The 57,671-nt window shown below is 67.1% G+C and carries 43 protein-coding genes, 3 rRNA genes and 9 pseudogenes (2 of these 55 cut by a window edge); 51 read left to right on the top strand and 4 right to left on the bottom strand.

Annotated features, from left to right (window positions below):
• From ACFQBT_RS09510 to recN, 17 genes and pseudogenes are all read left to right on the top strand, one after another.
• Positions 1–201 (top strand): annotated as a pseudogene (locus tag ACFQBT_RS09510) (acetylornithine transaminase) (it extends 1,031 nt beyond the left edge of the window).
• Positions 201–1,133 (top strand): ornithine carbamoyltransferase, encoded by a 933-nt coding sequence (gene argF, locus ACFQBT_RS09505; protein ID WP_377822229.1) that lies wholly within the window; start codon positions 201–203, stop codon positions 1,131–1,133. The pseudogene ACFQBT_RS09510 and the gene argF overlap by 1 nt, the downstream one beginning before the upstream one ends.
• The gene (argR, locus tag ACFQBT_RS09500) at positions 1,130–1,624 is read left to right on the top strand and encodes an arginine repressor (protein ID WP_377822227.1); all 495 of its coding nucleotides are present in this window, start codon (positions 1,130–1,132) and stop codon (positions 1,622–1,624) included. The genes argF and argR overlap by 4 nt, the downstream gene beginning before the upstream one ends.
• A gap of 15 nt (positions 1,625–1,639) precedes the next feature.
• Entirely contained in the window at positions 1,640–3,070 is a 1,431-nt protein-coding gene (argH, locus tag ACFQBT_RS09495; RefSeq protein ID WP_377822225.1) for an argininosuccinate lyase, read from the top strand.
• 1 nt (position 3,071) lies between these two features.
• Positions 3,072–3,676, top strand: a pseudogene (locus ACFQBT_RS09490) (DNA-3-methyladenine glycosylase).
• A 109-nt stretch (positions 3,677–3,785) separates the two neighbouring features.
• A complete protein-coding gene (gene tyrS / locus ACFQBT_RS09485; RefSeq protein WP_377822223.1) occupies positions 3,786–5,048 on the top strand; it encodes a tyrosine--tRNA ligase in 1,263 nt (420 codons plus the stop codon).
• Positions 5,049–5,518: 470 nt separating this feature from the next.
• A 16S ribosomal RNA gene (locus tag ACFQBT_RS09480) occupies positions 5,519–7,047 on the top strand.
• Positions 7,048–7,517: 470 nt separating this feature from the next.
• A 23S ribosomal RNA gene (locus tag ACFQBT_RS09475) occupies positions 7,518–10,653 on the top strand.
• Positions 10,654–10,807: 154 nt separating this feature from the next.
• Positions 10,808–10,925: ribosomal RNA gene (gene rrf / locus ACFQBT_RS09470) — 5S ribosomal RNA — on the top strand.
• Together the 16S, 23S and 5S rRNA genes form the textbook arrangement of a ribosomal RNA operon.
• A gap of 656 nt (positions 10,926–11,581) precedes the next feature.
• Positions 11,582–12,397, top strand: a complete 816-nt coding sequence (locus ACFQBT_RS09465) for a hypothetical protein (RefSeq protein ID WP_377822221.1) — start codon at positions 11,582–11,584, stop codon at positions 12,395–12,397.
• A 121-nt stretch (positions 12,398–12,518) separates the two neighbouring features.
• Complete coding sequence (locus tag ACFQBT_RS09460) at positions 12,519–12,968, top strand: single-stranded DNA-binding protein (RefSeq protein WP_377822219.1); 450 nt, start codon at positions 12,519–12,521, stop codon at positions 12,966–12,968.
• A 56-nt stretch (positions 12,969–13,024) separates the two neighbouring features.
• The gene (locus ACFQBT_RS09455; protein ID WP_377822217.1) at positions 13,025–14,038 is read left to right on the top strand and encodes an HAD-IIA family hydrolase; all 1,014 of its coding nucleotides are present in this window, start codon (positions 13,025–13,027) and stop codon (positions 14,036–14,038) included.
• Between the two features lie 27 nt (positions 14,039–14,065).
• The gene (locus tag ACFQBT_RS09450) at positions 14,066–15,085 is read left to right on the top strand and encodes a histone H1-like repetitive region-containing protein (RefSeq protein ID WP_377822216.1); all 1,020 of its coding nucleotides are present in this window, start codon (positions 14,066–14,068) and stop codon (positions 15,083–15,085) included.
• On the top strand, positions 15,082–15,321 hold the full coding sequence (locus ACFQBT_RS09445) for a hypothetical protein (RefSeq protein WP_377822215.1): 240 nt from the start codon (positions 15,082–15,084) through the stop codon (positions 15,319–15,321). Before ACFQBT_RS09450 ends, ACFQBT_RS09445 begins: the two co-directional genes overlap by 4 nt.
• 2 nt (positions 15,322–15,323) lie before the next feature.
• Complete coding sequence (locus ACFQBT_RS09440) at positions 15,324–16,151, top strand: TlyA family RNA methyltransferase (RefSeq protein WP_377822213.1); 828 nt, start codon at positions 15,324–15,326, stop codon at positions 16,149–16,151.
• Positions 16,148–17,050 (top strand): NAD kinase, encoded by a 903-nt coding sequence (locus tag ACFQBT_RS09435; protein WP_377822211.1) that lies wholly within the window; start codon positions 16,148–16,150, stop codon positions 17,048–17,050. The genes ACFQBT_RS09440 and ACFQBT_RS09435 overlap by 4 nt, the downstream gene beginning before the upstream one ends.
• Complete coding sequence (gene recN / locus ACFQBT_RS09430; RefSeq protein WP_377822209.1) at positions 17,023–18,522, top strand: DNA repair protein RecN; 1,500 nt, start codon at positions 17,023–17,025, stop codon at positions 18,520–18,522. Before ACFQBT_RS09435 ends, recN begins: the two co-directional genes overlap by 28 nt.
• Here the strand turns inward: recN and ACFQBT_RS09425 are convergent.
• On the bottom strand, positions 18,519–18,728 hold the full coding sequence (locus tag ACFQBT_RS09425; protein WP_377822208.1) for a hypothetical protein: 210 nt from the start codon (positions 18,726–18,728) through the stop codon (positions 18,519–18,521). The two genes, recN and ACFQBT_RS09425, sit on opposite strands and share 4 nt — an antisense overlap.
• Before the next feature lie 55 nt (positions 18,729–18,783).
• Here ACFQBT_RS09425 and steA point away from each other — a divergent pair, with 55 nt between their 5' ends.
• From steA to ACFQBT_RS09375, 10 genes and pseudogenes are all read left to right on the top strand, one after another.
• Positions 18,784–19,974 carry a putative cytokinetic ring protein SteA gene (gene steA / locus ACFQBT_RS09420; protein ID WP_377822206.1) on the top strand — a complete coding sequence of 397 codons (1,191 nt, stop codon included), beginning with the start codon at positions 18,784–18,786 and terminating at the stop codon, positions 19,972–19,974.
• Positions 19,971–20,890, top strand: a pseudogene (locus ACFQBT_RS09415) (copper transporter). The gene steA and the pseudogene ACFQBT_RS09415 overlap by 4 nt, the downstream one beginning before the upstream one ends.
• Before the next feature lie 125 nt (positions 20,891–21,015).
• The gene (locus ACFQBT_RS09410) at positions 21,016–21,672 is read left to right on the top strand and encodes a hypothetical protein (protein WP_377822204.1); all 657 of its coding nucleotides are present in this window, start codon (positions 21,016–21,018) and stop codon (positions 21,670–21,672) included.
• Positions 21,669–23,236: pseudogene (murJ, locus tag ACFQBT_RS09405) on the top strand (murein biosynthesis integral membrane protein MurJ). Before ACFQBT_RS09410 ends, murJ begins: the two are co-directional and overlap by 4 nt.
• Entirely contained in the window at positions 23,233–24,273 is a 1,041-nt protein-coding gene (locus ACFQBT_RS09400; protein WP_377822202.1) for a glycosyltransferase, read from the top strand. Before murJ ends, ACFQBT_RS09400 begins: the two are co-directional and overlap by 4 nt.
• Before the next feature lie 11 nt (positions 24,274–24,284).
• Positions 24,285–25,970 (top strand): CTP synthase, encoded by a 1,686-nt coding sequence (locus ACFQBT_RS09395; RefSeq protein ID WP_377822200.1) that lies wholly within the window; start codon positions 24,285–24,287, stop codon positions 25,968–25,970.
• Positions 25,967–26,644: an NUDIX domain-containing protein gene (locus ACFQBT_RS09390; protein ID WP_377822199.1), complete on the top strand. Its 678-nt coding sequence runs from the start codon at positions 25,967–25,969 to the stop codon at positions 26,642–26,644. The genes ACFQBT_RS09395 and ACFQBT_RS09390 overlap by 4 nt, the downstream gene beginning before the upstream one ends.
• Positions 26,641–27,420, top strand: a pseudogene (locus ACFQBT_RS09385) (pyridoxal phosphate-dependent aminotransferase); the annotation flags it as partial. The gene ACFQBT_RS09390 and the pseudogene ACFQBT_RS09385, both read left to right, overlap by 4 nt.
• A gap of 49 nt (positions 27,421–27,469) precedes the next feature.
• Positions 27,470–27,790 (top strand): aminotransferase class I/II-fold pyridoxal phosphate-dependent enzyme, encoded by a 321-nt coding sequence (locus ACFQBT_RS09380; RefSeq protein ID WP_377822197.1) that lies wholly within the window; start codon positions 27,470–27,472, stop codon positions 27,788–27,790.
• 10 nt (positions 27,791–27,800) lie between these two features.
• Positions 27,801–28,775 carry a zinc-binding dehydrogenase gene (locus ACFQBT_RS09375; RefSeq protein ID WP_377822195.1) on the top strand — a complete coding sequence of 325 codons (975 nt, stop codon included), beginning with the start codon at positions 27,801–27,803 and terminating at the stop codon, positions 28,773–28,775.
• Between the two features lie 107 nt (positions 28,776–28,882).
• On the opposite strand, the gene argG is transcribed toward ACFQBT_RS09375, so the two are convergent.
• Positions 28,883–30,301 carry an argininosuccinate synthase gene (argG, locus tag ACFQBT_RS09370; protein ID WP_377822193.1) on the bottom strand — a complete coding sequence of 473 codons (1,419 nt, stop codon included), beginning with the start codon at positions 30,299–30,301 and terminating at the stop codon, positions 28,883–28,885.
• Between the two features lie 283 nt (positions 30,302–30,584).
• Here argG and aspS point away from each other — a divergent pair.
• Positions 30,585–32,377 (top strand): annotated as a pseudogene (aspS, locus tag ACFQBT_RS09365) (aspartate--tRNA ligase).
• Positions 32,374–32,985 carry an HAD family hydrolase gene (locus ACFQBT_RS09360; protein WP_377822191.1) on the top strand — a complete coding sequence of 204 codons (612 nt, stop codon included), beginning with the start codon at positions 32,374–32,376 and terminating at the stop codon, positions 32,983–32,985. Before aspS ends, ACFQBT_RS09360 begins: the two are co-directional and overlap by 4 nt.
• Before the next feature lie 169 nt (positions 32,986–33,154).
• On the opposite strand, the gene ACFQBT_RS09355 is transcribed toward ACFQBT_RS09360, so the two are convergent.
• Together ACFQBT_RS09355 and ACFQBT_RS09350 are read right to left on the bottom strand one after the other, a co-directional pair.
• Positions 33,155–33,961 (bottom strand): thioesterase family protein, encoded by an 807-nt coding sequence (locus ACFQBT_RS09355; protein ID WP_377822189.1) that lies wholly within the window; start codon positions 33,959–33,961, stop codon positions 33,155–33,157.
• On the bottom strand, positions 33,958–34,737 hold the full coding sequence (locus tag ACFQBT_RS09350; RefSeq protein WP_377822187.1) for a GNAT family N-acetyltransferase: 780 nt from the start codon (positions 34,735–34,737) through the stop codon (positions 33,958–33,960). Before ACFQBT_RS09350 ends, ACFQBT_RS09355 begins: the two co-directional genes overlap by 4 nt.
• On the opposite strand from ACFQBT_RS09350, the pseudogene ACFQBT_RS09345 reads away from it, so the two are divergent.
• The 22 genes and pseudogenes from ACFQBT_RS09345 to ACFQBT_RS09240 form a co-directional block, all read left to right on the top strand.
• Positions 34,727–36,132: pseudogene (locus tag ACFQBT_RS09345) on the top strand (replication-associated recombination protein A). The gene ACFQBT_RS09350 and the pseudogene ACFQBT_RS09345 overlap by 11 nt on opposite strands.
• Before the next feature lie 185 nt (positions 36,133–36,317).
• A complete protein-coding gene (locus tag ACFQBT_RS09340) occupies positions 36,318–37,016 on the top strand; it encodes an ABC transporter substrate-binding protein (protein ID WP_377822186.1) in 699 nt (232 codons plus the stop codon).
• Entirely contained in the window at positions 36,956–38,110 is a 1,155-nt protein-coding gene (locus ACFQBT_RS09335; protein ID WP_377825424.1) for an ABC transporter substrate-binding protein, read from the top strand. Before ACFQBT_RS09340 ends, ACFQBT_RS09335 begins: the two co-directional genes overlap by 61 nt.
• Before the next feature lie 149 nt (positions 38,111–38,259).
• Positions 38,260–39,303: an ABC transporter permease gene (locus ACFQBT_RS09330; protein WP_377822184.1), complete on the top strand. Its 1,044-nt coding sequence runs from the start codon at positions 38,260–38,262 to the stop codon at positions 39,301–39,303.
• Between the two features lie 80 nt (positions 39,304–39,383).
• Positions 39,384–40,373 carry an ABC transporter permease gene (locus ACFQBT_RS09325; protein ID WP_377822182.1) on the top strand — a complete coding sequence of 330 codons (990 nt, stop codon included), beginning with the start codon at positions 39,384–39,386 and terminating at the stop codon, positions 40,371–40,373.
• A 10-nt stretch (positions 40,374–40,383) separates the two neighbouring features.
• On the top strand, positions 40,384–41,463 hold the full coding sequence (locus ACFQBT_RS09320; RefSeq protein ID WP_377822180.1) for an ABC transporter ATP-binding protein: 1,080 nt from the start codon (positions 40,384–40,386) through the stop codon (positions 41,461–41,463).
• Between the two features lie 9 nt (positions 41,464–41,472).
• The gene (locus ACFQBT_RS09315) at positions 41,473–42,675 is read left to right on the top strand and encodes an ABC transporter ATP-binding protein (protein ID WP_377822178.1); all 1,203 of its coding nucleotides are present in this window, start codon (positions 41,473–41,475) and stop codon (positions 42,673–42,675) included.
• Positions 42,676–42,783: 108 nt separating this feature from the next.
• Positions 42,784–45,491, top strand: a pseudogene (alaS, locus tag ACFQBT_RS09310) (alanine--tRNA ligase).
• Positions 45,492–45,500: 9 nt separating this feature from the next.
• Positions 45,501–46,013 carry a Holliday junction resolvase RuvX gene (gene ruvX / locus ACFQBT_RS09305; RefSeq protein ID WP_377822176.1) on the top strand — a complete coding sequence of 171 codons (513 nt, stop codon included), beginning with the start codon at positions 45,501–45,503 and terminating at the stop codon, positions 46,011–46,013.
• 151 nt (positions 46,014–46,164) lie between these two features.
• Positions 46,165–46,608: a hypothetical protein gene (locus ACFQBT_RS09300; protein WP_377822175.1), complete on the top strand. Its 444-nt coding sequence runs from the start codon at positions 46,165–46,167 to the stop codon at positions 46,606–46,608.
• Complete coding sequence (mltG, locus tag ACFQBT_RS09295) at positions 46,512–47,357, top strand: endolytic transglycosylase MltG (protein WP_377822173.1); 846 nt, start codon at positions 46,512–46,514, stop codon at positions 47,355–47,357. The genes ACFQBT_RS09300 and mltG overlap by 97 nt, the downstream gene beginning before the upstream one ends.
• A 6-nt stretch (positions 47,358–47,363) precedes the next feature.
• Positions 47,364–48,179: a shikimate dehydrogenase gene (locus ACFQBT_RS09290; RefSeq protein ID WP_377822171.1), complete on the top strand. Its 816-nt coding sequence runs from the start codon at positions 47,364–47,366 to the stop codon at positions 48,177–48,179.
• Between the two features lie 43 nt (positions 48,180–48,222).
• The gene (gene aroC, locus ACFQBT_RS09285) at positions 48,223–49,443 is read left to right on the top strand and encodes a chorismate synthase (protein ID WP_377822169.1); all 1,221 of its coding nucleotides are present in this window, start codon (positions 48,223–48,225) and stop codon (positions 49,441–49,443) included.
• Positions 49,437–49,973, top strand: a complete 537-nt coding sequence (locus ACFQBT_RS09280) for a shikimate kinase (RefSeq protein WP_377822168.1) — start codon at positions 49,437–49,439, stop codon at positions 49,971–49,973. The genes aroC and ACFQBT_RS09280 overlap by 7 nt, the downstream gene beginning before the upstream one ends.
• Positions 49,970–51,036 (top strand): annotated as a pseudogene (aroB, locus tag ACFQBT_RS09275) (3-dehydroquinate synthase). The gene ACFQBT_RS09280 and the pseudogene aroB overlap by 4 nt, the downstream one beginning before the upstream one ends.
• Before the next feature lie 28 nt (positions 51,037–51,064).
• Positions 51,065–51,625, top strand: a complete 561-nt coding sequence (gene efp, locus ACFQBT_RS09270) for an elongation factor P (RefSeq protein WP_377822166.1) — start codon at positions 51,065–51,067, stop codon at positions 51,623–51,625.
• A gap of 3 nt (positions 51,626–51,628) precedes the next feature.
• Positions 51,629–52,045: a transcription antitermination factor NusB gene (nusB, locus tag ACFQBT_RS09265; RefSeq protein WP_377822165.1), complete on the top strand. Its 417-nt coding sequence runs from the start codon at positions 51,629–51,631 to the stop codon at positions 52,043–52,045.
• Between the two features lie 24 nt (positions 52,046–52,069).
• On the top strand, positions 52,070–54,853 hold the full coding sequence (locus ACFQBT_RS09260) for an alpha/beta fold hydrolase (protein ID WP_377822164.1): 2,784 nt from the start codon (positions 52,070–52,072) through the stop codon (positions 54,851–54,853).
• The gene (locus tag ACFQBT_RS09255; RefSeq protein WP_377822163.1) at positions 54,853–55,662 is read left to right on the top strand and encodes an ABC transporter permease; all 810 of its coding nucleotides are present in this window, start codon (positions 54,853–54,855) and stop codon (positions 55,660–55,662) included. The genes ACFQBT_RS09260 and ACFQBT_RS09255 overlap by 1 nt, the downstream gene beginning before the upstream one ends.
• Before the next feature lie 311 nt (positions 55,663–55,973).
• Positions 55,974–56,519, top strand: a complete 546-nt coding sequence (gene pyrR, locus ACFQBT_RS09250; protein ID WP_377822162.1) for a bifunctional pyr operon transcriptional regulator/uracil phosphoribosyltransferase PyrR — start codon at positions 55,974–55,976, stop codon at positions 56,517–56,519.
• Positions 56,516–57,439, top strand: a complete 924-nt coding sequence (locus ACFQBT_RS09245) for an aspartate carbamoyltransferase catalytic subunit (protein ID WP_377822161.1) — start codon at positions 56,516–56,518, stop codon at positions 57,437–57,439. The genes pyrR and ACFQBT_RS09245 overlap by 4 nt, the downstream gene beginning before the upstream one ends.
• Positions 57,436–57,671, top strand: partial view of a dihydroorotase gene (locus tag ACFQBT_RS09240; RefSeq protein ID WP_377822159.1) — the 5' portion only. 1,060 nt of this gene lie beyond the right edge of the window; the window shows 236 of its 1,296 coding nt (coding positions 1–236); the start codon lies at positions 57,436–57,438; its stop codon lies beyond the right edge, outside the window. Before ACFQBT_RS09245 ends, ACFQBT_RS09240 begins: the two co-directional genes overlap by 4 nt.

The raw sequence follows: 57,671 nt of genomic DNA, 5'->3' as shown, positions 1-57,671 counted from the left end.
GTCCGCGGAGCTGGGCTGCTGCGCGCGATCACGTTGGCCCGGCCGGTGTCCGCACAGATCGCCGAGCGAGCCCGTGACCGTGGGATCATCATCAACCCGGTGGCTCCCGACGCCCTGCGTCTGGCGCCGCCGCTGATCATCGCCGGCAGTGAGATCGATGAGTTCGTCACCGCGTTGCCGGGTCTGCTGGAGGTGTCGTGATGACGCGGCATTTCCTGCGTGATGACGACCTGACGGCAACCGAGCAGGCCCAGATCCTCGCTCGTGCGGCCGAACTGAAGAAGGACCGCTTTGCCAGTCGCGTGCTGCAGGGTCCGCGTTCGGTGGCGCTCATCTTCGACAAGCCGACGCTGCGTACCCAACTGTCGTTCAGCACCGGTGTCGTCGAACTGGGCGGTTACCCGATGATCGTCGACGGCAATCTCGCGCAGATCGGCACCCGCGAGTCGATCCCCGATGTGGCCCGCGTCATCGGTCGTCAGGTGTCAGCCATCGTGTGGCGCACCTACGCCCAGGAGCGGCTGGAACAGATGGTGCAGTTCGTCGACGTACCGGTCGTCAACGCTCTCACCGACGACTTCCACCCCTGCCAGATCCTGGCCGACCTGTTGACGATCACCGAGCACAAGGGTGCCTTGGCCGGGCTGACCATGGCCTACGTCGGTGACTGCGCCAACAACATGGCCAACTCCTATCTGCTGGGTGGCTCCCTCGCGGGGCTGCACGTGCGGCTCGCTGGCCCGGCCAGTCATCAACCTGAAGCCCAGATCGTCTCTCGCGCAGAGGGATTGGCGGAATCCACCGGTGGTTCCGTCGTGATCGGAACCGACGCCACCGAGGCTGTCACCGATGCCGACGTGGTGATCACCGACACGTGGGTCTCGATGGGCATGGAGTCGGAGGCCGGGGAACGCAAGGGCAGCGAGTCCCCGTTCACGCCGTACGCGCTCACCGCCGAGCTCATGACGTACGCCGCGCCCGACGCCATCGCGATGCATTGCCTGCCCGCCTACCGGGGCTTCGAGATCGAGGCATCGGTCATCGACGGGCCGCAGTCGGTCGTGTGGGACGAGGCCGAGAACCGGTTGCACGCCCAGAAGGCGCTGCTGGAGTTTCTTCTGGAGCAGGGATGATCGTCGCCACCCGCACCGGCCGCCAGCAGCGGATCGCCCAGATCATCGCCAGCCAGATGATTCGTTCGCAGACCCAGTTGGCCCAGCAACTGGCGCTGGACGGGGTCGAGGTCACCCAGGCGACGCTGTCGCGGGATCTGGTCGAGCTGGGAGCTGTGAAGGTGCGCCGTGGGCGCGACCTGGTCTACGCCGTCCCCGGCGAGGGTGGCGATCCGGCGCCGCGGGCCGGAGGTGACGACGTCGAGGCACCCACCGATCGCCTGCGCCGGGTAGCGGCCGAGCTCCTCGTCACCGCGGTGCCCGCGACCAACCAGGTCGTCGTGCGGACCCCGCCGGGGGCGGCGAGCTTCCTGGCCTCAGCACTCGATCACGCCGGTCTGCCGTCGGTGCTCGGCACGATCGCCGGCGATGACACCATCTTGATCGTCACCGAGTCCAAGAGTGCGGCGTCGCGCCTGGTGCGCACCCTGCTCGAACTCGCGCAGCAGTAGTCGCAGAGGAGATCCGTGAACACCGAAGGAAATCTCGCCCTATGGGGTGGCCGCTTCGCCGGCGGGCCGGCGGACGCGCTCGCCGCCCTGTCCAAGTCGACCCATTTCGACTGGCGGCTGGCCGAATTCGACATCGCCGGCTCCCGGGCGCACGCCCGGGTGCTGCACTCGGCGGGATTGCTGGACGATGAGGGGCTGGCCGCCATGCTCGCCGGCCTCGAGCAATTGCTGGCCGACGTACGATCCGGTGAGTTCACCCCCGCACCCGGCGACGAGGACGTGCACACGGCTCTCGAACGGGGCCTGATCGAACGGGCCGGCGCCGACGTCGGGGGCCGTTTGCGCGCCGGCAGGTCCCGAAACGACCAGATCGCCACCCTGTTCCGGATGTACCTGCGGGCGCACGCCCGCTCGGTCGCGACGCTGCTGCTGGACGTCGTCGATGCCCTGCTCGCCCAGGCCGGGGCCAACCTCGGGGTGGCGATGCCCGGCCGCACCCACCTGCAGCACGCTCAGCCGGTGTTGCTGTCCCATCACCTGCAGGCGCACGCGTGGGCGTTGTTGCGCGACGTGGACCGGTTGCGTGACTGGGATCGCCGGGCAGATGAATCTCCGTACGGTTCAGGGGCCCTGGCCGGTTCCTCGCTCGGCCTGGACCCGCAGTCCGTCGCGCAGGACCTCGGCTTCAGCCGCAGCAGCGCCAACTCCATCGACGGTACGGCCAGCCGCGACTTCGCCGCCGAATTCGCCTTCGTGGCAGCGATGGCCGCAGTCGACGTTTCCCGGCTGGCTGAGGAGATCGTGCTGTGGGCGACCAAGGAGTTCTCCTTCGTCACGCTCGACGATGCCTATTCGACCGGCTCGAGCATCATGCCGCAGAAGAAGAACCCCGACGTCGCGGAGTTGGCCCGTGGCAAGGCCGGACGGCTGGTCGGGGACCTCGCCGGTCTGCTGACGACACTCAAGGCGCTGCCCTTGGCCTACAACCGGGACCTGCAGGAGGACAAAGAGCCGGTCTTCGACGCGGTGGACACTCTTGAGGTGCTGCTCCCGGCGGTCAGCGGCATGGTCGCGACGTTGGTCTTCAACACGCAGCGGATGGAATCCTTGGCGCCGCAGGGCTTTGCGTTGGCAACGGACATTGCGGAGTGGTTGGTGCGCGAGGGCGTGCCGTTCCGGGTCGCTCACGAGGTGGCCGGGGCCTGTGTGCGGGTGTGCGAGGAGCGCGGGATCGAGTTGTGGGATCTGAGCGACGAGGACCTGGCCGCGATCAACCCGAACCTGACTCCCGACGTACGCCGGGTGCTCACCGTCGAAGGTTCTCTCGCCTCCCGTGACGCAACCGGGGGCACTGCGCCGTCACGAGTCGCTGAACAACTGGCCGCGGCTGAGAAGACCTCGGGGGACTACCGCGGCTGGGCCGAAGAACCGCCGCAGATCCGCTGACGTGCCGATCGACGTACCTCTCCTGCTGGACCAGGCTCGCGCGCTGCTGGGCGCGCACCTGTCGCACGGGGGAGTCACGGTGCGCATCACCGAGGTCGAGGCGTACGCGGGGAGGTCGACCCGGGCTCGCACGCTTACCGTGGCCGCACGAAGCGCAACGCGGTGATGTTCGGCCCGCCCCGGCACCTGTACGTCTACTTCACCTACGGAATGCACTACTGCGCCAACGTCGTTCTGTCCCAGGACGGTTCGGCGGCGGCCGCCTTGGTTCGCTCCGGAGAGGTCGTCGAGGGCGCTGGGCTTGCCAGGCAACGCCGCGGCGCCGTCACCGATCGCGACCTGGCGCGCGGGCCGGCCAGGCTGGCACAGGCGTTGGGGCTGACGCTGGCCGACAATGGTGCACCGATCGTCACCGACTCTCGTGACGAACGCGCAATCACCCTGGGTGAAGGAGCCGCGGTGGCCGCCGTCGAATCCGGACCCCGGGTCGGCGTGCGGGGTCCGGGCGGCGACGGTGGGCTGTTCCCGTGGCGGTTCTGGATCGCCGGCGATCCGTTCGTGTCGGTCTACCGACCGGCGGTGCCGCGACCCCGACCCGGTGCCTGAGGGGTCCGGCAGGTGAGAATGGAGCGCGTCCGGGCACGCGGCGTACGCCATGCTGACCCGGGTGTGTGGCATCCACACGGAACAACCGAGAGATAAGGACAACGGGATCGTGAGCGACTTTTTCGACGAGCTGCAGTGGCGGGGGCTGGTGGCGCAGACCACCGACGAGTCCGCGCTGCGCCAAGCACTCGCCGACGGGCCGATCACGGTCTATTGCGGGTTCGACCCCAGCGCACCGTCCCTGCACTTCGGAAACTTCGTGCAATTGTCGGTGTTGCGCCGGATGCAGGCCGCCGGTCATCACGTGATCTGTCTGGTCGGCGGGTCGACAGGACTGATCGGCGACCCCAAGCCGGACTCCGAGCGAGTGCTGCAGAGCAAGGAGACCATCGCGGCGTCGGTCGACCGGATCAAGACCCTCGTCGGTCCGCTATTGGACTTCGAGGGGGACAACCCCGCCATCCTGGTGAACAACCTCGACTGGACCGCGCCGCTGAGTGCGCTGGATTTCCTGCGCGACATCGGCCAGCATTTCCGGGTCAACACGATGATCCGCAAGGAAGCAGTCGCGCGCCGGTTGGAGAGCGAACAGGGCATCTCCTACACCGAGTTCAGCTACCAGATCCTGCAGGCGATGGACTACCTGCAGCTCTTCCGCGAGCACGGCTGCACGCTGGAGATCGGTGGCAGCGATCAGTGGGGCAACATCACGGCGGGCGTCGATCTGGTGCACCGCGTGGAGGGCAAAGCCGTGCACGCACTGGCCACGCCGTTGCTGACGGATTCGACGGGTCGCAAGTTCGGCAAATCCGAAGGCAACGCCGTGTGGTTGTCCGCGGACATGACGACCCCGTACGCGTTCTACCAGTACTTCCTCAACACCGAGGACGCGTCGGTGATCAGCCTGTTGAAGGCGTTGACCGACCTGCCGCGGGCGGAGATCGAAGACCTCGAGCGGCAGGTGAATCAGGAGCCGTTCCGACGGGCCGCTCAGCGCACCCTTGCTGAGCAGGTCACGACGATGGTGCATGGTCAGAGCGCGACCGACGCGGTGAGGGCCGCCTCCGAGGCGTTGTTCGGGAAGGGTGACGTCGGCGCACTGGATGCCGACACACTGCGGGATGCGACCAGTGAATTGCCGGGGGCGCAGGTGCAGCCGGGGACCGAGCTGGTCGATGCCGTGGTGGCCGTCGGGATCGCCGACAGCCGTAACGCGGCGCGCCGGCTGGTCACGGAGGGCGGGATCTCGCTGAACAACCTCAAAGTCGAGTCCGTCACCGCAGTGCTCGAGGACAAGGACTACCTGCACGGTCAGGTGGCCCTGTTGAAGCGCGGCCGCAAGCACCTTGCGGCCGTGCGGATGCCGGTCTGACCTGCAGTTTCTCATCCACCGGCGGGTGGCTGCTCACATCGTGGGCGGCCACCCGCACCGATTTTGCGCCATGGGCTGCGTCGCGTAATGTTCACCGGGTTGCCAGGGAGGCACGGACAGCCGCAAGGTTGGCCGGTCCCGGCGCATCGCCCCGTGATCGTGGGCACCTTCCAAGATTCGAGTACGACGATTCGTCGCGCTTGCGTGGACCGGCAAGATCCGAGCGGATCGGCCCGGGAAGCGGATTTGGAAAGTCCCAAGTAGCGGTGGTAAGTTTTAGAAGTTGCCTCGGTGAGAAACCCGCAAGGGAAAATCACGGTGGACAGCGTGTTTCTTGAGAACTCAATAGTGTGTCGAGTGATTGATGCCAATTGTTTTTTGATTGGTTGTCAGTGTTATGAATTGTTGCCTGACCTTTTGGTTGGGTGCTCTTTGTTGATTGATTGCCAGTTTTGGATTGTCTGTATTTTTTTGCGGAGAGTTTGATCCTGGCTCAGGACGAACGCTGGCGGCGTGCTTAACACATGCAAGTCGAACGCTGAAGCACCAGCTTGCTGGTGTGGATGAGTGGCGAACGGGTGAGTAACACGTGAGTAACCTGCCCTTCACTTTGGGATAAGCCTTGGAAACGGGGTCTAATACCGGGTATGACTGCGCATCGCATGGTGTGTGGTGGAAAGCTTTTGTGGTGGAGGATGGGCTCGCGGACTATCAGCTTGTTGGTGGGGTAATGGCTTACCAAGGCTTTGACGGATAGCCGGCCTGAGAGGGCGACCGGCCACACTGGGACTGAGACACGGCCCAGACTCCTACGGGAGGCAGCAGTGGGGAATATTGCACAATGGGCGCAAGCCTGATGCAGCGACGCCGCGTGGGGGATGACGGCCTTCGGGTTGTAAACTCCTTTCGCCATTGACGAAGCCTTTTTGGGTGACGGTAGGTGGAGAAGAAGCACCGGCTAACTACGTGCCAGCAGCCGCGGTAATACGTAGGGTGCGAGCGTTGTCCGGAATTATTGGGCGTAAAGAGCTTGTAGGCGGTTTGTCGCGTCTGCTGTGAAAGCCCGGGGCTTAACTCCGGGTCTGCAGTGGGTACGGGCAGGCTAGAGTGTGGTAGGGGAGACTGGAATTCCTGGTGTAGCGGTGAAATGCGCAGATATCAGGAGGAACACCGATGGCGAAGGCAGGTCTCTGGGCCACTACTGACGCTGAGAAGCGAAAGCATGGGGAGCAAACAGGATTAGATACCCTGGTAGTCCATGCCGTAAACGTTGGGCGCTAGGTGTGGGATCCATTCCACGGGTTCCGTGCCGTAGCTAACGCATTAAGCGCCCCGCCTGGGGAGTACGGCCGCAAGGCTAAAACTCAAAGGAATTGACGGGGGCCCGCACAAGCGGCGGAGCATGCGGATTAATTCGATGCAACGCGAAGAACCTTACCAAGGCTTGACATACACCGGAATCATGCAGAGATGTGTGAGCCTTTTTGGCTGGTGTACAGGTGGTGCATGGTTGTCGTCAGCTCGTGTCGTGAGATGTTGGGTTAAGTCCCGCAACGAGCGCAACCCTCGTTCCATGTTGCCAGCACGTGATGGTGGGGACTCATGGGAGACTGCCGGGGTCAACTCGGAGGAAGGTGGGGATGACGTCAAATCATCATGCCCCTTATGTCTTGGGCTTCACGCATGCTACAATGGCTCGTACAGAGGGTTGCGATACTGTGAGGTGGAGCGAATCCCTTAAAACGAGTCTCAGTTCGGATTGGGGTCTGCAACTCGACCCCATGAAGTCGGAGTCGCTAGTAATCGCAGATCAGCATTGCTGCGGTGAATACGTTCCCGGGCCTTGTACACACCGCCCGTCAAGTCACGAAAGTTGGTAACACCCGAAGCCCACGGCCTAACCGGTTTACCGGGGGAGTGGTCGAAGGTGGGATTGGCGATTGGGACTAAGTCGTAACAAGGTAGCCGTACCGGAAGGTGCGGCTGGATCACCTCCTTTCTAAGGAGCGCTCACCTGTCATGTCATGTGCTTCCACCGGTTGGTGGGGGTGTGGTGTTGGCGGGTGCAGAGAAGACATCAGCATCACCGATACTGCTTACCCGTTGTGGGGTGGGTGGGTCCGTGTGGTGGGTGTTGCTCAAGGGTGGAACATCAATCATGGTGCCTCGTGACCGCGAGTGCCGACTCGATCAACTAGTACTGAAGATCAAGCCCGTTGTGGTGTGGTGTTCGTGGAGGGTTGGTGGTGTTGGTGGGTGTGGTGTGGGGGCGTCGGCACACTGTTGGGTCCTGAAGGAACACGTGAGTGTTTTTTCTGGTGTGGCACGCATGGTGCTGGTCCTCATCTGGTGGTGGGGGTTGGTGGTGTGGTGTGTGTGTTGTTTGAGAATTGCATAGTGGACGCGAGCATCTTGTTTTTTGTGTCTTTGTGAATTTTGGTTGCTGCCTGCTGTTGGTTGGTGGGTGGTGGTCAAGTTTTTAAGGGCGCACGGTGGATGCCTTGGCACCAGGAACCGATGAAGGCCGTAGTAATCTGCGATAAGCCTCGGGGAGTCGATAAACGGGCTGATCCGAGGGTTGCCGAATGGGGGAACCCGGCTGGAGTTATGTCCAGTCACCTGCACCTGAATGTATAGGGTGTGTGGAGGGAACGCGGGGAAGTGAAACATCTCAGTACCCGCAGGAAGAGAAAACAATAGTGATTCCGTGAGTAGTGGCGAGCGAAAGCGGATCAGGCTAAACCTGCGTTGTGTGATACCTGTCAGGGGTTGCGGCGTGGGGGTTGTGGGATGCGTTGTACCGGTACTGACATGCTGGTGGGTAGTGATAAATCGCGCGTGTAGTCGAAGCATCTTGAATGGTGCACCGTAGAGGGTGGTGGTCCCGTAGACGAAACATGTGTGACTGCCTGAACGTTTTTTCCCAAGTAGCACGGGGCTCGAGGAATCTCGTGTGAATCTGGCAGGACCACCTGCTAAGCCTAAATATTCCCTGGTGACCGATAGCGGACTAGTACCGTGAGGGAAAGGTGAAAAGTACCCCGGGAGGGGAGTGAAATAGTACCTGAAACCGTGTGCTTACAATCCGTCAGGGCCTGCCCCGTTGGGGGTTGGGTGATGGCGTGCCTTTTGAAGAATGAGCCTGCGAGTTAGTGCTCAGTGGCGAGGTTAACCCGTGTGGGGAAGCCGTAGCGAAAGCGAGTCCGAAGAGGGCGTTTGAGTCGCTGGGTCTAGACCCGAAGCGGAGTGATCTACCCATGGCCAGGTTGAAGCGCCGGTAAGACGGTGTGGAGGACCGAACCCACTTCAGTTGAAAATGGAGGGGATGAGCTGTGGGTAGGGGTGAAAGGCCAATCAAACTCCGTGATAGCTGGTTCTCCCCGAAATGCATTTAGGTGCAGCGTCACGTGTTTCTTGCCGGAGGTAGAGCTACTGGATGGCTGATGGGCCTCACCAGGTTACTGACGTCAGCCAAACTCCGAATGCCGGTAAGTGAGAGCGTGGCAGTGAGACGGCGGGGGATAAGCTTCGTCGTCGAGAGGGAAACAGCCCAGATCACCAGCTAAGGTCCCTAAGCGTGTGCTAAGTGGGAAAGGATGTGGAGTTGCTGTGACAACCAGGAGGTTGGCTTAGAAGCAGCCACCCTTTAAAGAGTGCGTAATAGCTCACTGGTCAAGTGATTCCGCGCCGACAATGTAGCGGGGCTCAAGCACACCACCGAAGCTGTGGCAATCACACATGTTCCCTAGTACCCGGACTTGTTCTGTGGTGTTCAGGGGTGTGGTTGGGTAGGGGAGCGTCGTGTCACCAGTGAAGTCCCGGTGTGAACCAGGGGTGGAGGTGACACGAGTGAGAATGCAGGCATGAGTAGCGAATGACGGGTGAGAAACCCGTCCGCCGAATAACCAAGGGTTCCAGGGTCAAGCTCATCTGCCCTGGGTAAGTCGGGACCTAAGGCGAGGCCGACAGGCGTAGTCGATGGACATCCGGTTGATATTCCGGAACCGGCGAAGGACCGCCCATATCGAGGCGAGGGATGCTAACCACCCAAACCATGGTCGTTGTGTCACCTTCGGGTGGTACTGATCGTGGGGAGCGTGGGACCCGATCTCGTAGTAGGTAAGCAAGGGAGTGACGCAGGAAGGTAGCCTCCGCGTGGCGATGGTTGTCCACGTCTAAGAGCGCAGCCCGATCGGTAGGCAAATCCGCCGGTCATGTGGGTGAGGCTTGATAGTGACCACGAATGTGGGAAGTAGGGTGATCCTATGCTGCCTAGAAAAACTTCTAGCGAGGTCCGAGCCGCCCGTACCCTAAACCGACTCAGGTGGTTAGGTAGAGAATACTAAGGCGATCGAGTGAATCGTGGTTAAGGAATTCGGCAAAATGCCCCCGTAACTTCGGGAGAAGGGGGCCCCAACCCTGAAGCCATTTACTGGCTAGGGGGAGGGCCGCAGAGACCAGGGAGAAGCGACTGTTTACTAAAAACACAGGTCCGTGCGAAGAAGTAATTCGATGTATACGGACTGACGCCTGCCCGGTGCTGGAAGGTTAAGAGGACCGGTTAACATCCTTTGGGTGTGAAGCTGAGAATTTAAGCCCCAGTAAACGGCGGTGGTAACTATAACCATCCTAAGGTAGCGAAATTCCTTGTCGGGTAAGTTCCGACCTGCACGAATGGCGTAACGACTTCTCCACTGTCTCAACCGCGAACTCGGCGAAATTGCACTACGAGTAAAGATGCTCGTTACGCGCAGCAGGACGGAAAGACCCCGGGACCTTTACTATAGCTTGGTATTGGTGTTCGGTACGGCTTGTGTAGGATAGGTGGGAGACTATGAAGCCGCCACGCTAGTGGTGGTGGAGTCAACGTTGAAATACCACTCTGGTCGTTCTGGGCTCCTCACCTCGGACCATGATCTGGTTCAGGGACAGTGCCTGGTGGGTAGTTTAACTGGGGCGGTTGCCTCCCAAAGAGTAACGGAGGCGCCCAAAGGTTCCCTCAGCCTGGTTGGCAATCAGGTGTTGAGTGTAAGTGCACAAGGGAGCTTGACTGTGAGACAGACATGTCGAGCAGACACGAAAGTGGGGACTAGTGACCCGACGGTGGCTTGTGGAAGCGCCGTCGCTCAACGGATAAAAGGTACCCCGGGGATAACAGGCTGATCTTGCCCAAGAGCTCATATCGACGGCATGGTTTGGCACCTCGATGTCGGCTCGTCGCATCCTGGGGCTGGAGTAGGTCCCAAGGGTTGGGCTGTTCGCCCATTAAAGCGGTACGCGAGCTGGGTTTAGAACGTCGTGAGACAGTTCGGTCCCTATCCGCTGCGCGCGTAGGAAACTTGAGGAGACCTGTCCCTAGTACGAGAGGACCGGGATGGACGAACCTCTGGTGTGTCAGTTGTCCCGCCAGGGGCACCGCTGATTAGCTACGTTCGGAAGTGATAACCGCTGAAAGCATCTAAGCGGGAAGCACGCTCCAAGATCAGGTTTCCATCACCAACACGGTGTGAAGGCTCCCAGCTAGACGACTGGGTTGATAGGCCGGACGTGGAAGCACAGCAATGTGTGGAGCTGACCGGTACTAATAAGCCAACAACTTGACCACACCACACCCCTAGCCGGTGTGGCAGGTGGCACCAAAACCACCACAAGAACACGAACACACGAACTGCTTGCGTCCACTATGCGAATCTGAAACAACACCCCACAACAACACGAATAAGTGAAAAGTGGTGGAACAACACGTTGTTTCACAACGTTACGGCGGTCATAGCGAAGCGGGAAACGCCCGGACACATCCCGAACCCGGAAGCTAAGCCCTTCAGCGCCGATGGTACTGCACCCGCCAGGGTGTGGGAGAGTAGGACACCGCCGAACAACCATTCAGCAAACCCTTTCAGGGCCACCCCACCGGTGGCCCTGAAAGCATTTATCGGCCGTTGGACTAGGGTCGCAGTTGGTTGACGACCACGAGTGGAGCAGGAATGAGCGACAACGATCCAAGCGGCGTACCCCAGGACGGCGCCGACAGCTCATCCGAAGCGCAGCGCTCGGGACGCTGGTCGCGTGCCACGGGCGAAGGAACGGCCAGCGCAGCTGACTCGGCTCCGACGGACACCCCGCCTCGGGCGGACCGCGGCACCCGATCCGGCGGCGGCCGTGATGCCGCTCGGCGGCAGGCACCCAACCGCTCGGATCGTGCTGGACGCTCGGATCGGCCTGATCGCGCGAAAAAGGAGGGCGGCCGCGGGCCCCGGGACCGCGGGGAACGGTCCGGGCGACGCGAAAGCACCCAGGGTCGGGGTAACGACCGGAAGTTCGAGTCGCGGGATCGTGGTGCGTCGCGGGATCGTGGTGCCCAGCGCCGATCCGGCCGGCCCGACCGTGACGGTCAGGACCGGCCCATCTCGCAGACGTCGAATCCGCAACGGGCGCCGCGTAGTTGGGACCGGACCTCACCGCGTAACGAAGGGCGGGATCGGGGCCCGCGTGCCGTCGAACCTGAGATCCCCGAGGACATCACCGGGCACGAGTTGGATCGAGACGTCTGGACCCAGCTTCGGACGCTGAGCAAGGACAACGCCGATGGCGTCGCCAAGCACCTCGTGGCCTCGGCATCCGTGCTGGACGATGATCCGGACACGGCGTTGTCGCACGCATTGCACGCAGCCGGTCGTGCCGGCCGGGTGCCCGCAGTTCGTGAGGCGCTGGGCCTCGTCTACTACCGGCGAGGCGAATTCGCCGATGCGTTGCGGGAGTTCCGCACTGCCCGCCGCCTGTCCGGCAGCGATCATCTGCTGCCCTACATGGTGGATTCAGAACGCGGTCTGGGCCGTTACGAGCGCGCACTGGATCTTGCCGCGAGCCCTGCCGCACGCAAGCTGACCGAGGCCGACAACATCGAGCTGCTGATCGTCGTTTCAGGGATCCGCCGCGATCTGGATCAGCCTGAGGCAGCGGTCGCCGTGCTCAATGTGCCTGCGCTGCAGCGTGCGAGCACCCAACCCTGGGCGGCGCGGCTGTTCTACGCGTACGCCGATGCTCTGCTCGCGGCCGGCCGCCAGACCGAAGCCAGGAAGTGGTTCGCCAAGGCCGCCGCGGCCGATGCCGAGGGCGAAACGGATGCCGACGAGCGGCTCGACGAACTCGATGGATTCCTGCTGGTCGACCTCGAGGAAGACGGTCACGCCGATGACGAGACGGTGACCGCCCGGGTCTCGGAAGAGAGCTTCATCCTCGAGGACTCGGCCGGCTCGACGGACACGGCCGTTCCGGAGGTTGCCGAGGAGGCGCCCGGTTCAGCGGAGTCGTCCTACGACGCCCTGACCAATCCGTTCAGCGACGACTGAGCAAGCGCGTCTGCCGGTGTCCACAGCCTGACCGCGGTTGTCCACACCGCTGCAGCCCGCCCTGGCGAGCGGCGGGCGTTCGACGCCAGGCTGATTCCCAGCAATGCCAAGGGTGCATTGCGTGAGGGGGTTAGCGGTGAAGGGTGCACAGCATGATGCCGGGCAGCAGCAATCGCCACCGGTCAACACGGTGACGCTGTGCGGCCGCGTCAGCGGGGAGCCGACGGTACGGGAGTTGCCCAGCGGAGACGAGATTGTGACGTTCCGGCTGGTGGTGCCCCGCCCGGAGGACAGTCGCGCGAAGGCAACCGGACAGCGGGTGGACACTTTTGATCTGGTCTGCTGGGTTACCCGTTTGCGTCGGCAGGGTGCGCGGCTCGCGGGTGGCGACGAGATCGCCGTGTCGGGCGAACTGCGTCGCCGCTTCTGGCGTGCCGGGACTGCTGTGCAGAGCCGGGTCGAGGTCGAAGTCGGGGCAATGACCGTGCTCACCAGGGCAGCGACCACCGACCGGGGCAAACGTGGCGCTGCCGCGCGGGGCAGATCACGCGGCCGCGCTCCGGTGGGTTGACGATCGGAGGGCGGGCGGCGCGTCTTCGGGTGTGCGGCACCCGACACAATGGCGGAATGAGCACACTGGCCGATGACTATCGGGCCCTCGTCGTCGATCTTGACGGGGTCGTCTACCGGGGCCCTCAGCCCATCCAACCGGCGGTGGACGCGTTGGCCGCGCTGGCGCGGCACGGCACCAGGGTGGCCTATGCCACCAACAACGCATCCCGCAGTCCGCAGGAGGTGGCCGAGCACCTACGGTCCTTCGGGTTGGACGTCCGGCCCACAGAGGTGTTCACCAGTTCGCTGGCCGGAGCACACCACCTGTCGCAACGACTGCCTGAGGGTGCTCGGGTGCTGCCGGTAGGCGGCGACGGAGTCGCTATTGCGCTGCGGGACAGAGGTTTTGAGATTGTCGACAATGCCGAGGACCGTCCGGCGGCAGTGTTGCAGGGTTACGGTCCCCATGTCACGGCGGCGCGGTTGGCCGAGGCGGCGTACGCCGTCGAGAACGGGGCGGTATGGGTGGCGACCAATACCGACCGCACGCTGCCGACGGATCGTGGGGTGGCGCCGGGCAACGGCACCCTGGTCGAGGCGGTCGCCGTGGCCACCGGCGTGCAGCCGGAGACTGTCGGAAAGCCGGGACCGTTGCTCTACACCATGGCCGCGACCGCGCTCGAGGTTCCGGCTGCTCAGACGCTCGGAGTGGGCGACCGGCTCGACACCGACATCGCCGGTGCCTCGGCGGCGGGGATGGATGCATTGTTCGTGCTGTCGGGAGTGCACGGACCGGCTGATCTGGCCCAGGCACCTCGCGAGCAACGCCCTCGGTTCGTGTGTGCCGATGCCGGCGGCCTGCGCGAGCCGTACGAGGAACCTCGTCCGGAGTCGGGCGGTTACCGCATCGGTGACAGCGTGGCGCACCTATCGGGGGATGCGATCCGGTGGTCCGACGGCGCACCGCAGGACGACATCGTGGCGTTGCGTGTCGTGCTCCGGGTGGTCTGGGATGCATTGGACGACAACCGGATAGACCAACGGAGCGCCGCGCGGCTGGCGGCACAGTACGGTAGAACGCAGGAGTAGCCCCGCCGATGACACAGGAGTCTGGAGATGAGTGACGACATGTTGCAGTCGGTGATCAAGGCTTTGTTGCAGGTGGCAGACCGCACGCTGGAGGCCGCGCACTCGGTGTCCAACGGGGTCATGACGTCCCCGGCGGTGGCGCCGGCCAGTCGGCGGGCCCACGACTTCGCCGGCCAGGTCGGTGACCTCGCGGCTGTCTTGAGCGGTCAGTTCAACGACGTGGCAGACCAATTGGGAGATCGGGTCGGCGACTTCGGTGGCTTCACGACGGCCGTCCACACCGCCGTACCGTCCGGTGTGGGTGAGCGTGCTGCGGCGGTGTCCGGAGTCGCAGCCGAGTTGGTCGGAGCGTTGTCCGCGAATCGCGCCATGGTCGAGGACGTGATCCGAGCCGAAATCGAAGGTCAGCTGCACCGTGTCGGCTTGGCTTCGGAGAACGAGTTGGCGCTGGCACTGGAGGAGATCGACCGATTGCGGGCGGAGAACCAGCGTCTGCAGCGTGCGCTCGCCCAGGATGTCTCTCCCCAGCCCCGTCCGGCCGGGCCGAGGGGCCCTGGATCGCCCAGCCGACCGGTCGTCTCGCGCGCAGCCCTGCGCGAGGCCGCCCAACGGCAGTCCTCCACGGCGGGCGGAGAGGTACCGGCGGCGCCGGTCAAGGAGGCTGCAGCTGCGAAGAAGGCAGCTGCGAAGAAGGCAGCGGCGAAGAAGACGACGGCGAAGAAGACGACGGTTAAGAAGGCGGGGGCGAAGAAAGCAGCCGCCACGAAAGCGCCGGCCGCGAAGACTGCTGCGGCTAGGAAGTCGACCGCCAGGAAGGCGGCGGTGCGATCGGCCCCGGCGTCGAAGACCAGCGCGGCCAAGACAACAGCCAAAGCTGCTCCGGCATCGAAGTCGGCGAGTAGGAAGACGACGATGCCCACCGACCGGCCCAGGAAGACGACGGCGAAGAGTTCAACGGTGAAAAAGACGACGGCGGCCAAGAGGCCGACTACGAAGCGGGCCACCATCAAGAAAACCGCCCAGTCCGGCTCGGTGCCTTCCTCATGACCGGCGACAACGTACCGGGGCCCGACGACGAGGTGCCCACCGACGAGCAGCCGGGCGCGACCTCCTACACCACCGGTGATCCGGGTGTCGACGCGGTCCTGGCCGATCTCGGGCCGATGGCACAGCAGTTGGCCGCCGACGCCGAGTCGCGCGCACCCCTGGATGTCGACGCCGCACTCGAATTGCTGACCGCGGCCCATCAACGTCTGGCCGACCGGTTGTCCGGGCTGGACTGATCATGACCCGCGCGCAGCGTGGGCAGCGTCTGGACCAAGCTCTGGTGGACCGGGGCCTGGCCAGGTCGCGCATGCTCGCCCGGGAGTACATCGACTCCTCCCGCGTCCGGTGCAACGGTGCGATCCTGGCCAAGGCCAGCAGCCGGATCACCGACGCCGACGACCTTGAACTGATCGGTGAGCCGGAACGCTACGTGGGACGCGCGGCGTACAAACTGATCGGCGCCCTCGAAGCATTCCCGCAGGTGCGCGTCGATGATCGACGCTGTCTGGACGTGGGCGCGTCGACGGGCGGGTTCACCCAGGTGCTGCTGGAGCGCGGCGCCGCGCAGGTGATCGCCCTGGACGTCGGTCACGGTCAGTTGGCCGAGCCGGTCCGGAGCGATCCGCGGGTGATCGAACGATCAGGTACCTCGATCCGAGACGTCTCGGTGGACGACCTGGGCGGTGCATTCGACCTGGTCGTGGCCGATCTCAGTTTCATCTCGCTGACCATCGTGATCGGCGTCCTGTCGGGCCTGGTGACCTCGGACGGCGACGTGGTAGTCCTGGTAAAGCCGCAGTTCGAAGTGGGGCGGGAGCGCCTGGGTTCCGACGGGGTCGTGCGATCGGCCGAGCAACGCGCCGAAGCCGTGGCGGCAGTCATCGACTCGGCCGGCCGTGTCGGGTTGTCGGTGCACGGTGTCACCATCAGTGCCGTGGCCGGCACCCACGGCAACCAGGAGTACCTGCTGTGGTTGCGGCCGGCCGTGGAAGGCAGGATGGACCCAGCACAGGTCGCGAACGCCCTCGCGACCATCAGGACCAGCGACGACAAAGGACCGCGATGACCCGCCAGATCCTGCTGATCGGCCATCCCGGCCGCCCGGAGGCCCTGGAAATCGCCGCCCAGTTGGTCAAAGACCTGGGCGACAACGACATCCGCGTGGTCGGGACCGCCGAAGAACTACGGGCGTTCGGCATCATCGACGAGCCGCTGGTCGAAGTCGCCGACGCCGACGACCCGGCCGCCGGGTGCGAACTGGCCATCGTGCTCGGTGGCGACGGCACGATCCTGCGAGGCGCCGAACTCGTGCGCGACCACCGTGTTCCCTTGCTCGGCATCAACCTGGGGCACGTCGGATTCCTTGCCGAGGCAGAACGCGACGATATCCACACCACGGTTCGCAAGGTCGTCGACCGATCCTGGACGGTCGAGGAACGCGCCACCTTGGCGGTCACCGCGTCCTTGGACGGTGCGGTGCTCTGGCGGGACTGGGCACTGAACGAGGCCAGCGTCGAGAAGCGCGCGCGTGAGCGCATGCTCGAGGTCGTCGTCGAGATCGATGGCCGCCCTTTGTCCAGCTGGGGTTGCGACGGGGTCGTCATGTCGACGCCCACCGGATCCACGGCCTACGCATTCTCAGCGGGCGGTCCGATCGTCTGGCCCGGTGTTGCGGCCATCTTGCTGGTGCCGATCTCGGCGCACGCGCTGTTTGCCCGGCCGTTGGTCCTGTCCACCGACGTGCGCATCGCGGTCGAGCTGAAACAGGACGCCGAAGCCGAGGCGGTCGTCTGGTGCGATGGCCGGCGCTCCTACGACTTGCCGGCGGGCTCGCGGATCGAGGTCTGCCGCGCCGACACCCCGGTGCTGCTCGCCAGACTGACCGACGCGCCATTCACAGATCGGTTGGTGGCCAAGTTCGATCTGTCGGTCTCCGGGTGGCGCGGGACCCGCCGCGGCAGCTGACGATGCTGCGCGAACTACGCATCCGCAATCTGGGCGTCATCGAGGACGCCGCACTGGAGCTGAGTCCGGGACTGAACGTGCTCACGGGCGAGACCGGTGCCGGCAAGACCATGGTGGTGCAGTCGCTGGGCATGCTGCTGGGCCAGCGTGCCGATCCGGCCCTGGTCCGGTCCGGCGCCGATCGGTCCAGCGTCGAGGGGATCGCCGAGTTGGCGCAGGATCACCCGGCCGCGGCGCGCGCGCTCGAAGCGGGTGCCGAGATGGACGACGGCGAACTGATCCTGCAGCGCAGCGTGACCACCGCCGGCCGCTCCCGGGCAGTGATCGGCGGAAGTACCAGTCCGGTGGGGGTTCTGCGCGAGGTCGGCGAGCAGATCGTGGCCGTGCACGGCCAGGCCGATCAGTGGCGACTGGCGAGGACCGACCAGCATCGCGCCGTCCTGGACGACTTCGGGAGACGACACGGCCGCAACCTGGCGCGCGCACTGGAAAGCTACCGATCGGCGTACGCCGAGTGGCAGGTCGCGCGCACGGAACTGGCTGCGCTGCAATCGGATTCGCAGACGCGCACGTTGCGGCTGGATCAGCTGACCGCAGCTCTACAGGACATCGAGCGGGTCGACCCCCAGGCCGGTGAGGACGTCGCGCTGGCGGCCGAGGCCAACCGACTCGACCACGTGGAACTGCTGCGGGAGACCACCACCCAGGCCCATCGCGAACTCGCCGGCGACGACGAGGGTGGCGAACCGGTCCCGCATGTCCTGGGCTGCCTGAGCGCCGCGGGGCAGGCGTTGTCCACGGCCGCGGAGTACGACGAGGCGCTGGGGGAGCTGGTGACCCGGATGCGGGAACTCGCGGTGCTTGCGGCAGACGTCTCTGCCGACCTCGGCGGCTACCTCGCTGACCTGCCGAGCGACCCGGAGCGACTGGCGTGGGTGCAACAACGGCGCGCCGAGTTGACCCATCTGACCCGCCGCTACGGTTCCACGGTCGATGAGGTGCTCTCGTTCGCCCAGAAAGCAGCGGCGGAGATCGCCACGCTGGATGGCGGCGATGAGCGGCTGACCGAGCTGCGCGAGCGGGTCCCGGCCCTGCAGAAGGCGGCTGTCGAGAAGGCGGGTGAGCTCAGCTCAGCCCGCCGGGTCGCGGCCACAGCGCTGGGCAAGGCGGTCAACAGGGAGTTGAGTCGGTTGGCGATGGGTTCGGCCCGGGTGCAGGTCTGCGTGACGCCGCGCGAGCCGGCTGCCGAGAACCTGTCCGCCGACGGCGCCGACGATGTGAGCATCGAGTTGAGCGCGGGACCGGGCCAGCCCGCCCGGTCCGTGGCCAAGGCTGCCTCGGGCGGCGAACTATCCCGCATCATGCTGGCTCTGGAGGTCGTGCTGGGGGCCGACGACGTACCGACCTTCGTCTTCGACGAGGTCGACGCCGGCGTCGGGGTGCCGCAGCGCACGAGATCGGCGCGCGGCTAGCGGATCTGGCTCGCACGGCCCAGGTCATCGTCGTCACCCACCTGCCGCAGGTCGCGGCGTACGCCGACCGACACCTGGTCGTGCACAAACAGTCGGACGGCGCGGTCACCCAGTCCGATGTCACCGTGGTCGACGGTGAAGAACGCGTCGCGGAGCTGGCCCGCATGCTCGGCGGGGTGGCGGACAGCCGTCCGGCTCGCGAGCACGCCAGGGAGCTGCTGAGCGTTGCGCGGGAGCGATGACCTACGCCGACGTGCGACGATGGCGGGCGTGAGACTGCCCGTACGCCGCGATTCCGGCACCGACGCCGTTGCGGTGCTCGGGCCTGCGCGCGTCGACGCTCGCACCAAAACCCTCACCAAGCGGTTGAAACCCGGCGACGTGGCCATCATCGATCACGAGGATCTGGACCGGGTCAGCGCCGAGGCCCTGGTCACCTGCCGCCCGGTGGCCATCATCAACGCCGCGAGGTCCAGCACCGGCCGGTATCCGAATCTCGGCCCCGGCATCGTGGTCGACAGTGGGATTCCGCTGATCGACGCGGCCGGTGCTGAGGTGATGAAGATCCCCGAAGGCCATCAGGTCGGCGTGAGCGCGGACGGTGGGGTGCTGGTCGACGGCGCGGTCGTCGCTACCGGGACGACGATGACGCCTGAAGCGGTCGAACACGCGATGGACGAAGCGCGCGCGGGTCTCGCCGTGCAGATCGAGGCGTTCGCCGGCAACACCATGAGCTACCTGCGCGAAGAGCGCGACCTGTTGTTGAACGGTGTCGGCCTGCCGGAATTGCGTACGTCGATGGACGGCCTGCCGGTGCTGATCGTCGTGCGCGGTTATCACTACCGCGAGGATCTGCAGACGCTGCGCAGTTTCATCCGCGACCAGCGGCCCATCCTGATCGGGGTCGACGGCGGCGCCGACGCACTGCGGGAAGCGGGCTACAAACCGGATCTGATCGTCGGAGACATGGACTCGGTGTCCGATGAAACTCTGCGCTGCGGCGCCGAGATCGTGGTGCACGCCTACCGCGACGGCCGGGCGCCGGGGCTGGCCCGCGTCAAGGAGTTGGGGGTCGAGGACCCCGTGGTGTTCCCTGCCACGGGCACCAGCGAGGACATCGCGATGCTGCTGGCCGACGAGTCCGGTGCGAACCTCATCGTCGCGGTGGGCACGCACGTGACGTTGATCGAGTTCCTCGACAAGGGCCGGGCCGGGATGGCCAGTACCTTCCTGACCCGGTTGCGGGTCGGCAGCAAGTTGGTCGATGCCAAGGGCGTCAGTCAGCTCTACCGCTCCACGATCAGCGCCCGGGCGCTGGTGCTGTTGGTGCTGGCGGGGCTGATCGCGCTGGTCGTGGCGATGATCGCAACCCCCGGCGGTAGCGCCGCGCTGCAATTGCTGGGCGCCCGCTGGGACGACCTGTGGGCGTGGTTGCGAGGATTGTTCCAATGATCGATTTCCGCTATCACATCGTTTCGCTCGTCGCCGTCTTCCTGGCGCTCGCGGTGGGTATCGTCATCGGCGCGTTCACGCTGGCCGGTGGCGTCGGCGACTCGTTGAACCACCAGGCCAGCAGTCTGCGATCGGAGCAGGCAGCGCTGCGCGCACAGGTCCAGGCCACCGGCAACGCCCTGAACCGGGCCGACAACTTCGCCACCCTCGCCGACCCCGCTCTGGTCGGCGGGGTGTTGAGCGGCGACTCGATAGCGCTGGTCCTGTTGCCCGGCACCCCCAACGGCCTGGTCTCGGCGACCAAGTCCTCGATCGCCACCGCCGGGGGTCCGTGGCGACCACGATCACCCTCAGCGACTCCTGGTTGCAGTCATCGTCCGCTGAACACCTGCGGTCGGCGGCTTCGACGGTCGGAGTCGACCCGGCGCAGACCGACGCCACCCGGCTGCCGGGAATCGTCCTGGGCAAAGCCGTCATGGGCCGGGAGTCCGCCGCCGGGAAGACCGCTCTGGACAAACTGCAAGCCGAGTCGCTGATCGACATCGACGACACCGGCACCAGCAAACCCACCAGCCTCGTGGTCCTGTGGCCCGGGCTGCCCGCGACGACCGACCAACAGACCGTCACCGGCTGGACCGGCACCGTCTCCGGACTCGGCGCCTCCACCACCGCCGTCGTCGGTGTCTCCAGCGGCCCGGCCGACAACGACCTGACCAACCCCGATCCGTTGGTGACCTCGCTGCGCGGGTCGGCCGACGCAACCGCCACGATGAGCGTGGTCGACGACGGCAGCCGGGCCATGGGCCAGACGGCACTGGTGCTGGCCACCCAGAAAGAATTAGCCGGCGTCTCCGGCCAGTACGGCCTCGGAGCGGACGCGACGGGACCGATCCCGGCAATCACCGCGCCCCGGTGACCAGCTACCCGGCGGCTGCGATCCGCGCGGTTGGCGCAGGCCTCATCAGCACCGCTGCCTACCGCGGTCTGCTGCGCACGCAGTGCCGAGAACCCCTGTCTCGCAGGAACTTTGCGGGACGGGACGTGACCCTCGCTGAGGGTCCCGCAGTCGTCGCGGGCCTGGTCACCGCAGGGGCGCTTCCGGCGGCCCTGGCTGCGGCAACTGGTGCCGCGGGTCTGCTGGACGATCTCGCGACCGGCCAGAAGGCCGCCAGCAAGGGTTTGCGGGGTCACCTCACGGCGCTACGGCACGGTCAGCTCACCACCGGCGTGGTCAAGATCGTCGGGATCGGCGCCGCGGCCGTGGCCGCCACCGCGATTACGGACCGCGGTCGCCGGGGCGCCGTGGACACCGCGGCCGGCGCTGTCCTGGTCGCGGGGTGCGCGAACCTGCTGAACCTGTTCGACCTGCGCCCGGGCCGGGCCCTCAAGGTCGCGCTCGCCGCGGCGGCGCCGTTGCTGCTCGTCGCCGACGACAGCGCCGCAGCGATCGTGGGTGCCACGGCTGCTGCCGCACCGGCCGACCTGGCCGGACGCAGCATGCTGGGCGACACCGGCGCCAACGCCCTGGGGGCCGTCCTGGGAGTGGCATGGGCCCGGCGGCTGCCGCTGGCAGGTCGTGCCGTGGCCGCCGCCGCCGTCGTCGGACTGATCCTCGCCTCCGAACGCATCAGTTTCACCGCCGTCATTGCGAGCAACCCCGTCCTGGATGCCGTCGACCGCTGGGGTCGGCCGGAATGAGCCGCCGCGGTTCGTTGGCCGCCGCCGCCGGGACGATCGCGGCGATTACCCTGCTGTCCCGGATCGTCGGATTCGGCAGGTGGCTGGCCTTCTCCCACTCCGTCGGCGCGACGTGCGTGGGGCAGGTCTACAACACTGCGAATCTGCTGCCGAACGTGTTGTACGAAGTCGCAGCCGGCGGTGCGCTGGCCGCCGTCGCGGTGCCGCTCGTAGCCCGTGCGCTGGTCACGGACCGCGCCGACGCCGACCGGATCGCCTCCGCGCTGCTGACCTGGGCGATCGCGGTGTTGCTGCCGCTCGCCGTACTCCTCGCCCTGTTCGCCGGACCGATCGCCGCATGGCTGCTGGGCAGCAACGGTTGCGGTGATTCGGCGGTCGGTCTGGCGGCGACGTTCGTGCGCATCTTCGCCCCGCAGGTCGTCCTCTACGGCATCGGCGTGGTGGCCGGGGAGTTCTCCAAGCGCACCAGCGCTTCGTCGCCGCCGCCGTCGCACCCTTGTTGTCCAGTCTGGTCGTCATCGCCTCGTACCTGCTTTTCGGTCGGATCGGCACCGGTGACCCGGCGACGGTCACGCCCGCCGCCGTCGCCGTGCTGGCCGGGGGTACCACCTTGGGGGTGTGCGCCTTGAGTCTGCCGTTACTGGGCGTTGCCGCCCGGGCGCGCATCCGGCTGCGCCCGACCTGGCACTTCCCGCCGGGAGTGGCCGCCCAGGCCCGCCGGCTCGCCGGCGCGGGCGTCGCCGCACTGATCGCGCAGCAGCTCGCCGTCCTGATCACCGCCTGGGTGACCAACCACCGGGGCGGCCCGGGCGCGCTGACCGTCTACAACTACGTGCAGGCTCTCTACCTTCTCCCGTACGCCGTGCTGGCCGTCCCCGTCGCAACCGCGGCTTTCCCGCGCCTGGCCACCGGGACTCCCGGCACACTGGGCCGGTCGGCCGCGGTGGTCGCCGTCGCCGGAGCCGCTTCCGCGGCCCTGTTGATCGCGGTAGCGCCGGCTGCCGGACGGTTCTTCGGCGCGCTCGACGCCGGCCGCGACGGCACCGGGGCGAACGCACTCGACGCCCTGGCACCGTCGCTGACCGCCTTTGCGCCCGGGGTGCTCGGATTCGGGCTGACCGCGTTGCTGCTGCGCGCGGCGTACGCACGGCAGATCACCGGCGCAGCGGCCGCCGCAATGTGCCTCGGCTGGGCGATCGCGGGACTCGGGCCGCTGCTGACCCTCACGTCGCGCACCGACTCCGGGACGGTGCTGGTGCGCCTGGGTGTCTTCAGCACGATCGGGATGAGTATCGCCGCCCTCGCGCTCGCGGCGCTGCTGCTGCGCGGCGCAGGATGGTCACGACTGCCGTGGCGGACCCTGGGGGCCGGGCTGGTGGCGGCTGCGGCCGGCGCTCTGGTCGGGCGGTGGTGCGCGCAGGTCCTCGAGGGCAACTCGCTGGTCGCGTCCGCCCTCACTGCGGTCCTCGCGGCCGTCGTGACCACGGCGGTCTTCGGGGTGGTACTTGCTCTGCTCGACCGTGCAACGCTGCAGCGGCTGGTCATCCGCCGGGGGCGGGCATGAAGGTCGCCATCGTGCTCGGTGAGGTGGCCGGCGGAGTCCTGGCCCACGTGCGGTCGGTGGCCGGGGGCCTGATCGACACCGGGCACACCGTGGAGGTGGCAGCGCCGGCCGGGGTCCTGGATGCGCTGGCGATCGACGGCGTGCGTCGCGTGCCGGTGCGCATCGGCGTACGACCGGATCCGCGCGCGGACGCGGCCACCGTGAGGCTGCTGCGCGGGCTGCGAGACGCGGACGTCGTGCACGCGCACGGGGTGCGGGCCGGCGCCCTGACGGCCCTGGCGCGTACCGGGCGCCCAGTGGTCACCACACTGCACAACGCAGCACCGACGACCTCCGGGGTCCATGCGGCGGTGTTCAAACTGCTGCTGCGGGTGGCGGTGTGCAGCAGTGCCGTGGTGCTCTCGGTCAGTCCGGACCTGGACGAACCGGCCCGTCGAGCGGGAGCCCGGGACGTCCGCCGCGCCGTGATCGCGGCGCCCGACGATGTCGTTGCGGCGCCGATACCCCACGAAGGTTTCCGGGCCGTGTGCGTCGGCCGGCTGACCGCCCAGAAACGGATCGACCTGCTGATCGATGCGGCCACTCTCGTCGACGACGTGAGGTGGTCGGTGGTGGGCGACGGCCCGGACCGTCCCTCGCTCCAGGCGCGGATCGACGCCGGCGGCGCGCCGGTGGAACTCCTCGGCCGCCGTGACGACGTGCCCCGGGTGCTGGCCGCCGCCGATGTCGCCGTGTCCACCGCTGCGTGGGAGGGGCAGCCCGTGTGGTTGCAGGAAGCGGTGCGTGCCGGGCTGCCCGTAGTCGCCTTCGACGTCGGTGGAATCCGCGAAACTATCGGTGCGGCAGGCGTTTTCGTCGACTTCCCGCACGTGGAGGGGATCGCCGGCGAGGTACGCCGACTGGCCGGCGACCCGGCGTACCGCACCTCTCGCGGGGCTCAGGTGCGCGCCGTCGCCGCCACACTTCCGACCCGGCGTGACGAGATCGACGCATTGATCGGGCTCTATGAGTCCCTGACAACGCTTCCGATGTCATAGACTGGTAACCCGTGGTGGACGTGACGAAACAGATCTTCGTAACCGGAGGCGTCGCCTCCTCACTCGGCAAGGGCCTGACCGCCTCGAGCCTCGGGCATCTGCTCCGGGCCCGCGGTCTACGGGTCACGATGCAAAAGCTGGACCCTTACATCAATGTCGATCCCGGCACGATGAACCCGTTCCAGCACGGCGAGGTCTTCGTCACCGAGGACGGTGCCGAGACCGACCTGGACATCGGGCACTACGAGCGCTTCCTGGACACCAACCTCGAGGGCAGCGCCAACGCGACCACGGGCAAGGTCTACAGCCAGGTGATCGCCAAGGAGCGCCGCGGGGAGTACCTGGGCGACACGGTGCAGGTGATCCCGCACATCACCAACGAGATCAAGCGGCTGATGCGCGCTCAGGCGGCCAGCGACGTCGACCTGATCATCACCGAGATCGGCGGCACCGTCGGTGACATCGAATCGCTGCCCTTCCTCGAGGCGGCCCGGCAGGTGCGTCAGGACCTCGGCCGCGACAACGTCTTCTTCCTGCACGTCTCGCTGGTGCCCTACCTTGCGCCCAGCGGCGAACTGAAGACCAAGCCGACCCAGCACTCGGTGGCTGCGTTGCGGCAGTTGGGTATTCAGCCCGACGGGTTGGTCCTGCGCGCCGACCGCGACCTTCCGGAGTCGATCAAGCGCAAGATCTCCCTCATGTGCGATGTCGACAACGAGGCGGTCGCCGCGTGCGTTGATGCGCCGTCAATCTACGACATTCCCAAGGTGCTGCACCGCGAAGGCCTGGACGCTTATGTCGTACGCCGGCTCGGGTTGCCGTTCCGTGACGTGGTCTGGGACGACTGGGACGAGCTGCTGCGCCGCGTGCACGACCCTGCGCATAACGTCGAGATCGCCCTGGTGGGCAAGTACATCGATCTGCCCGACGCCTACCTGTCGGTGACCGAGGCCATGCGGGCCGGCGGATTCCACCACGACGCCAAGGTCACCATCCGATGGGTCGCTTCGGACGAATGTCAGTCCCCGGCCGGTGCGCAGAAGGCGTTGGGTGGTGTGGATGCGATCCTGGTGCCCGGCGGCTTCGGGGTGCGCGGCATCGAGGGCAAGCTCGGTGCGCTGCGCTGGGCACGCGAGAACAAGATCCCGACGCTGGGCATCTGCCTGGGTCTGCAGTGCATGGTGATCGAGTACGCCCGGCACGTGCTGGGCATCGAGGACGCCAGCTCCAGCGAGTTCGATCCGCAGACCGCCGACCCGGTGATCGCGACGATGGAGGAGCAGAAGGCGTTCGTCGAAGGAGCCGGTGACCTGGGCGGCACGATGCGCCTGGGGTCTTATCCGGCTGTGCTGCAGGAAGATTCGATTGCTGCCTCGGTGTACGAGGCGACCGAGGTGACCGAGCGGCATCGGCACCGTTACGAGGTCAACAACGCCTACCGCGACCGCCTGACGGAGGCCGGGCTGGTCATCAGCGGCACCTCACCGGATCGCAATCTGGTGGAGTTCGTGGAGTTGCCGCGCGACGTACATCCCTACTACGTCTCGACCCAGGCGCACCCGGAGTTCAAGTCCCGCCCGGACCGCGCCCACCCGCTGTTTGCGGGGCTGGTCGGCGCCGCCATCGATGCGCAGAAGGCAAGCCGGTTGGTGGAGGTCGAGAAGCCCCGCGCGGCCGAAACCGTTGCCGCGCAGTGACGTCCAACTCCTCGGGTACGTCGGCCCCAGACCTACCGACGGACCTCGCCGACCGGATCGAGCCGGCGAAGCTGCTGTCATCACAGACGTCCTTCGCCGGGCACGTCTGGGATGTCCGCACCGACGTCGTGGACCTCGGCGGTGACGGCGGCACCGTCACCCGAGACTACGTGCGCCACCCCGGAGCCGTAGGCATCGTGGCGTTGCGCGGTGGGCCCGGATCCGAGCAGGTGCTGCTGATCCGGCAGTACCGCCATCCGGTGCGGGCACTGGAATGGGAACTTCCCGCCGGACTGCTCGATGTGGAGGGCGAGCCGCCGCAGGAGGCCGCGTCCCGGGAACTGGCCGAGGAGGCGCACCTCGGAGCAAGGCAGTGGCACGTCCTCGTCGACATGTTCTCAACACCGGGAGGGTCGTCGGAAGCAATCCGGGTTTTCCTGGCTCGGGACGTATTCGACGCGGTCGCAGAGGGTTTCGTGCGCCAGGGCGAAGAGGCGGGGATGAGCTGCGGCTGGCTGGGTCTCGATGCCGCGGTGACGGCCGCTTTGGAAGGACGACTGCACAATTCGTTGCTCATCGCCGGCGTCCTGGCCGCCGCTGCCGCACGGAGCCGCGACTGGTCCACGCTGAGGGCGGCGGACGCGGGCTGGCCGGAGCATCCCTCGCACCGATGATTCCCGTCTCAGGCCGCTCCGACGTCCCGCCGTTCCAAGTCATGGAGATTTTCAAGGCGGCGACGAAGCGACAGGCCACGCACGGTGACCTGCTGTTGTTGTGCGTCGGCCAGCCGTCCACGCCAGCGCCCCGCGTGGTGCGGGACGCTGTCGCGACCGCCGTGGAGACACAGGGCCTCGGCTACACCGACCCCGGTGGCAACACGGATCTCCTGGCCGCCGTCGCAGCGCATTATCGTGAGGCCTACGACGTCGAGGTTGACCCGGACGAGGTCCTGATCAGCAACGGGTCGTCGGGCGGATTCAGCACGGTGCTGCTCACGGCCTTCGAAGCCGGTGACCTGATCGCCATGACCCGGCCCGGCTATCCGGCCAATCGCAGCTCGGCGCTTGCTCTCGGGCTGCGCGTGGTGGACGTGCCGGTGGATGCGAGCACCAGGTTCCAACCCACCGTCGAAGCGCTGGAGTCGCTGACCGAGCGACCGCGCGGCTTGGTGGTGGCCAGTCCCGGTAACCCCACAGGAACCATCATCGACCCTGCTCGCCTCGCCGAACTGGCCGCCTGGTGCGCAGCCAACGAGGTGGTGCTGCTCTCCGACGAGATCTACCACGGCATCAGTTTCGGCGCACCCTGCGTGACGGCCCGGCAGTTCAGTGCGGACGCGATCGTGCTGGGTTCCTTCAGCAAGTACCACTCGATGACCGGGTGGCGGGTCGGCTGGACCGTTCTGCCGGCGGACGTCCGGGCGAGAGCCGAAGTGCTGCAAGCCAATCTGTCGATCTGCGCACCTTCGGTCTCACAGGTCGCGGCGCTGGCCGCGCTGGGTGAGGGCGCGCGGCGAGTTGGAACGTCACGTCGCGCGCTACGCCCGCAACCGCGACCTGCTGCTGCGCCGGTTGCCGGAGCTCGGGATCACCCGGTTCGCGCCACCGGACGGTGCGTTCTACGCCTACGTCGACGTGTCCCACCTGACCGACGACTCGCGGACCTGGTGCTTCGACGTGCTCGATCGCACCGGTGTGGCCATCGCGCCGGGTATCGACTTCGACCTGGTGGAGGGGCATCGCTTCGCCAGGCTGTCCTTTTGCGGCAGTACGTCGGATCTGGACGAGGCCATCGATCGATTGCGAGCCGTGACGCGTTAGCGTGGCTTCCATGCTTGCTGCCTTCGCCGTCGCTGCCGATGCCGACAACCCGATCAACGCCCTGGAGGTCGGGCAGATCGACCCGCCCAGCACACCGGAGGGGTGGGTACCGGTGCAGATGAAGGCCGGAAGCATCAACCACCACGATGTCTTCTCGCTCAAGGGTGTCGGTCTGCCGGCCGACCGGCTGCCCATGATCCTGGGTTGCGACGGTGTCGGGATCGCTCCGGATGGCACCGAGTGTGTGCTGCACACGGTGATCTCATCGCCCGGCTACGCCGGGCAGGACGAGACGCTGGACCCGAAGCGGTCGCTGCTGTCGGAGGTGTATCCGGGCACGCTCGCCGAGGTCGTGCACGTGCCGCGGGAGAATCTCATCCCCAAACCGGCGGCACTGGACACCACACACGCGGCGGTGTTGTCCACAAGCTGGCTCACGGCGTACCGGATGCTTTTCACCAACGCCCGGGTCAGCAAGGGGGACACCGTCCTCGTCCAGGGCGCCGGCGGCGGAGTCGCTACGGCGGCAGTGCAACTGGGCGCTGCAGCCGGGCTGCGGATGTGGGTCACCAGCCGCGACGAGGCCAAGGCACAGCGGGCGCTGGAGCTGGGCGCGGACCAGGTTTTCGCGTCCGGTGAGCGTTTGCCCGGACGCGTCGACGCGGTCATCGAGACCGTCGGTGCCGCTACCTGGTCGCACTCGATCAAATCGCTGCGCCCCGGCGGCACGGTCGTCATCGCCGGTGCCACCTCCGGGGATGCGCCGGACAAGGCCGAGCTGACCAGAATCTTCTTCCTGCAGATGCGGATCCAGGGTTCGACGATGGGCACCCGGGCCGAGCTGAAGGATCTGCTGGACTTTTTGGTCGAACACAACGTCGAGCCGGTCATCGACTCGGTGCGCCCGCTGGCCGAGGCGAAGGACGCCTTCGCCAAGATGATCGACGGGGATGTGTTCGGCAAACTCGTCGTCACCATGGACTGACTGACACCAGCGACACGCTTCCGGGCCCGGTCGCCATCAGCGCCTGCACCACTACACATCGCCGCGTCGCGGGCCTTGTGGGCGTCGGTCCGCCGTTCGACGCGCGATCAGTCGGCGCCGAAGTCGAACGATGCCGCCTCCAGCGACTCCTCATTCGGCTTCGTGGTGGCGTTCTCGGCGATCTGGGACGCACCGCCGGTTTCCAACTCACCCACGAGGTCACGCTCGCGGGCTGGTAGAGAGCCCTGGCCGGCGTACTGCTCCAGCTTCGCGCGGGTGTCGGCGATGTCCAGGTTGCGCATCGTCAGCTGCCCGATCCGGTCGGTCGGGCCGAACGCGGCGTCCTCGGTGCGTTCCATCGACAACTTGTCCGGGTGGTAGCTGAACGCCGGCCCGGCCGTGGCGATGATCGAGTAGTCCTCGCCCCGGCGCAGCCGCAGCGTGACCTCGCCGGTGACCACTGACGCGACCCAGCGCAACAGGCCCTCACGGATCATCAGCGACTGCGGATCGAACCAACGCCCTTCGTACAGAAGGCGACCCAGCCGCCGACCGTCCGTGTGATACCCAGCGACGGTGTCCTCGTTGTGGATCGCGTTGAGCAGGCGCTCGTAGGCGGCGAAGAGCAGCGCCATCCCCGGTGCTTCGTAGATACCGCGGGACTTGGCCTCGATGATGCGGTTCTCGATCTGGTCGGACATTCCCAGACCGTGCCGGCCGCCGATCTCGTTCGCGGCCATGAAGAGGGCGACGATGTCGCCGCCGTAGGTGTCATCGTTGATCGCCACCGGGCGGCCGCCTTCGAAACGGATCGTCACGTCCTCGGCGGCGATGTGCTCCGACTCGTCCCAGAAGGGCACGCCCATGATCGGCTCGACGATCTCCAGCGAAGAGTCGAGCAGCTCAAGGGTTTTCGCCTCGTGGGTCGCTCCCAGGATGTTGGCGTCGGTCGAGTAGGCCTTTTCGGCAGAAGCCCGGTAGGGCAAGTCGCGCGCGGTCAGCCACTCTGACATCTCCTGCCGGCCGCCGAGTTCATCGACGAAGTCCGCGTCCAGCCACGGCTTGTAGATGCGCAGGCCGGGGTTGGCCAGCAGGCCGTAACGGTAGAACCGTTCGATGTCGTTGCCCTTGTACGTCGATCCGTCACCCCAGATCGACACGCCGTCGTCCTGCATGGCCCGCACCAGCAGCGTGCCGGTGACCGCGCGGCCCAGGGGAGTGGTGTTGAAGTAGGTACGTCCCCCGGTGCGGATATGGAACGCGCCGCAGGCGATCGCGGCCAGACCTTCCTCGACCAGCTGCCGACGGCAGTCGACCAACCGGGCCAGCTCCGCGCCGTACTGCCCGGCCCGGCCGGGGATGGAGGCGATGTCCGGCTCGTCGTACTGGCCGAGGTCGGCGGTGTAGGCGCACGGAATGGCGCCGTGCTCACGCATCCAGGCCACGGCCACGGAAGTGTCCAGGCCACCGGAGAAGGCAATGCCGACGCGCTCGCCGACGGGGATCGAGTTCAACACCTTTGACACAAAGATCAAGCCTAGAGGTTGCGGCGTGAAATCCGTTTCGGGGTCAACCCGCGGACGTCGTACGATGGACCCGTCCTCGGTGGTGGCGTGACGACCCATCAGGCGCCGTAGCGCGCCGACCCTGGACCGCGCGTGCGGCGGACCGACGAGAGGCCGGGGTCTCCTCGGCGAAGGTGTGGTGGCACCGCGACTTGGCCCCCGCCCACACCTCCTGGGCTGCCTTCCCGACAAGGCGGCGGCTCATCGCGATCTTGCCGGGAACTGACCCGAAAGGACGCACATCATGCTTCGAACCCATGACGCCGGCACGCTCCGCGCCGCTGACGCGGGCAACACGGTGACGCTCACCGGCTGGGTGGCCCGACGACGAGACCACGGTGGTGTGGCCTTCCTCGACCTGCGCGACGCCAGCGGCATCGTGCAGGTGGTCGCCCGCGACGAGGTGCTCACCGGAGCCGCGCACGGTCTGCGCAACGAGTACTGCATCAAGGTCGTCGGCACCGTGACCCCCGCGACGAGAAGGACGTCAACCCCGACCTGCCCACCGGTGAGGTGGACGTCGTCGCCGACGAGATCGAGGTGCTGAGTGCCGCCGCACCGTTGCCCTTCCAGATCGACGAGCGCGTGACGGTCGGCGAGGAAGCGCGGCTGAAGTACCGCTACCTCGACTTGCGCCGACCGGACCAGGGTGGGGCAATCCGCCTGCGCTCCAAGGTGAACGCTGCGGCACGCTCGGTGTTGGCCGAGCGCGACTTCGTCGAGATCGAGACTCCGACCCTGACCCGCTCGACTCCCGAAGGCGCCCGCGACTTCCTGGTGCCCGCGCGGCTGGCGCCGGGCAGTTGGTACGCCCTGCCGCAGAGCCCGCAGTTGTTCAAGCAGTTGCTGATGGTGGCCGGGATGGAGCGCTACTACCAGATCGCCCGCTGCTACCGCGATGAGGACTTCCGCGCCGACCGGCAGCCGGAATTCACCCAGCTCGACATCGAGATGAGCTTCGTCGAGCAGTCCGACATCATCGAACTCGGTGAAGCCATCGCCAAGGCGCTCTGGGCGGTGATCGGGGTGGACATCGCCACGCCGTTCCCGCAGATGACGTACGCCGAGGCGATGGCCCGCTACGGCTCGGACAAGCCCGACCTGCGCTTCGGCAACGAACTGACCGAGTGCACCGCGTTGTTCAAGGACACCACCTTCCGGGTCTTCCAGGCGCCGTACGTCGGTGCGGTCGTCATGCCCGGTGGCGCGAGTCAGCCGCGGCGCACGTTGGACGGCTGGCAGGACTGGGCCAAGCAGCGCGGCGCAAAGGGTTTGGCCTACGTGCTGGTCCAGGAGGACGGCGAGCTGACCGGTCCGGTGGCCAAGAACCTCTCGGACGCCGAGAAGTCCGCTCTGCTGCCGCATGTCGGCGCGAAACCGGGCGACTGCATCTTCTTCGCTGCCGGTGACGTCAAGTCCTCCCGGGCACTGCTCGGCGCCGCGCGGCTGGAGATCGGCAAGCGCTGCGAACTGATCGACGAGTCGGCGTGGAGCTTCCTGTGGGTGCTGGACGCACCGCTGTTCGAGCCGGCCGCAGACGCGGTGGCCTCGGGCGACGTGGCGGTCGGCGCCGGTGCGTGGACGGCCGTGCACCACGCCTTCACCATGCCGAAGAAGGAGTACCTCGACACCTTCGACACCGACCCCGGCTCGGCGCTCGCGTACGCCTACGACATGGTGTGCAACGGCAACGAGATCGGTGGCGGCTCGATCCGTATCCACCGCAAGGACATCCAGGAGCGGGTGTTCAAGGTGATGGGCCTTTCGGAGCAGGAGGCGAACGAGAAGTTCGGCTTCCTGCTGGAGGCGTTCCAGTTCGGGGCGCCGCCGCACGGCGGCATCGCCTTCGGCTGGGACCGCATTTGCGCTCTGCTGGCCGGCTCCGACTCGATCCGCGAGGTCATCGCGTTCCCGAAGTCCGGCGGTGGCTACGACCCGCTCACCGCTGCGCCTGCGCCGATCACGCCGCAGCAGCGCAAGGAAGCCGGCGTAGACGCCAAGCCCGTCGTGTCACCGGCGGAGCCGAAGCAAGCGTGAGCGACGGCGCCGGCCCGATCGCGGCGGTGCTGTGGGATGCCGACGGCGTCCTGCAGCACCACCGCGGCGACTGGGTTGCCACGATGCGCGCCATCGGTGGCGACCATCTGCCCGAAGCGCTGTGGAAGGCCGAAGGGCCGGCACTGCGCGGTGACGAACCGTTCACCGACGGGATCCGGCGGGCGCTGGCGAAGTTGCAGCTGAGCGAGCACTTCACCGCGATCGTTGATTCGTGGACCCACGTAGACGTCGACCCGGCGGCGTTCGCCCTGGTTGACCGGGTGCGTGCTGCCGGCACGATGTGCGCATTGGCCAGCAACCAGCACGACGAGCGCCGCCGGCACATGGTCGAGGCCATGGGGTACGCCGATCACTTCGACCGGCTCTACTTCTCCAGTGATCTGGGCGTGGCCAAACCCGAGCCGGAGTTCTTTGCGCGCGTCAGTACCGACCTTGGGCTGCCTGTCGAGGACCTGCTGTTCATCGACGATCTGGAGATGAACGTCCAGGCTGCGCGCGAGGTGGGGCTGCGCGCCGTACGTCATGATCCGAACGACGGAGCCGCCGGCCTCGAGCGGATCCTGACGGAATACGCCGTCCCGCACTGACCCGCCCGACCGCGAGGATTCTGGAGCGACCGAGGTTATGCAGGTCCCTTGCCGCCAATCGACCTCCAGAATCCTCGATCTCCTGCAGAACGGTGGTCACTGCGAGAGCCCTGCAGAACGGTGGTCACTGCGAGAGCCCTGCAGGACGGCGAGCACTGCGAGAGCGGGGTCAGAAACGGGCCGAGGCCAACTGTCGCGATTGCGCCACCAGGCGGCCGGTGGAGTCCCAGATCTGGGCGTCCTCCTCGTGCAGCCCGCCGGCGACGGTCGTCGTTCGGGTGCGCACCTGCAGCCACCCGGGCTCCGGCCGGGCGTGCAGGTAGCCGCTGAACTGCACCGTGGGCACCCAGCCCTTGGCGCCGAGGTCGAAGGTGACCGGTGGGAAGGCGTCCAGGAAGAGCAGCAGTGAGTGCAGATCCGGTTCCCGGCCGTCGGTGAAGCGGATCCAACCGCGCAGCTCACCGTTTCCGCTGGGCTGACCGACCGCCCAGCCCGCGGTGGCCGGATCCATCCGGATGTCCACCCGGTGTAGTAGTCCGCTCTGCGAGAGGGCCCCGGGCGGAGCATCCGACGACCGTGCGCAGTCCTCCGGGCCGGGGATGACCGGCGGCGCGGGGTTGAGGGTGACCGGCTCGGCGTACCGGTCGATGTCGCCGAGCGTCAGGAAGGCGCGGACCCGTTCGCTGTCCTGGGTCAGGACCGTCTGGGCGGTCGTCATCGAACGACCGCTGCGCAGGACGTCGGTGGTCGTCGCGCCGTCGCCATCGGTACCCGGCGACAGGAAGACAGCACTCAACCCCAGAACGTCGCTGTGCCCGCCGGCCGCCCGGCTGACCGACGACGTGGCCTGCGCCAGCAGCGACATGATGATGCCCCCGTTGACCGCATTTCCGATGCCCCAGTCCGCCGACAGCTGCACCGTGGCGCGATTGCCGGTCAGATCGAACGCCGTCGCCTTGTCGTACTCGCTGCTCACCGGGTCAGCGTATGTGAGCACCAGTCGTGCGCCACGACGTACCCGAGTCTTCGATACAACGCGATCGCCGCGGCGTTGGCGGTCATCACCCCGAGGGTCGCCACTCCCGCGCGACGGACCGCCTCGTTGGTCAATGCGGCGGTGACCGCCGCTCCGAGTCCGGTGCGCCGGTACGCCGGGTGTACCGCGATCCCGGTCAGGTGCGGCGCTCCGGCCGGGGTGGTGTGCAGGGCCCCGGCCGCTACCAGTCGCCCCTCGTCGCGCACGCCGAGCCAGTACTGCGAGGTCCCCTCACCCGGCTCGGACTCCGCGCTCGGGTTGGCCGTCCCATAGAACGCCAGCAGCTCAGCGGCATCGCTGGTGTCGTCGAGTTCGGCCAGGCGCCAGGGGGTTTCGATGGCGACCGGCTCGTGCGTCGACATCCAACTCCAGGCCCCCATCACCTCCACCCGGTACGTCGATCCCAGCCTGGACCGCGCTGCCGCAGCCAGGTGCGCATCGAGGGTCAATCCCGTCAGACCGGGGTGGGTGGTCCCGGCGTACTCCAGAAGATCCGGTAAGGCTGCGATCAACGGGAAAGCGTCATCCGGCGGGCCCTGGAGATTCATCGACAGTCCTCGTCGGTGCGGCGGTCGCCGCAGGTAGGCGCTGGCCGTCCCGCACGACCAGGCCGGAAGAGCAGTGGCCGACTCCGGACCGATGTCATACCTCAGGAACGGGTCGTCGGCGGCGTCCAGCAGCTGCTGCACCGACGCGACCTCTTGGATGTCACCCACGGTGGTTAGCGTGTCAGGTGTGGTGAGCGGATCCGGTGACGACCTCTTTGCCGCCGCGACGGCCGGCGACGGCCCGGACCTCGCGGCCCCGTTGGCGGTCCGGATGCGCCCGCGGACGATCGACGAGGTCCGAGGTCAGGAAGCCAGTCTCCGGCCGGGCAGCCCGCTGCGGCGCCTGATCGAAGGTGCCAGCGGAGCTGCCGGTCCGATGTCGGCCATCCTGTGGGGCCCCCGGGGACCGGCAAGACCACGCTGGCGCATTTGGTGGCGCTCGCAGCGGACCGCAAGTTCGTCGAGCTGTCCGCGATCAACGCCGGTGTCAAAGACGTCCGCGCCGTGATCGACGCCGCCAGACAGGATCGTGCTCTTTATGGCCGGGCGACGGTGCTCTTCCTTGATGAGATCCACCGGTTCAGCAAGGCCCAACAGGACGCGCTGCTGCCGGCGGTCGAGAACCGGCTGATCATCCTGGTCGCCGCGACCACCGAGAACCCGTCGTTCAGTGTGATCGCTCCGCTGCTGTCACGCTCGATCCTGGTGACGGTCCAACCGCTGTCCGATGAGGACATCGCATCTGTCCTGCAGGACGCGTTGACCGATGAGCGCGGCCTGTCCGGCCAGTTCACGCTGGCCGAGGATGCGCAGACCCATCTGGTGCGGATGGCCGGCGGGGACGCGCGGCGGGCGCTGACCGCATTGGAGGCGGCTGCGGGCGCCGCCGCAGGATCGCCCGAGATCACCGCCGCGCACGTCGAGCAGGCCATGCAGCAGGCGATGGTCCGCTACGACCGGGCCGGCGACCAGCACTACGACGTGGCCAGTGCGCTGATCAAATCCATGCGCGGCAGCGACGTGGATGCGGCACTGCACTACCTGGCGCGCATGCTGGAGGCGGGGGAGGACCCGCGGTTCATCGCCCGCCGGATCGTGATCGCCGCCAGTGAGGACGTCGGGATGGCCGACCCTACGGCGTTGCAGACCGCGGTCGCCGCGATGCACGCCGTGGCGCAGATCGGGATGCCCGAGGCTCGGATCATCCTGGCCCAGGCCGTCGTACACAACGCGCTGGCACCCAAGTCGAACGCGGCGTACGCCGGGATCAACGCCGCCATCGCGGATGTCCGGGCCGGGCGGGGCGGGCCGGTGCCGCCGCATCTGCGGGGCAGCGGGTACGCCGGGGCGGAGCGTTTGGGACACGGCGACGGGTACCGCTACAGCCACGACGAGCCAGGCGGCGTCGGTGCGCAGCAGTATCTTCCGGACGACCTGGTAGGGGAGGCGGACTACTACCATCCGACCGATCGGGGCTGGGAGAACACCCTCGGACCGCGGTGGAAATCGAATCGTCGACGCATCCACGGCCAAACCCCACCTGACGACGAATCTTCGGTATAACTGGACGTTTACCGGAAAGTCGCCGCATCCACCCCTCTGTAACGGTTCGGTTAACACCGATAACAGTTGGGTCAAGGGGCATGGACAGGCGAGGCTCAGCAATGGATGGTGGTGGCCAGCGTGCCGCGGACAACCCGCGCGCCCGTGCCGGAAGTTCCCGGTTCTTACCTATGAGGAGCAACTCAATGCGTTGGACGAAGATCGTGGCGCTCGCCGCCGCAGGTTCGTTGTCGCTCGCCGCATGTGGCGGCGGAAGCAACAAGGGTGGTGGAAGCACAGGTGGTGACACCAGCGGTGGGGGATCGCAGACGGTCGCGCTGGACGCCACCGCCAAGGGTCCGGCCCCCGCGGTCGAGGGCGCCAAGACCGGTGGCACCCTGACGGTGCCCTACAACTCGGTGCCGGAGACCTTCGACCCGACCCGTGACTACTACCAGGACACCGACGCCATCATGAGCCAGCTGGTGACGCGGTCGTTGACCGCCTACCGGGTGGGTAAGGAAGGTAAGCCGGTGCTCGTGCCGGACCTGGCCGAGGACCTGGGCACCCAGTCCGACGATGGCCTGACCTGGACCTTCAAGCTCAAGCCGAACCTGAAGTACTCCGACGGCAGCACCATCAAGGCCGCCGACTTCGTGTACTCGATCAAGCGCTCGTTCGACACCGCGGACTACGCCGACGGTCCGGCCGCCAACTACGGCTTCCAGTACTTCAAGAACTTCCCGGACCCTCGGCCGAGAAGCAGGCGGCGGGGATCTACACCGGTCCCTACACCGGCAACGACAAGGACTTCACCACCGCTGAGGCCCCGAACGACACCACGCTGGTCATCCACCTCAAGAAGAAGTGGCCGACCTTCCCGTACTACGCGGCGTTCCCGGTGATGTCGCCGATCCCGCAGGCCAAGGACACCAAGGCCAACTACGGCAACAACCCGGTCGCCTCCGGCCCGTACATGTTCGACAGCTACACCGTCGGCAGCGAGCTGAAGCTGAAGAAGAACCCCAACTGGGACCCCAACTCCGACCCGTCACGTCACCAGTTCGTCGACGCCTACGACTTCAAGTTCGGTGTCGACATCGTCCCGAACCAGACCGCGATCATCGCTTCCAACGGCACCGCGGCGACGTCGCTGAACTGGGACGGCGTGGACTCCTCGCTGATCGGCAAGGTCAGCGGCGCGGGCGCCAGCAACGCCTCCCAGCTGGTCGTCGGTCCGGACCCGTGCGTGACCTACGCGACGATGGACACCCGCTCCATCCCGCTGGAGGTCCGCAAGGCCTACGCGGTTGCCTACCCGATCGACCAGCTGCGCAAGGCGACTGGTGAGACGACTCTCTCGTTCACGCCGGCGACCACGTTCGGCTCGGCGAACATCCCCGGCTTCAAGGCCTACGAACCGGTGAACGGGCTCACGGGTAAGGGCAACGGCGACCCGGCCAAGGCCAAGCAGATGCTGCAGGCCGCGGGCAAGACCGGCTTCAAGATCTCCTACTACTACGCGAACAACGACCCGACAGCCGTTGCGGCCAACTCGGTCAAGAAGCAGGCGCTGACCGCGGCCGGCTTCACGGTGCAGGACGTGGGTGTCTCCAAGACCGACCTGCGTAAGAAGCGCAACCTGACGGACGGTTCGGTCAACACCGGCCAGGGTCCGCGCGGCTGGTGCTACGACTGGCCGGCCAACGACTCGGTCTACCCGCAGATCTTCACCTCTGCAGCGATCGGCGCCTCCATCAGCGTCGGCATGCTGAAGGACCCGACGCTGGACTCGCAGATCAACGCGATCGCCGTCCTGCCGATCGACCAGCAGCAGGCCAAGTGGAACGACCTGGACAAGGAGATCGCGGAGAAGTACCTGCCGGCGGTGCCGCTCGACTACGGTCGTGCGAACCTGCTGTTCGGCAAGCAGGTGCACAACGTGATCAATGACCCGAACCGCGGCCTGCCGGACCTGGCCCAGATCTGGGTCGGCTGACCTTCGGGTAGCAACGCCAGGTGAGCCCGCCTTCGCGACCGCGGAGGCGGGCTCACCGGTGCGGCAGTACACACCTGACCGAACACACCGGTTCCGGTTAGGCTCGACCAGCGGGCACCATCCGCTCGTGGGTAGGTATTGGAGGATCGATGAGTCTCAGTCCGCAACTGAATCCGGATCAGGCCGCGGAGGGTGTCGAAACACTCACGGAGGCCGAGCACGCGCCCGCGCCGTCCGGGCGCCGCAGCCGGCGTAAAGGTACGGACAACGCCAGCAAGTCCCCATCGCGCATCGCCTGGGAGCGTTTGCGTAAGGACAAGGTGGCGATCTTCTGCTCGTTCATCGTGCTGTTCTTCCTGCTGATGGCGATTTTCGCGCCATTGCTTGCCTCGTGGGAGGGCCAGGATCCCAACGTCTCGGACACCAACCTGGTCGACCTGGACGGCAACCCGATCGACGGTCCGAACTCCCAGCACTGGTTGGGCGTCACACCCAAGGTCGGTCGTGACATCTTCGCCCGTTACGTCTACGGCGTGCGGCCCAGTCTGGCCATCGCGGTGTTCGCCGCCATCGGCACCACCCTGATCGGCCTCGTACTCGGTCTGCTGGCCGGGTACTTCGGCGGCTGGGTCGACAAGGTCGTCTCCTGGTGGGTCGACTTCCTGCTCTCCCTGCCCTTCCTGCTCTTCGCCATCGGTCTGGTGCCGATCGTGCAGTCGTGGTTCGGTAACCCGTTCACGATCACCGCGGAGACCACGGCCCGGGTCAGATTCGGCGCGCTGATCTTCATCCTGCTGATCTTCGGCTGGGCCACGATGGCCCGGCTGACCCGAAGTACCGTCATCTCGCTGCGCGAGTCCGAATTCATCCAGGCTGCCCGCGTGCTCGGCGTTCCGACCCGCCGCATCCTGTTCAAGGAGATGGTCCCGAACCTGGTCGGCGTGACGCTGGTCTTCCTGACCATGGCCGTGCCGACGTACATCTCCTCCGAGGCGGGTCTGTCCTATCTCGGCGTCGGGCTGCAAGACCCCATCGCCTCCTGGGGCAACATGATCGCCGACGCGCAGAAGTATTACGCCACCCAACCGCTCTACCTGTGGGTACCTGTGCTGTCGGTTGCCCTGCTCGTCCTCGCGCTCAGCCTGCTGGGCGATGCCGTGGCCGACGCCTTCAACCCCAGCACCCGGCGATGACGCGGTTATCCCCGCGGCCCGTCGTCAACCGTCCGGCGATCGACCGATCCGACGTGTTCTTCCAGACCAAGGAGCGTTGAGTGCTCGTCTACATCCTGCGCCGACTGGCGTTGACCCTCAGCGTGATCGTGGGGGCGATCACGTTGACCTTCGTCATCTTCTACCTCGGGCCCAGCGACCCGGTCGCGGCGCTCTGCCCGCGCAACTGCACGGCCAACCAGCAGGCGCAGATCGAGCGCAAGATGGGCCTCGACCAGCCGCGGATCGAGCAGTACGGGCAGTACATGAAGGGCCTGGTCGCGGGCCGGGAGATCGGTTCCGGCCCCACCGCGCAGAGCTGTGACGCACCCTGCCTCGGCTGGTCGTTCATCCAGAACCGACCGGTCAAGGACATCGTGTTCCAGGTGCTTCCGGTGACGCTGAGCATCCTGATCGGCGGCGCCGTGGTGTACGTCATCTTCGGCCTGGCGTTCGGGGTGATCGCCGCGCGCAACCGGGGAAACTACCTGGATAGATTCATCGTCGGGGTCACCCAGACGGTCCCGGCAGTGCCGTACTACGTGCTGGCCCTGTTGTTCTACCTCTACCTGATGGTGTTGCACCCGATCCTGCCGCAGGCCAGTTACACCTCGCCGTTCGACAATCCGTTCGCCTGGATCACCGGCTTCATCGGCGTGTGGATGCTGTACGGGTTGTACGCGGCCACCGGTTACGTGCGGTACGTCCGAGCGAACATGATCGATGCGCTGTCCGGCGACTACGTGCGCACCGCGCGTTCCAAGGGTCTGCCGGAATGGCGGGTGACGATCTCCCACGCACTGCGCGCGACGATGGCACCGTTCCTGACCCTGGTGGGTCTGAACCTGGTGCTGGACATCGGCGGAGCGATCTTCACCGAGAACATCTTCGGTCTGCAGGGCATGGGGTATCTGTCGATCCAGTCGTTCAACAACTCCGACCTGCAGGTCATCAGCGGCATCGTCGTGGTGACCGCCATCGTGACCAGCCTGGGCAACCTGATCGTCGACCTGCTCTACGGCGTCGTGGACCCACGCGTGAAACTGAGCTGAGGAGCCTTACGTGTCAGCGATTATCGAGACAGGCACCACCCGTCGGCCACCGGTCGACCAGGACGCCAGGACCATCCTCACGGTCAAGGATCTGCAGGTTCAGTTCCCGACCGGAGACGGCATCGTCAACGCCGTCAGCGGGGTGTCCTACGAGGTCAAACTCGGCCAGACCCTGGCCATCGTCGGCGAGTCCGGCTCCGGCAAGTCGGTGTCCAGCATGGCGGTGATGGGGTTGCACGACCCCAAACGCAGCCTGATCAGCGGCTCGATCGAGTTGGACGGGACCGAGTTGGTGGGGGCCGACGCCAGCGTCTTCCGCGAGGTCCGTAGCAAGAAGGTCGCGATGATCTTCCAGGACCCCCAGTCGGCGATGCACCCGTTCAAACGGGTCGGTGACCAGATCGCCGAGGCCTACCGGATCCACAACAAGGTCTCCAAGAAGGTCGCGAGTGCACGTGCGGTCGAGATGCTGGACCGCGTGGGCATTCCCAACCCGCAGCGGCGGGCGAAGCAGTACCCGCACGAGTTCTCCGGCGGTATGCGGCAGCGGGCCATGATCGCGCTGGGGCTGGTCAACGACCCCCAGCTGTTGATCGCGGACGAGCCCACGACCGCTCTGGACGTCACCGTGCAGGCACAGATCCTCGACCTGCTCAACGACCTGCAGAAGGAATTCGGCTCGGCGATCATCATGATCACCCACGACCTGGCCGTGGTGGCCGAGGTATCCGACTACGTCATGGTCATGTACGCCGGTCGCAGCGTCGAGTACGGCACGGCCCAGGAGATCCTGGCCACCCCGCGGCACCCCTACACGTGGGGACTGCTGTCGAGCGTGCCGTCCTTGAGCACCGATGTCGGCAGCGAGTTGAAGCCGGTGCGCGGTAACCCGCCGAGCCTGCTGAACTTGCCGACCGGATGCTCGTTCCATCCCCGCTGCGACTACATGTCGCGTGTCCCGGGGACCGCTGCATCACCGAACTGCCCGAATTCCTGCCCGTCGCGGGGGAACCGGGGCGGCTGTCCCGCTGCCACCTGGCCGATCCGGCCGGCATTTTCGCGGCCGAGATCGAACCTAACTTGTGAGTGAGCTGACGCCATGACCCAACCGCTGCCCGACAAATACACCAGCGAGGACCTGCGTCGGCGGGTCGAGCAGACCAACGAAGGGACCACCGAGGGGTTGTCGACCGACGAGGTCGCCTCCAACGAGACGGCCGGCGACCCGATCGATCTGAGCCAGACCATCGTGCACCCGATCTCGGACGCCGATCGCACACCTATCCTGACCCTGGAGAACGTCCAGAAGTTGTTTCCGGTCAAGGAGTACAGCGGGCTGTTCCCGACCACTTTGCAGACCCGCGCCGTGGACGGCGTCACGTTCGACCTGGCCGCGGGGGAGACTCTCGGCGTCGTCGGGGAGTCCGGATGCGGCAAGTCGACGGTCGGCCGGCTGATCACCCGCCTGTTGGAGCCCACCGACGGCAAGATCACCTTCGAGGGCCAGGACATCACGCACGCCAAGGAGCGCGAACTGCGTCCGATGCGGCGCAACCTGCAGCTGATCTTCCAGGATCCGTACGGGTCGCTGAACCCCCGGTTCACGGTCCAGACGATCATCGGCACACCGCTGGAGATCCACAAGATCGTGCCGAAGAACAAGATCAAGGAGCGGGTGCAGGAGCTGCTCGAGGTCGTGGGTCTGAACCCCGAGCACATCAACCGCTACCCCAACGAGTTCTCCGGCGGTCAGCGCCAGCGCATCGGGATCGCCCGGGCCCTCGCCGTCGAACCCAAGGTCATCGTGGCCGATGAACCCGTCTCCGCCCTGGATGTGTCCATCCAGGCACAGGTGATGAACCTGATGAGCAAGCTGCGTCGGGAGATGGGCATCGCGTTCGTCTTCATCGCCCACGACCTGGGCGTCGTACGCCACTTCTCCGACCGGATCGCCGTGATGTACCTCGGCAAGGTGATGGAACTCGGCAGCCGTGACGACATCTACGGTGCCCCGCAGCACCCGTACACCCAGGCACTGCTGTCCGCCGCGCCGGACCTGAACGTGGTCCGCGGTGCGATCCCCGCCGAGCGGATTCGCCTGGTCGGTGACGTGCCGAGCCCGATCGACCCGCCGAGCGGTTGCCGCTTCCGCACGCGGTGCTGGAAAGCGCAGGACATCTGCGCCCAGACCGAACCGCCCCTGGAAAGCAAGAAGGGCGCCAAGGCCGGGCACACGATCGCGTGTCACTTCCCGGAGATCAACACCGAGATGATCGCGGACGCGGAGCCCACCCCGGCCTGACTACACTGGGCCGGGTGATCGACCGGTTGGTGCAGGAGCGAGCTATCGAGGGCTGACAAGCCCTGCCTCGTTGCTGCCTGCCCAACCACCGCAAAGGACTGAATTCGCATGGAAACCGCCGAGATCCGGCGCCGCTGGCTGACCTACTTCCAGAATCGTGATCACACGGTGGTGCCCAGCGCCCCGCTGATCTACGACGACCCGAACCTGCTGTTCGTCAACGCCGGCATGGTGCCCTTCAAGCCGTACTTGCTCGGTCAGCAGACACCGCCGTGGCCGCGCGCCACCAGCGTGCAGAAGTGTGTACGCACCGGCGACATCGAAGAAGTCGGTAAGACCTCCCGGCACGGCACGTTCTTCCAGATGAACGGCAACTTCAGCTTCGGTGACTACTTCAAGCAAGGTGCCATCGAACTGGCGTGGGGATTGATCACAGCCTCACAGTCCGAGGGCGGGTACGGCTTGGACCCCGAGCGCATCTGGCCCACCGTTTTCCGCGACGACGACGAGGCATTCGCACTCTGGCGTGACGTCATCGGCGTACCCGCTGAGCGGATCACCCGCCGGGACGAGGAGGACAACTACTGGAACATGGGCGTACCCGGCCCGGGCGGACCGTGCTCGGAGTTGTTCTACGACCGTGGAGCCGAATACGGGCAGGAGGGCGGCCCCGCGGTCGATGAGGACCGCTACATGGAGTTCTGGAACCTCGTGTTCATGCAGGACGACCTGTCCGCAGTCCGCTCCAAAGCCGACTTCGACGTCGCCGGCCCGTTGCCGGCCAAGAACATCGACACCGGGATGGGCCTGGAGCGGATGGCGAGCCTGCTGCAGGGCGTCGACAACCTGTACGAGATCGACGAGGTCTTCCCGGTCCTGGACAAGGCCGCGGAGATGACCGGCAAGAAGTACGGCGCGCATTCGGGGCACGCGGCCAGCTCCAGCCATCCCGACGACGTCCACCTGCGGGTCGTCGCCGACCACGTGCGCTCCTCGCTGATGCTGATCGGTGACGGGGTCACGCCCGGGAACGAGGGCCGTGGATACGTGTTGCGCCGGATGCTACGCCGCGCCGTACGCGCCATGCGCCTGCTCGGCTACGAGGATGTGGCTCTGCCGCACCTGCTGCCGGTCAGCAAGGACCGGATGAAGGCGTCCTACCCGGAGTTGGAGACCGATTTCGCACGGATCAGCCAGATCGCCTACGCGGAGGAGGACGCCTTCCGCCGCACCCTGTCCCAGGGCATCACGATCCTGGACACGGCTGTCGCCGGCGCGAAAGCGAAGGCCAACGGGGATCGGCGACGCTGCCGGGGGACCAGGCGTTCGCGCTGCACGACACCTACGGCTTCCCGATCGACCTGACGCTGGAGATGGCGGCTGAGCAGGGTGTCGCGGTCGACCAGGAAGGTTTCCGCGCACTGATGCAGGAGCAGCGTGCGCGGGCCAAGGCGGATGCGAAGGCCAAGAAGCACGGCCACGCGGATACCGAGGTGTGGAAGGAACTGCGCGAGCTCGGCGCGACCGATTGGGTTGCCTACCAATCGCTTTCGTCCGAAGGCACGGTGCGCGGTCTGGTCGTGGACGGCGAGCAGGTCAGTGAGCTGCAGCCTGGTCAGACCGGCCAGGTAGTGCTCGACCGCACCAGTTTCTACGCCGAGTCCGGTGGTCAGATCGCCGACTCCGGAGTCATCACGCTCGACGGGTCGACGCTGACGGTGATCGACGTGCAGCGCCCGGTCAAGGGCCTGGTCGTCCACACGGTCACCGTCGACGGCGGGCCGGTATCCGTCGGCGACGCGGCGTACGCGCAGGTCGATCCGGACTGGCGGCTGTCGGCGTGCCAGGCGCACTCCGGCACGCACGTCGTGCACGCGGCGCTGCGCCAGGTGCTCGGCCCGTCGGCGTTGCAGTCCGGTTCGTACAACAAGCCGGGTTACCTGCGCCTGGACTTCGCGTGGAACTCGGCGCTGTCCGAGGCCACCCGCTCGGAGATCGAAGAGGTCTCGAATCTCGCCGTGCGACAAGACCTTCCGGTGAGTGCGCAATACATGACGCTGCCCGAAGCCAAGGAGTGGGGCGCGCTGGCGTTGTTCGGTGAGACCTACGACGAGCAGGTCCGGGTCGTGGAGATCGGCGGGCCCTGGTCGCGTGAGTTGTGCGGTGGCACCCACGTCGCCCACTCCAGCCAGGTCGGCGCGATCAGCCTGACCGGTGAGTCGAGTGTGGGCTCCGGCGTACGCCGGGTGGAGGCCATGGTCGGTATCGACGCATTGCGATACCTGGGCAAGGAACGCACGCTGTTGTCGCAGATCACCGGGCTGTTGAAGGCCCAGTCGTCTGAAGAGCTACCCGAGCGGATCAACGAATTGCTCACGCGGGCCAAGGAATCCGAGCGCGAGATCGCACGGCTGCACCAGCAGCAGTTGCTGGCCGACGCGGGTCGCCTGGTCAGCGAGGCCAGCGACGTCTACGGCGTGCAGTTCGCCAGCGTCGACCTCGGCGAGGGAGCCGCGGACGATGCGCGCACCCTGGCGATCGACCTGCGCCAGCGGTTCGGCAACGAGCGTCCGGCGGTGGTCGCGGTCACGGTGACCGCTAAGGGCCGGCCCTCGATCGTCGTCGCGACCAACCAGGCCGCTCGTGAGTGGGGTGTGCAGGCCGGTGGGCTGGTGAAGGTGGCCGCCGGTGTCCTCGGCGGTGGCGGTGGCGGCAAGCCGGACCTTGCGCAGGGCGGCGGCACCGACCCGGCGCAGACCGGCGCGGCGCTGGAGGCGGTCGAACACGCCATCGGATCAACCGTCACGGCGCGCTGAGCAGCTGACGTGTCGGCGGCGCGCATCGGGATCGATGTGGGGGCGGCCCGGGTGGGCGTGGCCGTCACCGATCCCGGTGGCGTCGTCGTCCTGCCGTTGACCACGTTGGCGCGTGACGCCGCGGGCGACAGCGACATCAGCCAGGTCGCCGACCTCGTCGTCGAACGGTCGGCCGCGTCGGTCGTCGTCGGCCTGCCGCTGAATCTCGACGGCTCGGACAGCGCCTCCACCCAGGCCGCCCGGGACTGGGCGACGCGGCTGAGTCGACTGATCGGCGCCACGCCGGTCCGTTTGGTTGACGAGCGCCTCACCACGGTTTCGGCGTACCGTGACCTGCGAGACGGAGGAAAGAACGCTCGGCAGGCCCGGGCGTACATCGATCAACAGTCTGCTGCGCTTATCCTGCAGGTCGCAGTGGACACAGAACGAACTACCGGCCGCCCGGCCGGGGTGCGCGTCGGGGGGCGCAAGCCACGGCAGAAGAAGGGGCGTCGCCCACCGGGTGACGTCGCGAAAGGGTGAACATGGACGAGGCCAACTTGTCGGAGTCGATTTTCGGCTCGGGCGGTTCGCCAGCCCCCGAGGGCCCGCCGACCCGGCGCAGGCGCGCCGCCCGGAGGAAGTTCCGGCCGACGAACCGATCCGCCAGCCGCTGCCGGCACCGGCGAGCCCGGTGACCCGCCGGGTACTTCGCGAACGCGAAGCGGCCCTGGCCCAGGAGGCGGGCGACATCCCGCACGACGCGCACCTCGATCATCCGGCGTTCGCGGTCGACGACGCGCATCACGAGCGATCGAAGGTCCGTGCCCGCCGCGGTTGTCTGGCCATCCTGCTGGCTGTCGTGCTGCTGCTGGCGGGAGCGTTCTTCGTGGTCAAGAATCTCGGCGGCTCGCTGTTGAGCGGCAGTTCGTCCAGCCAGGCCACCTCGGATTACACCGGCAACGGCACCGGTTCGGTGCAGATCGTGGTCCGCAAGGAGACTCCGGCGCGGCCATCGGCGAAACCCTGCAGAAGGCCGGGGTGGTCAAGTCCGCGAGCACGTTCGCGGCCGTTGCCGGAGCGACCCCGGGGTTCACCTCGATCCAGCCGGGTACCTACACGATGCGCAAGCAGATGAGTTCGGCCGCGGCCGCGAGTCTGATGCTGGAACCGGGCACCCGCGCGGCCGGTGCCACCGTCCGCGAAGGACTGTGGAACAGCGAGATCTTCGCGTTGCTGTCCAAGGCGACCGGTGTTCCGGTCGCGCAGTACCAGAAGGTCACGGCCGCGCAGGTGGGCCTGCCGGCCGCGGCGAAAGGTAACCTGACCGGCTGGCTGTTCCCCTCGACGTACAACTTCGAGCCGGGCACCACGGCGGTCGAGCAGCTCAAGACCATGGTGGCGCTGACCAAGACCAACCTGAAAACGGTCGGGATCGACCCGGAGAACGCCGAGCGCACCTTGATCGTCGCGTCCTTGGTGCAGGCGGAGGCCGACCCGGCCGTCTACGGCGGCAAGGTGGCCCGCGTGATCGACAACCGGCTGGATCCGGGGGTCGACAAGGGTCAGACCAACGGACTTCTGGGTCTGGACAGCACGGTCAGCTTCGCCGAGGGTCAGCGATCACTGACCAACGCCACCGCTGCGCGTGAGTCCACCAGCCCCTACAACACCTACCGCGTGCCCGGCCTGCCGCCGGGGCCGATCGGTAACCCGGGGCTGGGTGCGATCAAGGCCGCGCAGAGTCCCACGCCCGGTCCGTGGCTCTACTTCGTGACCGTCAACCCCGAGACGGGTGAAACGCTGTTCTCCACGACGTTGGAGCAGTTCAACGCGGACACCGCGAAGTTCCGCCAGTGGTGCACCGACAACCCCGGGAAGTGCTGAGGCACGGTGTCCGCCCGCGCCGCGGTCCTTGGCAAACCCATCGACCATTCGCTGTCCCCGTTGCTGCACCAGGCGGCGTACGCCGAGCTGGGACTCACCGATTGGACCTACGAACGGTTCGAAGTGGGCGAGGGTGAGTTGGCGCCGTTCCTGTCCGGGCGCGACGCCACCTGGCGGGGCTTCTCGGTGACCATGCCGGTCAAGGGGGACGCCTACGCTGCTGCGGCCACCCGATCCCCGCTCGCCGAGCGCACCGGTGCGGTCAACACCTTGGTGCGTACGTCGGGTGGCTGGGCCGGTGACAACACCGACGTGTACGGCGTGCGGCAAGCGCTCCTGGACGCCGGCCTGGACCCCGCGGCAGTTCGCGACGGTCTGCCCGTGATCTTGGGCAGCGGAGCGACCGCGCGCTCGGCGCTCGCGGCGCTGACCGACCTGGGCGCGACCAGGGTGGCGTTCGTCGTGCGCGACCGGGTCCGACCCGGGACCCAGGCGCAGGCCGCCGCCGACGGGGTGTCGATCGACGGGCCGGACGTGCCGGGGGCACCGGTGGTGATCAACACGGTCCCGGGGACGGCGGCCGATGATCTCGCGGAACTGTGGCAGGTGCCGGTCCGCGCCGGGCAGGTCGTACTCGACGTGCGTTACGCGGCCGATCGCACACCGCTCGCAGCTGCCGTTGCCGCCGCCGGTGGGCACCTGGTGGGCGGGATCGAGATGCTCGTGCACCAGGCCGCGCAGCAGGTGCGGCTGATGACCGGCCACGAAGCCCCGGTCGATGCGATGCAGGCAGCCGGCCGGGCCGCAATGGCCGCCCGCTGACACGCGACGACGGACCCGCCGCGCTGCGTGGGAAGATTCAGACATGCTGCGTTGGTTGACGGCGGGGGAGTCACACGGCCCCGCACTCACAGCCGTGATCGAAGGGATCCCGGCCGATGTCCAGGTGACCGTGCCCATGCTGCAGGACGCCCTGGCGCGTCGACGGCTGGGCTATGGACGCGGTGCGCGGATGAGCTTCGAGAAGGACCAGGTCACGCTGACCGGCGGGGTGCGGCACGGGTTGAGCATGGGTTCGCCGATCGCCATCACGATCGCCAACACCGAGTGGCACAAGTGGGAAACCGTGATGAGCCCGGCCCCGGTGGCCACCGAGGAGCTCGAGCGAGCCAACGACGTCGGCGCTCCCCAGGAACTGGCCCGCAACAAGCCGCTGACCCGGCCGCGGCCCGGGCACGCCGACATGGCCGGGATGCAGAAATACGGTTTCGACGACGCGCGTCCGGTGCTCGAGCGCGCTTCGGCTCGCGAAACCGCGGCCCGCGTCGCCCTGGGCACCGTTGCCTCGGCGTTCCTGCGGCAGGCCTACGGCATCCGGTTGGTCGCGCACACCGTGGCCATCGGTGCGGCGTCCGTGGCGAGTGACAGCCCGTTGCCGGTCCCGGATGATGTTGTCGCACTTGACGATTCGCCGGTCCGCAGCCTCGACGCGACAGGTAGTGCCGCGATGGTTGCCGCCATCGACGAGGCCAAGAAGAACGGTGACACCCTCGGCGGTGTGGTCGAGGTACTCGCCTACGGAGTGCCACCGGGTCTGGGCTCTTACGTGCAGGCCGACCGGCGGCTGGACGCGCGTCTGGCCGGGGCGTTGATGGGCATCCAGGCCATCAAGGGGGTCGAGGTCGGGGACGGCTTCGACGTGGCCCGGCACCCGGGCTCCGAGGCGCACGATGAGATGGTGCCCGAGGAGGAGCACGTGACGCGGTTGAGCAACCGCGCCGGCGGCATCGAGGGCGGGATGAGCAACGGGAACATCGTGCGGGTCCGCGCGGCGATGAAGCCCATCTCGACCGTTCCGCGGGCGCTGCGGACCGTGGACGTGGCGACCGGCGAAGCGGCCACCGCCATCCACCAGCGCTCCGACGTGTGCGCCGTGCCAGCGGCCGGTGTCGTGGCCGAGGCCATGGTCGCGCTGGTCCTGGCGCAGGCGGCGTTGGAGAAGTTCGGTGGCGACAGCGTGGCCGAGACGGCGCGCAACCACCAGTCCTACCTGGCCGCGATCCCGGCCAACATGCGCACGTGGTGAGCAATCGTCGCGCCGCAGGCACCCGTCCGGCGGCCGTGCTCATCGGTCCGCCCGGCGCCGGCAAGAGCACGGTGGCCGCTGCCATCGCGGCGCGCACCGGGTGGCAGCACCTCGACACCGACGAGGTGATCGTCAGCCAGGAGGGTGTGCCGATCTCTGACATCTTCGTCGTGCAGGGCGAGGAGCACTTCCGGCGCCTGGAAGCAGACGCCGTGCGCGAGGCCCTGTCCGGTCACGACGGCGTGCTGTCCCTGGGAGGTGGGGCACCGATGCACCCGGACACCGCGGCGCTGCTGGACGGGCATGTCGTGGTCTTCCTCGATGTCGATGTTTCCGAGGCCGCCAAACGGGTCGGTCTGAACACTGCGCGTCCGCTTCTGGCCATCAACCCGCGGGCCCAGTTGAACGCATTGCTGAAGCAGCGCCGGCCGCGCTACGAGGAACTGGCGACCTTCACCGTCGACACGACCGGTCGGACACCGGAGGAGATCGCGCAGGAAATCCTGGACCGGCTGGAGGAGTTGGCGTGAGCACGGTGATCTCCGTCGGCGGGGACTACGACGTCACCATCGGGTACGACGTCCTGGACCAGGTGCCGGATGCCCTGCCCGACGGGGTACTTCGGGTCCTGATCGTGCACGCACCCGTGATGGCCGCGGCGGCGTGGGCCCTGGAGGATGCTCTGGCACAGCAGGGGATCGGCGCGATCCTGGCGCCGTTGCCCGACGCAGAAGCGGCCAAGACAGCCGAGGTGACCGCCTGGTTGTGGGGTCTGCTGGGAGAGGCCGGGTTCACCCGGTCCGATGCCATCGTGGCGATCGGTGGCGGGGCGACGACCGACCTCGGCGGATTCGTGGCGGCGACCTGGCTGCGCGGCGTGCCCGTCGTCCAGGTGCCGACGACGCTGCTAGGGATGGTCGATGCGGCGGTCGGCGGCAAGACCGGCATCAACACCGCCGAGGGCAAGAACCTCGTGGGCGCGTTCCACCCGCCGGCTGCGGTGATCGCCGACCTGTCGCTGCTGCGCACCCTGCCGCGAGGGGACCTGACAGCCGGCCTGGCGGAGGTCGTCAAGTGCGGTTTCATCGCCGATCCGGTGATCCTGGATCTGGTGTCCGCGGATCCGCAGGCCGCACTCGACGTCGACGGTGAGGTGCTGCCCGAGTTGGTCCGTCGTGCCGTGCAGGTCAAGGCCGACGTGGTCGCCGCCGATCTGAAGGAGTCCTCGCTGCGCGAGATCCTCAACTACGGGCACACCTTCGCGCACGCCATCGAGCAGGTCGAGCAATACACCTGGCGGCACGGCGACGCGGTCGCGGTCGGCATGGTCTACATCGCCGAGTTGTCCCGCCTGGCCGGCCTGATCGACGACGACCTGGTCCAGCGGCACCGGGAGGTGCTGTCCAGCGTGGGTCTGCCCACGTCGTACGCCGGGGAGACTGGGAGGCGCTGCTGACCGCGATGCGCCGGGACAAGAAGACCCGCGGCGACCTGCTGCGATTCGTGGCGCTGACCGCGCTCGCCCGGCCGACCCGGCTGGAAGGGCCGCCGGAGGAGAACCTGCGGGCGGCGTACGACGCGGTTTCGGTGTGAGCCCTGCCGATCGGTAAGATGGTCCGTCGTGGCTACGACGAATGATTTGAAGAACGGCATCGTGCTCAACATCGACGGTCAGTTGTGGACCGTCGTGGAGTTCCAGCACGTCAAGCCGGGCAAGGGCCCGGCCTTCGTGCGCACGAAGCTCAAGAACGTCCTGTCCGGCAAGGTCGTCGACAAGACTTTCAACGCCGGCGTCAAGGTCGAGACGGCGAACGTCGATCGCTCGGACATGCAGTTCCTGTACAAAGACGGCAACGACTTCGTCTTCATGGACACCAAGGACTACGACCAGATCTCCATCCCCGCCGAAACCGTCGGCACCGCAGCGAACTACATGCTGGAGAACCAGGAAGCCATCGTCGCCCGGCACGACGGCACCGTGCTCTACGTCGAACTTCCCGTTTCCGTCGTCCTGGAGATCACCCACACCGAGCCGGGGTTGCAGGGTGACCGCTCCACCGGAGGCACCAAGCCGGCGACCCTGGAGACCGGCGCCGAGATCCAGGTGCCGCTGTTCCTGGAGACCGGCACCAAGGTCAAGGTGGACACCCGCGACGGTTCGTACCTCGGCCGGGTCAGCTGACCTATGGGCGCTCGCACCAAGTCCCGCAAGCGGGCGCTCGACATCCTCTTCGAGTCCGAACAACGCGGCATCAACGCGGTCACGCTGCTCGAGGAGCGGATCGCCGTGCCGGTGACCCAGGCACCAGTGAACGACTACACCCAGACACTGGTGCGTGGCGTCGTCGAACACTGGACCGTCATCAACGAGGCGATCGAGACCTACAGCCGTGACTGGCCGCTGGAACGGATGCCGGCGGTGGATCGCGCGTTGCTGCGAGTTGCCGTGTGGGAGTTGGTGTTCGGGCCGGACGACGTCCCGGAGTCGGCAGCGATCGCCGAGGCCGTCGGGCTGGCGCGGGAGTTGTCCACCGATGAGTCGCCGCGCTTCGTCAACGGACTGCTCAGCCGCATCGCTGAGGTCAAGACCACCCTCGTCTGAGCCCGCCGCGGGTTACCGTGGCGCATGCGCATCCGGTCGGCACTGCTGGTGCTGCTGGCTGTCATCGCGTTCCTGGCCCCGGTCCCGGTCGCGCGGGCCGCGACGTCGGTCGATCTGTCGGTGCCGGTCCGCGCCGAGCCGGACGGGTCTTCGGTCGCCCTGGACACAACGGTCTTCCTGCCGGCCGGATCCGGGTCGCATCCGATGGTGCTGCTCGCACACGGCTTCGGCGGGTCGAAGGAATCCGTCGAACCGCAGGCACGCTCGCTGGTCGCCGATGGCTTTGTCGTCGTCACCTATAGTGCGCGGGGTTTCGGTTCATCGGGAGGCAATATCCACCTGGACGATCCGGACTACGAGGTAGCCGATGCTCGGGCGGTGATCAGCGCCGTTCTGGTGTCATCCGCGGCACCTCGCATCAGGATGGACGCGCCGGGCGACCCCCGGTTGGCGGTCGTTGGCGGTTCCTACGGCGGCGCACTGGCCCTCATGCTCGCCGCGACCGACCCGCGGGTCGACACCGTGGTCGCCTCCATCACCTGGAACGACCTGGCCCAGTCGTTCTTCCCCCAACATGCGGGTACGTCGACCCCCACCTCCCCGGCGGCGTTGCCCTCCGGCGGGGTGACCGGACCGCTGAAGCAGCAGTGGGCCTCGCTGTTCTTTCTGGGCCAGGTCGGACGCAGCGCGACGGCGACCAGTTCGTCGGCCGACCCGGTCTTCGGCGACGACGAGAACTCTTCGCTGACCGTGACCGACAACCCCGATCCAAGCGCCGCGGGTGGATGCGGCCGATTCGATCCCACGATCTGCGAGCAGTTCCTGCAGGCGTCCCAGACCGGATCGCCCAGCGCGGCGCTGCTGACCATGCTGCGGGCGCACAGCCCGGCCGCCTTCCTATCCCGGCTGAAAGTGCCGACCTTCCTGGTCCAGGGGATGAACGACACGCTGTTCGGACTGGACCAGGCGGACGCGACCGCGCGCACGCTGACAGCGCAGGGCACGCCGGTCGCCGTGCGCTGGATGGACGGAGGTCACGACGGGACCTCATCCACCGCTGATGCGGACGACGCAGCCGTGCGGACCTGGCTGCGGCACGAACTGCTCGGCGACGCGGCGACCGTCCCGTCGTTCGTGTTCGCCGATCCGCTCAGCCGTCGACAGAGCACGGCGACGTTGCAGCGGGCGTCCGGGACGTCGTACGTCACGGATGCGACGTGGCGCAACCAGCCCATCGACCAGGCGACGGAGACGATCGTCAGCCCGCCGGGTGGTTTGCCGGCGTCGAATACGCTGTTGCCGCAGGCGGCTTCGCTCGGCGCCAGCCTCCCGACATACGCGTTGGCGGCCCTGCCCGGCCTGAGCGCGGCGTACGACACCCCCGCATTCGGTACACAGACCACGGTGGTGGGCGCACCCCGGTTGAAGCTGAGGGTCCGCTCGACCGGACCAGTCAGCACGCTGTTCCTGAGCGTGTGGACAGTCAACGACGGGACGGCGACCTTGGCCCGGTCGCTGGTGGCTCCGGTCCGCGTGTCGGGCACACCGGGGCAGACCCGCACGGTGGACGTCGCTCTGCCGGCAGCAACGTGGAGCTTCCCGGCAGGGACCTCACTACGAATCCTGGTGACGCCAACGGACAGCACCTTCGCCAATAGCACTGCGGCGCGGGCGGATTCGGTGTCGATCGCTCAGCTCCAACTGCCGCAGGTCTCGTCCGTCCCGCTGCCGGCGGCGGGCGCAGGCAGTCGCGACTGGGAGAGCATCGGGGTGGGCGCGGCCGTTCTCGCGCTGCTGGTGGCCTTCGGCCTCTGGGCGTGGCGGGCTCGACGGACGGTCGCGGCGCCGGAGGCCGGGTTGGCGGACGTGCCGCTGGTCGTGTCCGGATTGACGCAGACATTCAAGGACGGCCACCGCGCCGTCGACGACGTCTCGTGGCGCGCGGAGAGCGGGCAGATCGTCGGTTTGCTCGGGCCCAACGGTGCGGGCAAAACCACCACGCTGCGGATGGTGCTCGGGTTGATCCGGCCGGACGCCGGCGAGACACGGATCCTCGGCGACCACGTGGTGCCCGGCGCTTCGGTGCTTAGCCGGGTGGGCGCCTTGGTGGAAGGCCCCGGGTTCCTGCCGCACCTGTCCGGGCGGGCGAACCTGCGGGCCTACTGGGCCGCGACCGGCCGACCGGACGAGGAAGCGCATTACGAGGAGGCACTGTCGGTGGCGGCCCTGGGAGACGCGGTCGATCGCCCGGTGCGCTCCTACAGCCAGGGCATGCGGCAGCGACTCGGGATCGCGCAGGCAATGCTGGGCCTGCCGGAGGTGCTCATCCTGGACGAGCCGACCAACGGTCTGGACCCGCCGCAGATCGCGGCGATGCGACCGATCCTGCGGGAGTACGCCGCGGGCGGACGGACCGTGATCGTCTCCAGTCACCTGCTGGCCGAGGTCGAGCAGACCTGCACGCACATCGTTGTCATGAACGCCGGTCGGGTCGTCACCACCGGACCGGTGGCCGAGCTGGTGGCGGGCAGCGACACGACCGTGCTGGAGGTGTCCTCGTTGGACGGCCTGGCGCAGCTACGCACCGTGCCCGGGATCGAGGTGTCCGTGGTGTCGGACACCGAGGTCGTTGTGACCTCGTCGCTCCCTCGCGCCTCGGTGGTCGCCGCTGCCGTGGGGGCCGGGATGGCGGTGACCGGCGTGAGTAGCCGCAAGCATCTGGAGGAAGTGTTCCTGGGCATGATCGCCGCCTCAGGAGCATCCTCGGACGTCTCGCCGGATGCTCTTCGACGGATCCGGGATCGCTGATGGCGCACCCGTTGTCGATCAGAGCCGAGGCGCGGCGCCAACTGGGGCGTCGGCGTACGTTGTGGTCGTTCGTCCTGGTCCTGGCCCTTCCGCTGGTACTGATCGCGGCCTTCGCCTTCGGTTCGCGGGGCGGATCCGGCACCTCCCTGGTGTCGCTGGCAACGAGTGGCTCGGCGAACTTCGCCCTCTTCACGACCTCATCGGCCGCGCAGTTCCTGCTGATCGTGCTCACGGCGCTGTTCGTCGGGGACGCGGTGCCGTCGGAGGCATCGTGGTCGTCGCTGCGCTATCTGCTGGTGGCCCCCGTGCCCCGGTCACGGTTGCTGACCTCCAAGCTGATCGTCGGGCTCATGACGGTCGCCGTTGCCGTGGTGTTGCTGGTCGCGTGGTCGGTGCTGGTGGGCGGTCTCGCCTACGGCTGGTCGTCGTTCTCGGTGCCCGGGGGCGGCGCACTGGACTGGTCCGTGTTCGGCTGGCGGCTCGTAGGGGTGGCTGTCTACGTGATCGTGCTGATGCTGACGGTCGCCGGGATCGCGTTCTTCTTCGGGGTGCGCACCGACGCGCCCTTGGCCGCGGTGGGCGGGGCGGTGATGGTGACCATCATCAGCACCATCCTGGGTCAGATCGACAACCTGGGGTCACTGCGCAACGGGCTGCCGCTCTACTACGACCGGGCGTGGTTCGATCTGCTGTCGCCCTCGGTGGATTGGACGGCGATGCGGCACGGTGCGTTGTGGTCGGTGCTGTGGTTCACGCTCTTCGTCGGGCTGGCGTACGCCGTGTTCCGCCGCAAGGACGTCCTCAGCTGAGGTCGGGCGCAGCTACGCGCTCGTGACGAAACTGACACGCAGCACAGGGTGCCGTCGGTCGGCCAGCCTCGATTCGTGACGACTTCGCCACCGATCGCGGACGCTGGTGACTCGCGGACCGTGATTCCTGACGAAATCGCCGCATGTCTGGTGGCGGCGGAAGCACGATGCGCATCATGGACGGCGGTTCGTCAGTCGGCGGCACGCTCCGGTAGCATCAGGCGAAACCATCCTTTAACGATTCCGTCCTGTGAGGCGGCGAAGGAGGTCGACAACGCGTGTGCCCCAACACTGAGCGTTCAGACTCTGCTGTGCCCGATGACGATTCCGGCGTTGGCAGAGTCGTTTTGTCTTCTGCTGACATCAAGCGCGCCGTCCGGCGCATCGCGCACGAGGTTCTCGAGCGCAACAAGGGCGCTGACGATCTGGTGATCCTTGGCATTCCCACCCGCGGGGCCGAACTGGCCCGGCGCCTGGTCACCGAACTCGCGGCCGTCGAAGGCGCGGACGTCCCGGTCGGCACCCTCGACATCACGATGTACCGCGATGACCTGCGACGTCAGCCCACCCGGCCCGCGCAGCACACCTCGATCCCCGCCGGCGGTATCGATGACAAGGTCGTGGTGCTGGTCGACGACGTTCTCTACAGCGGACGTACTGTTCGTGCCGCGCTCGATGCGCTGGGCGACCTGGGCCGGCCACGTGCCGTACGCCTGGCGGTGCTGGTGGACCGCGGGCACCGGGAACTGCCCATCCGGGCCGACCACGTCGGCAAGAACCTGCCCACCGCCAGCAGCGAACGGGTCCACGTGCGCCTCGCGGGCATCGACGACACCGAGGAGGTCCGCATCTCGTGAAGAACCTGCTGTCCGCGGCCGACCTGAGCCGCGATGAGATCGGCCAGATCCTGGACACCGCCGCCGAGATGCACGACGTGCAGCGTCGCGAGGTCAAGAAGCTGCCCGCGCTGCGCGGGCGCACCGTGGTCAACCTCTTCTTCGAGGACTCCACCCGCACCCGGTCCTCCTTCGAGATCGCCGGCAAGTGGCTGTCCGCCGACGTCATCAACGTGTCGGCCAAGGGTTCGTCGGTCAGCAAGGGGGAATCCCTGCGTGACACCGCGCTCACCATCGCCGCGATGGGCGTCGACGGCATGGTCATCCGCCACCACGCCAGCGGTGCACCGCACCAGGTCGCGCAATGGGTCGACGCCGCCATCGTCAACGCCGGCGACGGCACGCACGAGCACCCCACCCAGGCGCTGCTGGATGCCTACACGATGCAGCAACGCCTCGGTGACATCGAAGGCAAGCACGTCGCGATCGTCGGGGACCTGACCCACTCGCGGGTCGTGCGATCCAACCTGCTGCTGCTGAAAACGCTTGGGGCGCAGATCACCCTGGTCGCGCCGCCGACGTTGATGCCCAGCGGTATTGCCGACTGGTCGAAGGCCGACGGCTTCACGCTGAGCGAGGACTTCGACGCCGTCCTGCCGACGGTGGACGCCGTGATGATGCTGCGGGTGCAGAAGGAACGGATGACCGGCGGCTACTTCCCGACCCCGCGCGAATACACCGTGCACTACGGCCTGACCCGCGACCGTTTGAGACTCCTACCGGAGCATGCGGTGATCTGTCACCCCGGCCCGATGAACCGCGGCCTGGAGATCGCCGCGGACGCCGCCGATGAGGCACGCTCCTCGATCCTGGACCAGGTGTCCGCCGGAGTCGCGGTGCGGATGAGTGTCCTGTACTACCTGCTGGGAGGCCAAGCGTGAGCAGCATCCTCATCAAGGGCGCCTCGATCCTGGGGGAGCGTGCGGCTGACGTGCTCCTCGAGGACGGCGTCATCACCTCGCTGGAGGCGGGTACTGCGGACCGCACGATCGATGCCGACGGCCTGATCCTCCTGCCGGGGCTGGTCGACCTGCACACCCACCTGCGCGAGCCGGGCCGGGAGGACGCCGAGACCGTCGAGAGCGGATCGCGCGCCGCAGCGGCCGGTGGATA

This window comes from Branchiibius cervicis (assembly GCF_042661605.1).
Classification (GTDB): domain Bacteria; phylum Actinomycetota; class Actinomycetes; order Actinomycetales; family Dermatophilaceae; genus Branchiibius; species Branchiibius cervicis.
This window is presented reverse-complemented; position numbering and strand designations above follow the sequence as displayed.

What these genes read in the sequence shown, in the direction of transcription:
- argF (WP_377822229.1), top strand. Translation starts at nt 201, where the DNA reads ATGACGCGGCATTTCCTGCGTGATGACGACCTGACGGCAACCGAGCAG.
- argR (WP_377822227.1), top strand. Translation starts at nt 1,130, where the DNA reads ATGATCGTCGCCACCCGCACCGGCCGCCAGCAGCGGATCGCCCAGATC.
- ACFQBT_RS09455 (WP_377822217.1), top strand. Translation starts at nt 13,025, where the DNA reads ATGAGCACACTGGCCGATGACTATCGGGCCCTCGTCGTCGATCTTGAC.
- ACFQBT_RS09450 (WP_377822216.1), top strand. Translation starts at nt 14,066, where the DNA reads ATGAGTGACGACATGTTGCAGTCGGTGATCAAGGCTTTGTTGCAGGTG.
- ACFQBT_RS09445 (WP_377822215.1), top strand. Translation starts at nt 15,082, where the DNA reads ATGACCGGCGACAACGTACCGGGGCCCGACGACGAGGTGCCCACCGAC.
- ACFQBT_RS09440 (WP_377822213.1), top strand. Translation starts at nt 15,324, where the DNA reads ATGACCCGCGCGCAGCGTGGGCAGCGTCTGGACCAAGCTCTGGTGGAC.
- ACFQBT_RS09435 (WP_377822211.1), top strand. Translation starts at nt 16,148, where the DNA reads ATGACCCGCCAGATCCTGCTGATCGGCCATCCCGGCCGCCCGGAGGCC.
- steA (WP_377822206.1), top strand. Translation starts at nt 18,784, where the DNA reads ATGGCGGGCGTGAGACTGCCCGTACGCCGCGATTCCGGCACCGACGCC.
- ACFQBT_RS09400 (WP_377822202.1), top strand. Translation starts at nt 23,233, where the DNA reads ATGAAGGTCGCCATCGTGCTCGGTGAGGTGGCCGGCGGAGTCCTGGCC.
- ACFQBT_RS09375 (WP_377822195.1), top strand. Translation starts at nt 27,801, where the DNA reads ATGCTTGCTGCCTTCGCCGTCGCTGCCGATGCCGACAACCCGATCAAC.
- ACFQBT_RS09340 (WP_377822186.1), top strand. Translation starts at nt 36,318, where the DNA reads ATGCGTTGGACGAAGATCGTGGCGCTCGCCGCCGCAGGTTCGTTGTCG.
- ACFQBT_RS09330 (WP_377822184.1), top strand. Translation starts at nt 38,260, where the DNA reads ATGAGTCTCAGTCCGCAACTGAATCCGGATCAGGCCGCGGAGGGTGTC.
- ACFQBT_RS09315 (WP_377822178.1), top strand. Translation starts at nt 41,473, where the DNA reads ATGACCCAACCGCTGCCCGACAAATACACCAGCGAGGACCTGCGTCGG.
- aroC (WP_377822169.1), top strand. Translation starts at nt 48,223, where the DNA reads ATGCTGCGTTGGTTGACGGCGGGGGAGTCACACGGCCCCGCACTCACA.
- nusB (WP_377822165.1), top strand. Translation starts at nt 51,629, where the DNA reads ATGGGCGCTCGCACCAAGTCCCGCAAGCGGGCGCTCGACATCCTCTTC.
- ACFQBT_RS09260 (WP_377822164.1), top strand. Translation starts at nt 52,070, where the DNA reads ATGCGCATCCGGTCGGCACTGCTGGTGCTGCTGGCTGTCATCGCGTTC.
- ACFQBT_RS09255 (WP_377822163.1), top strand. Translation starts at nt 54,853, where the DNA reads ATGGCGCACCCGTTGTCGATCAGAGCCGAGGCGCGGCGCCAACTGGGG.